This is a genomic window from Streptomyces sp. NPDC059247, from assembly GCF_042754005.1.
GTDB lineage: Bacteria > Actinomycetota > Actinomycetes > Streptomycetales > Streptomycetaceae > Streptomyces.
On sequence record NZ_JBHYZW010000026.1, the window covers coordinates 1 to 57,671 of the forward strand.

The window sequence follows — 57,671 nt, forward strand, 5'->3', positions numbered from 1 at the left end:
TTTTTATTCCCCCCCCCCCCCCCCTAAACCACCCCCCCCCCTCCGGCCGCCCTCCTCATTTTTTTATACCCCCCCCCCCCCCCCCCCGGGGGGCCCCCCCCCCCGGGGGGGGGGGCCCCCCCCTCCGGCGTCCGCTGACCGGGTCCGGGACGCCGAAATGTGCCGTGCGCCCCCACGCCGGGGCGTGGAAGGATGGCCCAAACGTCACGAAACCGAGGAGATGACCGGGTGCCTGGCACAAACCTGACCCGTGAAGAGGCCCAGAAGCGCGCCGCGCTGCTGACCGTGGACGCGTACGAGGTCGAACTCGACCTCTCCGGCGCGCAGGAGGGCGGCACCTACCGGTCCGTCACCACCGTCCGCTTCGATTCCGCCGAGGCCCATGCCTCGACCTTCATCGACCTCGTCGCACCCGCCGTCCACGAGGCCGTCCTGAACGGTCACGCGCTCGACGTCGCCGCCGTCTTCCGCGACTCCCGGATCGCCCTCGCGCATCTGCGGCAGGGGCCGAACGAGCTGAGGGTCGTCGCCGACTGCGCGTACACGAACACCGGAGAGGGCCTGCACCGCTTCGTCGACCCGGTCGACGACCAGGCGTACCTCTACACCCAGTTCGAGGTGCCGGACGCCCGCCGCGTCTTCGCCTCCTTCGAGCAGCCCGACCTGAAGGCGACCTTCCAGTTCACCGTGAAGGCGCCGAGCGGCTGGTCGGTCGTCTCCAACTCGCCCACGCCGGAGCCCAAGGACGACGTGTGGGTCTTCGAGCCGACCCCGCGCATCTCCACGTACATCACCGCGCTGATCGTCGGCCCGTACCACTCGGTGCACTCGTCGTACGAGAAGGACGGCCAGAGCGTCCCGCTCGGCATCTACTGCCGTCCCTCGCTGGCCGAGTTCCTGGACGCCGAGCACATCTTCGACGTCACCCGGCAGGGCTTCGACTGGTTCCAGGAGAAGTTCGCGTACGACTACCCGTTCGCCAAGTACGACCAGCTCTTCGTGCCCGAGTTCAACGCGGGCGCGATGGAGAACGCGGGCGCGGTCACCATCCGCGACCAGTACGTCTTCCGCTCCAAGGTGACGGACGCGGCGTACGAGCGGCGTGCCGAGACGATCCTGCACGAGCTGGCCCACATGTGGTTCGGCGACCTCGTGACCATGGAGTGGTGGAACGACCTGTGGCTGAACGAGTCGTTCGCCACCTACACCTCCGTCGCCTGCCAGGCGTCGGTGCCCGGCACCCGCTGGCCGAACGCCTGGACCACCTTCGCCAACGCGGAGAAGACCTGGGCCTACCGCCAGGACCAGCTGCCGTCCACCCACCCGATCATGGCCGAGATCAACGACCTGGAGGACGTGCTCGTCAACTTCGACGGGATCACGTACGCCAAGGGCGCCAGCGTGCTCAAGCAGCTCGTCGCCTACGTCGGCCAGGACGAGTTCTTCAAGGGCGTCCAGGCCTACTTCCAGGCGCACGCCTTCGGCAACACCCGCCTCTCCGACCTCCTCGGCGCCCTGGAGGAGACCTCGGGGCGCGATCTGAAGACCTGGTCGAAGGCGTGGCTGGAGACCGCCGGCATCAACATCCTCCGCCCGGAGGTCGAGACCGACGAGAACGGCTCGATCACCGCCTTCGCCGTCCGCCAGGAGGCCCCCGCGCTGCCCGTGGGCGCCAAGGGCGAGGCCGTCCTGCGCCCGCACCGGATCGCGATCGGCTTCTACGACCTGGACGCGGACGGCAAGCTGGTCCGGGTCGAGCGCCTCGAACTCGACATCGCCGCCGCCGAGCTGACCGCCGTGCCGCAGCTGCACGGCAAGCGCCGCCCGGCCGTCGTCCTCCTGAACGACGACGACCTGTCGTACGCCAAGGTCCGCCTCGACGAGGTGTCCCTGAAGAACGTCACCGCGCACCTCGGCGACTTCGCCGAGTCCCTGCCGCGCGCCCTGTGCTGGGCCTCCGCCTGGGACATGACCCGCGACGGCGAGCTGGCCACCCGCGACTACCTGGAGCTGGTGCTCTCCGGCGTCGGCAAGGAGTCCGACATCGGCGTCGTCCAGTCGCTCCAGGGCCAGGCCAAGGCCGCCGTGGACCTGTACGCGGCGCCGGAGTGGCGCGAGGCGGGTCTGAGCCGCTGGACCGACGCGACCCTGGCGCACCTGCGCGCGGCCGAGCCCGCGAGCGACCACCAGCTGGCCTGGGCGCGGGCCTTCGCGGCGACCGCGCGCACCCCGCAGCAGCTCGACCTGCTCGCCGCCCTCCTGGAGGGCCGCGAGACGATCGAGGGCCTGGCCGTCGACACCGAGCTGCGCTGGGCGTTCGTGCAGCGCCTCGCGGCGACCGGGGTCTACGACGAGACGGAGATCGCGGGCGAGCTGGAGCGCGACCGGACGGCGGCGGGCGAGCGGCACGCGGCCACCGCCCGCGCGGCCCGTCCGACGGACGCGGCGAAGGCGGAGGCCTGGGCCTCGGTCGTCGAGGACGACAAGCTGGCCAACGCGGTGCAGGAGGCCGTCATCGGCGGCTTCGTCCAGTCCGACCAGCGCGAGCTGCTCGCCCCGTACACCGAGAAGTACTTCGCGGCGATCAAGGGCGTCTCGGAGACCCGCAGCCACGAGATGATCCAGCAGATCGTGGTCGGCCTCTACCCGGCGCTCCAGGTCTCCCAGGAGACGCTGGACGCCACCGACGCGTGGATCGCGGAGCACGCCCCGGCCCCGGCGCTGCGGCGTCTGGTGACGGAGTGCCGCGCGGGCGTCGAGCGCGCCCTGAGGGCGCAGGCGGCGGACGCGGCTGCCCGGTAGTCCCGTAGGACCCGGAGAACGGCGAAGGGGCGCCCTCCCTGGTGGGGGCGCCCCTTCGGCGTGCCGTGGCGGTCCGGGTCGCCGGTGGTCCGGGTCGTCGGTGGTCGGGGACTCGGAGTCCTGCGCCCCGGACCAGGGGCCCCGGACCAGGGGGGGGCTGGATTCCGCCCGGCGGGCGGGCGGCGGGGCGCGCCGCTCCGCCGGGCGGAGGTCTTCCGGTCCGGTCAGCCGCCGAGCGCCGTGAACCGGGCGCGCAGTTCGGCCGCGCCCCGCTCCGTCAGTGCCCCGTGCAGCCGCATCCGGGCGACCCCGCCGTCGGGGAAGGCGTCCAGCCGGACGTGGGTGACGACGGCATGGGCGGGCAGCTTGAAGCGGTGCGGGGTGTCGGGCTGGAGCCTGGTCCGGGGGATGATCTCGAACCACTCGCCGTTCTCGCCGTTGCGGCCCTGGAGGGCGATCCAGCCCGCCGAGTTGCCCTTGAGGCAGGCGGTGTCGATCTCGACGGCGCGGACGGCGCCCTGCGCGGCGAGCCGGAAGCGCACCCAGTCGTTGGTGCCGCGCACCCGGCGGCGCCGGTTCTCCCAGCCGTCGTCCATCTTGCGGGAGGTGCCGGGCAGGATGATCTGGGTCGGCGAGGAGTAGAAACGGTCGGAGGCGTCCTCGTACGAACCGCCGTTGAGCACCGCGATCAGGTCGAGGGTGCCGAGCAGCTCCAGCCACTCGGGGTCGGGGACGACCTCGCCGTGGACGCGGAGGCGGGCGACGCCGCCGTCCGGGTGCTGGCAGAGCCGCACATGGGTCCAGCGGCGCTCGGCGGTGATCTCGAAGCCGTTGGCCGCGTGGCCCCGGACGGGGGTGGGCGGGACCAGCTCCTCCCACTTCGCGTCGAGCAGCTCCCCGGGGGTGGGCGAGCCCTCCACGGAGGTGGCCTGGACGCTCACCCGCTGCGGGTAGTTGCCCCGGAAGTGGGCGGTGTCGACGACGATCCCCCGGATCACGCCGGGGGCGCCGAGGCGGACGATCGCCCAGTCGTGGTCCTCGGGGGCGGGGAAGACGTTCTCGGCGTCGGCGCCCCGGCGGCGGCGGGTCTCCCAGCCGTCCATGATCTTGCCCTTGTGGCCGAAGCGCTCCGGGTCGAAGACGGCGCGCTCGCGGACCAGGAGGTTCTCGCGCTCGGCGAAGAACTCGTCGTTGGCGGCGACGACCCCGGCGCCGAGCCGCCGGTCGGCGAGGTCGACCAGCTCGGTGAAGGGGAAGTCACCGGCGCGGTAGTCGGCGTACGGGTCACCGCCCGCGTAGGGGGAGGCGTCGTTGGCGTGCGGGTCGTCCTGGGGCGCGGCGTTCGCTTCGGGGCTGCTCATGCCCCGACTCTCCCGCGCCCCGGACCCACGGTCCATCGAATGTTTTCGAGGACACTCTTCAGTTCTTCTGAAAGGTCTCTGAGGGGGGCGGGCGGGCTGGCGCGGCGGGGGCGCCCGGGGCTCAGACCGTCTCGCGGGCGGCGGCGGCCCGACGGAGGGCCGTGAGCACCCGGGCCACCGCGGGGCCCTCCTCCGCGCCGCGCCGCACGGCGGCGACGACATGGCGGCGGGGCTGGTCGGCGGCGAGGACCCGCATGACGACCCCGGTGCCGCTCCGGCGCTCCGCCGCCGCCATCCGGGGGACCAGGGCGATGCCCATGCCCGCCTCGACCATGGCGAGGATCGCGGTCCAGCCGGAGGCGCTGTGGGCCTGTTCGGGCACGAACCCGGCGGCCTCGCAGGCGGCGGTGGTGATCTCCGACCAGGGTCCGGAGCCGCCGAAGATCCAGGGTTCCGCCGCCAGGTCGGCGAGCCGGAGACCGGGGGCGTCGGCGTGCGGGTGCCCGGTGGGCAGGGCCACGTCGAGCGGGTCGGCGAGCAGCGGCACCCGGCTGAACTTGGGGTCGCGGGCGGAGGGCGCGTGGGCGGCGAGCGAGAGCGCCAGATCGACCTGGCCCGCCGCGAGGAGTTCGTACGCCTCCGCCGCCTCGGCCTCCCGGACGCGGACGTCGAGCCCGGGGTGCGCGGCCCGCAACTGCCGTACGGCGGGCACGACGAGCGCGGTGACGGAGGTCGAGAAGGCCGCCACCCGCACCTGGCCCGCCTCGCCCCGCAGATAGCCGTCGAGTTCGGCGTCGGCGCGCTCCAACTGGGCGAACACCACCTCCGCGTGCCGCAGCACCAGATGGGCGGCGTCGGTGAGCCGGACCCGGCGGCCCTGGGCCTCCAGGAGCCGTACGCCGAGCTGCCTGGAGAGGTTGGTGAGCTGCTGCGACACGGCCGAGGGGGTGAGGAGGAGGGCCTCGGCGGCGGCGGTGACGGTGCCCCGGTCCCGGAGGGTGCGGAGGATCTGGAGCTTCTTGACGTCCCACTCGGTCATGGGGCGCAACCTATCCCCCCTTCCGTTGCCGGGGTACGGAGGCCGGGACGGCCCCGCCGAGGACCAGCGCCGCGCGCGGGGCGCCGGGGAAGGCCGGGTTCCTCGCCGATGGGCGCGTACGGGGGAGAACGCCGAGGCCGACGCCCGGCGCGGGGTTCCGCGCGGTCGCCGGCTCTTCGGTGTCACCGCTCGGGGGCGGTCGGTGGGTCGGGGGCGGTCGGTGGGTCGGGGCGGGGCCGTCGGTTTCCGTCCGGCCGGTGGCCTACCGTCGCGCCGCCGAGGTCTCCAGGTCCGTCGAAACCTTCCGGCGGTTCTCTTCAGTGGAGCTGAACGGTCCGTCCGCTTCGACGGCGCGGGCCTCCGGGGCCGCCTCCACGGCCTCCCCGCCCTTCCCGGTCTGCGCCTTCCCGGTCTGCGCCTTCCCGGCCTTCCCGGTCTGCGCCTTCCCGGCCTTCCCGGCCTTCCCGGTCTCTCCGTCCTCTCCGCCCTTCCGGGTACGGGGGCTCAGCTGGCCCGCGAGGGTGGCGCCGAAGGCGATGACCATGCCGAGCAGCTGCACCGGGCCGAGGGCCTGGCCGAGGGCGGCCCAGCCGATGATCGCGGCCGTGATCGGGGAGAGCGGGCCGAGGAGGGTGACCGAGGAGGCGCTCAGCCGCTCGATGCCCCGGAACCAGAGGAAGTACGAGATCGCGGTGTTGCCGAAGGCGAGGTAGGCGTATCCGGCCAGGTTGGCGCCGGTCAGGGCGGGCGGGGCGCCCTCGACCAGGAAGGCGACGGGCAGGATGACCAGACCTCCGGCGGTGAGCTGCCAGCCCGTGAGGGCGAGGGCTCCGACGCCCTCGGGGCGGCCCCAGCGCTTGGTGAAGACGACGCCCGCCGACATCGAGAGCGCGGAGAACAGTCCGGCGACCACTCCGACGAGATCGAGGGCGGCTCCGGCCTTGAGCACCACGAGACTGACGCCGAAGGCGGCGGCGATGGCGGTGATCAGGGACTTCGCGGTGGGCTTGTCGCCGAGGAGGAGGGCGGCGAGACCGACGACGAGGAGCGGGCCCACGGAGCCGACGACGGCGGCGACCCCGCCGGGGAGGCGGTAGGCGGCGAGGAAGAGGAGCGGGAAGAAGGCGCCGATGTTGAGGGCGCCGAGGACCGCGGACTTCCACCACCAGGCGCCCCGGGGAAGCTTGCGGGTGAGGGCCAGGAGGAGGAGTCCGGCGGGCAGGGCGCGCATCAGACCGGTGAAGAGCGGCCGGTCGGGCGGCAGGAACTCGGTGGTGACGAAGTAGGTGGAGCCCCAGGAGATCGGGGCGAGGGCGGTCAGCGCGACGACTGCTGCTTTGCGGGACATGACGGGTTCCCCCCTGGCACGGATGCGGCGCCGGTCCCTCGCGGACCCGGACCGGCTTGGCAGTAATTAACTTACCATTAAGCTACTTGCTTGCAAGTGGCTTTCTTGCCATCGAGTCTGTGGAGAGAGGAGACTGTGCGCATGGAGACGAAGAACCCCGGACCGGCCCACGACGCCGTCGACGCCATCGCCGACCAGTGGGCGGTGGTCCGCCCCGATCTGGACACCGTGCCGATGGCGGTCTTCGGGCGGATCTACCGCCTGGCCAACGCCATGCGCGGCAGGGTCGACAAGGCGTACGCGCCCTACGGCATGGCCCTCGGGGAGTTCGACGTGCTCGCCACCCTGCGCAGGTCGGGGGAGCCGTACACGCTCTCGCCGCGCGAGCTGACCGCCACGCTGATGATCACGACCGGCGGGATGACGGGCCGTCTCGACAAGCTGGAGAAGGCGGGACTGCTCACCCGCAGCCCGGACCCGAACGACCGCCGGGGTCTGCGGGTCACCCTCAGCGAGCGCGGCAGGGAGCTGGTCGACCAGGCCGTGGAAGCGGGTGTCGCGGAGCAGCGGGCGGCCCTGGAGGGCGCGCTCACCGACGAGGAGGCGGCGCAACTGACCGGGCTGCTGCGCAAACTGCTGGCGTCCTCCGTCTGAGGCGCGAGGTCCCGGCCGGGGCCGGTGGAGTATCGGCCGGGGTCCTGGCCGACAGCCGGTGGAGGACCGACCGGGAGAGCCGGTGCGGGGACCCGGTCGGGAGCTGGCGGGCAGCCGGTGGAGGTCCGGCCGTGGTCCGGTCGGGAGCCGGTGGAGCACCGGCCCGGCTGGGGTCCGGTGGGGACCTACCGGGGCCGGTAGCGGACCTGCCGGGGTTCGGCCGGGAGCCGGTGGAGGTCAGGCACGGGATGGAGGTCCGGGCTCAGGGGCCGGTGCGGCGTCGGCCGACAGCCGGTGGAGCACCGGTCAGGAGCCGGTGGACGCACCCGACCGGGGCCCGGTGGACGCGCCGGGCCGGAGGGCTCGGCGCGGGCCGGGGAGGCCCGGGAACGCGTGCGAGGGCGCCGCACGGCACATCGGTGCCGTGCGGCGCCCTCGGCGGCGCGAAGGAGGCGGTGGTCAGGCCTTCTTGGACTTGTCGAGCACCATCACCAGGCCGGTGATCACCAGGAACAGCACCAGCGGTGCCGCGACGAACAGGCCGAGGGTCTCGATGACCTCCAGCTTGGGGGCCGGGTCGTCGCCGTCGTCGCGGGTGAGCGCGAGCGCGGGGGACGACATGAGCAGCATCATCAGCGTCGTACCGGCCGCGATCGAGCCGGCGCGCAGAGCGTTCTTCTTGTCCACGGTGCAAACGTAGCGAACGCCTAATCGGCCCGCGCGCCCGGGGGTGCCGTACGGGCGTTCCGCCCGGTCGCGGCGGTCTCCGTGGAAGCCCCCGGGGCGTCCGGGGCCGTCGTGCGCGCGTGCAGCTCGCGCAGCAGCGCGTGCGCGCGGGGCGAGGCCGCGAGCCGCTCCAGGGTGAACGGCTGACCGTCCGGACCGGCCAGCGGCAGCCGCCAGTTGGGGTACTCGTCCCAGGTGCCCGGCAGGTTCTGCGGTCTGCGGTCCCCCACCGCGTCCGGCAGCCACACCCCCACCATCCGGGCCGGGGTGTCCAGCAGGAACCGGTGGACGGCGACGATCTCGGCCTCCTCGTCGCCCGGACCCTCCGGGAGCAGCCCGAGCCGCTGGAAGACACCGAGCCACTCGGCGGTCTCCGCCGCGTCCGCCGCCCGCTCGCGCTCCAGGTCGCCGGTGAGCAGCCCGAGCCGGTGCCGCAGGGTGACGTGGTCGCCGGAGAGCCGGGCGGCGGTCGGGGGCAGGTCGTGGGTGGTGGCGGTGGCCACGCACGCGGTGCGCCAGGCGTCCCGTGGCAGCGGGCGCCCGCCGCCCGCCCAGTCCCGTTCGAACCAGAGCACGGAGGTGCCGAACACCCCGCGTCCGGCGAGTTCCTCGCGGACGCCCGGCTCGACCGTGCCGAGGTCCTCGCCGATGACGAGGGCCCCGGCGCGGTGGGCCTCCAGGACGAGGACCGCGAGCATCGCGTCGGCGTCGTACCGGACGTAGGTGCCTTCGGTGGGCTCGCGGCCCTCCGGCACCCACCAGAGCCGGAAGAGGCCCATGACGTGGTCGACGCGCAGCGCGCCCGCGTGGCGCAGGAGTTCGCGCAGGAGTCCCCGGTAGGGGGCGTAGCCGGTGGCGGCGAGGACGTCGGGGCGCCAGGGCGGCAGGCCCCAGTCCTGGCCGCGCGCGTTGAAGGCGTCGGGCGGGGCGCCGACCGACATGCCGGTGGCGAAGTCGTCCCGCCGGGCCCAGGTGTCGGAGCCCTCCGGGTGGACGCCGACCGCGAGGTCGTGGACGATGCCGACCGCCATCCCGGCCTCGCGGGCGGCCTCCGCGGCGGCGGCGAGCTGCCGGTCCGTCAGCCAGGCGAGACGGCAGTGGAAGTCGACCCGGGCGGCCAGGGCGGGGTCCTCGCGGACGACGGTCTCGGCCGTGCGCGGGGCGCGGAGCGCCTCGGGCCAGCTCCGCCAGTGGGGTCCGTGGCGCTCGGCGAGGGCCTGGTAGGTGGCGTGGTCCTCCAGGGCGCGGCCCCGGGCGGCGAGGAAGGCGTGGAAGTCGGCGCGTCGGCCGGGGCCGAGGTCGACGGCGGCGACGACCAGTTCCAGGGCCCGCCTCTTGAGCACCCACACCGCGTCCCGGTCGACGGGCGCGCCCTTGGTGAGGACCCGTTCGCGCAGTTCGGCGGCCTCGCCGAGGATGCCGTCGAGTTCCTGCCGGTGCTCGGGGCCGAGCAGCGCGTACTCGGGGACCTCCTCGATCCGCAGGTGTACGGGGTCGGGGAAGCGGCGGGAGGAGGGGCGGTACGGGGAGGGGTCGCTCGGCGCCCCGGGCACGCCCGCGTGCAGGGGGTTGACCTGGATGAACCCGGCGCCGTGGACGCGGCCCGCCCAGGTGGCGAGTTCGCGCAGGTCCCCGAGGTCGCCCATGCCCCAGGAGCGGGTGGAGAGCAGCGAGTAGAGCTGCACGAGGAGTCCGTACGAGCGGTGTCCGGGGGCGGGCGCGCGCACGGGGCTCACGATCAGGGCGGCGGTGGCCGTCCGCCCGTCGGGGGCCTGCGCCTCGACGGTGTGGACGCCGAGGGGCAGCCGCTCCCAGTCCCGGCCGGTGACGACGGCGCCGTCCTCGGTGGTGACCCGGAGCCGGGTGCCGGGCGGCAGGTCGGCCGGGGGGTGGACCGGCTCCGCGTCCCGCCACCGGACCAGGGTCGGGGGCAGCAGGCGCTCCCGGTCGGCCCGGTCCGCCGCTCCGAGGGCGGCGGCGACCTCCTCCGGGGTGGTCGCGGCCACGCCGAGGGCACCGAGGACGGCGACCACGGTCGCCTCCGGCACCGGCACGGTGACGCCTTCGGACGGGCTGTGGGCGGTGGCGACGCCGTGAAGGGCGGCGAGACGGGCCAGGGTCACTTCACACTCCGGGGGACTCCGTGCCGCCCGCGCTGCCGGGGGCGGTGGCTTCGCTGGTGAGGGGGGCCGCCGTGGTGAGCGGCGGTTCGCTGGTGAGGGGGGCCGCGTCGGGGAGCGGGGGCTCGCTGGTGAGCGGTTCGCCGGTGCGGACCTGCTGCGGAATCCGTATCCGTCCGAGGTGGTGGGCGGTCGTGGTCACGGGGGTCTCCCGATTCGTCTCGACAGGTGGGACCTGGGTCACGACTGAGCCCTACCCACCGCTCCTCGTTCTACCGGCGGAACGTGACGAAGTGACGTCACCTCGCCGGAACCGACCGGGCGAAGCCGACACGAGGGCCTGTCTCGTTGACACCTCCCCACGCCGGGTGGTGGGCTCGTGACCCACTCGTGACCGAACCGGCGGAGCGGCCGGTCCCGCCGAAGGGAGACCTCGTGCGCCCCGTGCACCTCGTGCGCCCCCGGCGCGGGAGACGCGCCGCGACCGTGGTGGCCGTCGCCGTCCTCGGCGGTCTGCTCGGCGGGACGGTGGCGGTCCCGGCGCGGGCCGTTCCGGCGCGGGGGTTCGCGGCGGGGGCGCTCCCGGAGGCGCCGGGCCCCTCCCCCACGGACGCTCCCCACCCGCCTTCCGGGCCCACCGGGCCCGCCGAGCCCACCGGGGTCCCGGCTTCCAGGCCCTCGCCGTTTCCCGCGCCTTCCGCGTCCTCGTCCTCGTCCTCTTCGCGCGCCCTGCCCGATGTGTGGCCCCGGCCGCGGTCGCTGGCCGCCGCCGGGCCCTCCGTACCCCTCGGGGAGGAGGTGACGCTGGTCGCGGACGGGGACGCCGATCCGTACGCGCTCGCCGCCCTGCGGGCGCTGCTGGGGGCCGCCGGGGTGCGGACCGTGCACGAGGGGCTCCCGGGCCGGGGGCCGGTGCTGCGGGCGGCGGGGCCCGGTGGCGGGGCCGCCCGGGAGGCACTGGCCGCCCTGCGGGTGCCCGACCGGCTCGGTCTGCCGGACGGCGGCTACCGGCTCGCCACCGGCCGCTTCCGGGGGCGGGACACCGTGGTCCTGGACGGGGTGGGCGGGGACGGCCTGTTCCACGCGGTCCAGACGCTGCGCCAGCTCCTGGGGAGCGGCCGGGAGGTCCCCGGGGCCGTCGTCCGCGACTGGCCGGGCACGGCCGGACGCGGGATCACCGAGGGCTTCTACGGGCGTCCCTGGACGACGGAGCAGCGCCTGGAGCAGCTCGACTTCCTCGGCAGGACCAAGCAGAACCGCTATCTGTACGCGCCCGGCGACGACCCCTACCGGGGCGTCCAGTGGCGCGACCCCTACCCGGCGGAGCAGCGGGCCGGTTTCCGGGCCCTGGCCGAGCGGGCCCGCGCCCGGCACGTGGTGCCCGGCTGGGCCGTGGCGCCCGCCCAGTCCATGTGCCTGTCCTCGGACCGCGACACGGCGGCGCTGATCCGCAAGACCGACGCCATGTGGGACCTCGGGTTCCGCTTCTTCCAGCTCCAGTTCCAGGACGCCTCGTACGACGAGTGGCACTGCGAGCGGGACGCCGAGGTCTTCGGGCGCGGTCCCGGGGCCGCCGCCGCCGCGCACGCGCGGGTGGCGGGCGTCGTCGCCCGGCACCTCGCCGGACGGCACCCGGGGAGCGAACCGCTGACGGTGCTGCCGACGGAGTACTACCAGGACGGGGCGACGGAGTACCGCACGGAGCTGGCGGCGGCGCTCGGCGCGGAGGTGCGGGTGGCGTGGACCGGCGTCGGCGTCGTACCGCGCGCGATCACCGGCGGTGAGCTGGCGGCGGCCCGGGGCGCGCTGCGCCATCCCCTGGTCACCATGGACAACTACCCGGTCAACGACTACGCGCAGGACCGGCTGTTCCTCGGCCCCGTCACCGGCCGCGAGCCGGAGGTGGCCGTCGGTTCCGCCGCGTTCCTCGCGTACGCCATGGAGCAGCCCGTGGCCTCCCGCGTACCGCTGTTCACCGCCGCCGACTACGCCTGGAACCCGCGCGGCTACCGGCCCCCCGAGTCCTGGCGGGCGGCCGTGGAGGACCTGGCGGGCCCGGCACCCGCCGCCCGCGAGGCGCTGGCGGCCCTCGCCGGGAACGGTGCCTCCTCGGTCCTCGACCCGACGGGCGAATCGGCCTTCCTGAAACCGCTCCTGACGGCGTTCTGGGCGTCCCGCGAGCGCCCTGAGGAGCCGGGCGGGCCCCGGGTGGACCCGGACGGCGGGCCGCCCCGGGCCCCCGGGTCCGGGGCCGCCGACCGGCGGGTGGAGGCGGCGCGCGCGCTGCGGGCCGCGTTCACCGTGATGCGGGAGGCCCCCGGGCGGCTCGCGGACACGGCGGGCGGCGCCCTCGGCGAGGAGACCGGCCCCTGGCTCGACCAGCTCTCGCGGTACGGGCGCGCGGGCGAGACCGCCGTCGATCTGCTGCTGGCCCAGACGCGCGGCGACGGCGCCGCCGCCTGGCGGGCGCAGCTGCGCCTCGAAGCGCTTCGGAAGGAACTGGCGGCGAGCCGGGTGACGGTCGGCGCGGGGGTCCTCGACCCGTTCCTCGCGCGCGTGGTGGAGCGGGCGGCGGCCTGGACCGGCGCGGACCGGGCCCCGGCGGCCGGTGCGGAGCGGGCGCCGGGCTCGTACACCGTGCGGTTCGGCCGGGCGCGGCCGGTGGAGGCCCTGACGGTGATGGCGGAGCCGGGCGCGGCGGACGGGGTCCGCGCGCGCGTGGAGGCGCGGGTGCCGGGCGGCGGCTGGCGGGCGCTCGGCCCGCTGTCGGCGTCCGGGTGGACGCAGTCCTGGGCCCCGGGGCTGCGGGCGGACGCGCTGCGGGTGGTGTGGGACGGCGGGGGCGGGCGGCCCCGGGTGCGGGCGCTCGTGCCGTGGTTCGCGGACGGCCCGCGCGCGGGGCTCGGCCTGGCCAGGACGGAGGCGGACGCGGTGATCGGCGGCCCGGCGCTGCGGGTGGACGTGGAGTTGTCGGGGCGGCGCGCGGAGGAGGTGCGGGGGCCGCTGACGGCGAGGGCCCCGGCGGGCCTGACCGTACGGCTGCCGGAGCGGGCCGTGGTGGAGCGGGGCGGGCGGACGGCGGTGCCGCTGGAGGTGTCGGTGGCGCCGGGGACGCCGGTGGGCGCCTACCGGGTGCCGGTGTCGTTCGCGGGCCAGGAGCGGGTGCTGACGGTGCGGGCGTTCCCCCGTACGTCGGGCCGGGATCTGGCGCGGGCGGCGACGGTGTCCTCCTCGGGCGACGAGACGCCGGACTTCCCCGCCGCCGCTTCGGCGGACGGCGACCCGGCGACCCGCTGGTCCTCCCCCGCCGAGGACGACGCCTGGCTGCTGTTCGCCCTGCCCCGGCCGGTGCGGCTGGGGCAGGTGGTGCTGCGCTGGCAGGACGCGTACGCCTCCCGGTACCGGATCGAGGTCTCGGCGGACGGGCGGTCCTGGCGGACGGCGGCGACGGTGAGGGACGGCCGGGGCGGGCGGGAGCCGGTCCGTACGGACGCCCCGGACACCCGGTTCCTGCGGGTGCGGGGCGAGGCCCGCGCGACCCGGTACGGCTACTCGCTCTGGTCGGTGGAGGCGTACGCGGTGGCGCCGGAGGGCTCCGCCGGGGAGACCGGGAGGACAGGGGGAGGCGGGCGGACCACGGAGAGCGGGAGGGCCGCCGGGGCGGGGAGGACCGGGGAGCCGGGGAAGGCCGGGGAAGCGGGGAAGGCCGGGGAGACGGGGAAGGCCGGGGAGGCGGGGAGGACAACGCCCTCCGGCGCCCCGGGCCGCTCCGGCACCGCAGGCCGCTCCGGTGCCGTGGGCCCGGTGGGGTCCGCCGGGGGCGCTCCCGGCGGCCCGGACGGGGGCACGGCTGAGGAGCGGCCCACCCGCTGAGGGTGTGCCGCGCCCGGCCCCGCGTACGCGAAAGGCCCGGCTCAACCCGTCGTCAGCGCCCTCACGGGGGCGTCGGCGACGGAGTCGATCCGGGCCATCACGTCCTCGGCTCCGTACGGCTGGAGGTACGGCAGCCAGCGGGGGTCCCGGTGTCCGGTCCCGATGATCCGCCAGGCCAGACCGGTCGGCGGGGCCGGTTGATGGCGCAGCCGCCAGCCGATCTCCCGCAGGTGTCTGTCGGCCTTGACGTGGTTGCAGCGGCGGCAGGCCGCCACCACGTTGTCCCAGACGTGGGTGCCCCCACGGCTGCGCGGGACGACGTGGTCGACGCTGGTCGCCACCGCCCCGCAGTACATGCAGCGCCCGCCGTCACGGGCGAAGAGGGCCCTGCGGGTCAGGGGAACGGGCCCCCGGTAGGGGACCCGCACGAAGCGTTTCAGCCGCACCACGCTGGGCGCGGGGACGACTTGGGTCTCGCTGTGCAGGAAGGCGCCGGACTCCTCAAGACAGAGGGCCTTGTTCTCCAGGACGAGGACGAGCGCGCGGCGGAGCGGTACGACGCCGAGCGGCTCGTACGACGCGTTGAGGACCAGGACATGCGGCACGGATGCCTCCTATGACGCCGGCGGCGCGTGGCTCGCGCCGGGACGAACTGCTGTCAGTCTCTCCTCATGCCTGGTCGGAACGCCACCACGTACCACGCTCGGGGTGGACGGGCCGGGCGTGTTCTCGACCACACCGGCATGTCTTCCCTCTCTCTGCCCGGGTGAGGTCGGTCTCTCCCTCGAACACGGCAACGAGACCGGGCGAGGGGCCCCGTTACTGTGGAGGATCCGCGTCCGCAATGCCTGGAGGTTGTTTCGTGTCCTGGTCCGCCCTGGCGGCTGCCACCGAACCCGAGCCCATTCCGGTGACCCTGGACGAAGCCGCGGAGACGGCGACGAACGCGGCGAGCTGGGTGGAACAGAACTGGTCCACCTGGCTGAACACCGGGCTGCGCATCATGCTGATCATGGTCGTGGCGCTGCTGCTGCGCATGGTCATACGGCGCGCCCTGACGAAGCTGATCGACCGGATGAACCGCTCGGCGCAGGCGGTGGAGGGGACGGCCCTGGGCGGTCTCCTGGTGAACACCGAGCGGCGGCGGCAGCGCTCGGAGGCGATCGGTTCGGTGCTGCGTTCGGTGGCGTCGTTCCTGATCCTGGGCACGGCGGGGCTGATGGTCCTCGGCGCCTTCAAGATCGATCTGGCGCCGTTGCTCGCCTCGGCCGGTGTGGCCGGTGTGGCGATCGGTTTCGGCGCCAGGAACCTGGTGACGGACTTCCTCTCCGGTGTCTTCATGATCCTGGAGGACCAGTACGGGGTCGGCGACTCGGTCGACGCGGGCGTGGCCTCCGGCGAGGTCGTCGAGGTGGGTCTGCGGGTGACGAAGCTGCGCGGGGTGGACGGCGAGATCTGGTACGTGCGCAACGGCGAGATCAAGCGGATAGGGAACCTCAGCCAGGGCTGGGCGACGGCGGCGGTCGACGTGACGGTCCGGCCGACGGAGGACCTGGAGAAGGTGCGGGCCGTCATCACGGAGGCGGCCGAGTCCATGGCGAAGGAGGAGCCGTGGAACGAGCGCCTGTGGGGCCCGGTGGAGGTGCTCGGTCTGGTCGAGGTGCTGATGGACTCGATGACCGTCCGGGTCTCGGCGAAGACGATGCCGGGGAAGGCGCTCGGTGTGGAGCGCGAACTGCGCTGGCGGATCAAGCGGGGTCTGGACGAGGCCGGCATCCGGATCGTGGGCGGGCTCCCGGCGCAGGCCGAGGAGGCGGTGGCCGATCCGACCGCGGGCATGGCGGCCCCGTCGGCGTTCGCCTCGGCGACCTCGCCCCAGTCTGCGGCGGCGACCCCGCTGCCGAGGACGGACCTCACCAAGTAGGCCCGGCGGCACGGGACGCGCGGCCGACGGGGAACCACCGGCCGCGCGGAGGAGCCGGTACCGGCCGTGCTCCCGGGCGGAGGAATCCGTACCGTCCCCTGGCAGGGGAACCCGTACCAGCCCCGCGCAGGGCAACCGGTTCCGGCCATCTCGCGCCCGTCCCGCCGGTCAGGTCGTACCGTCCCCGCCCGGCGGAGAGCGCCCCTCCCGCCGGACTCCGGAAACGCCCCCTCGGGTAACGCTTCGGTTGCCTTCGGGGGCGTTTGTCGTCCCCGGGTATTGACGGCCCCGTGACGTCCGCCTTACCTTCCTCCCACCGAATAGGAAACTTTCCTAACAGTGCAGTGGGTGAACGGTTCCGCCGCCGGGCAGCGCTCAGGCAGCAGAATGGCCCGAAAGCGTCGAAGGGCAGGTGCGACCTCATGGCCGGTACGACCCCGGGAACCCCCGGCACACCGCGCGTCCTGCGCGCCATGAACGACCGCGCCGCCCTCGATCTGCTCCTGGAGCACGGCCCGCTCTCCCGCACCCGGATCGGCAAGCTCACCGGCCTGTCCAAGCCGACCGCCTCCCAGCTCCTCGCCCGGCTCGAAGCCGCGGGCCTGGTCATCGCCACCGGCACCACCGAGGGCCGTCCCGGACCGAACGCCCAGCTCTACGCGGTCAACCCGCGCGCCGCGTACGCCGCCGGACTCGACGTCAGCCAGGCCCGTATCCACGCCGCCGTCGCCGACGTCACCGGCCGCATCGTCGGCGAGTACGAACTGCGCACCCCCGGCCGCGCCGCCTCCGGAGTGGTCCGTCAGGTCGCCGACGCCCTCGACGGGGCCGTCAAGGCGGCCGGGATCACCCGCGAGGAGGTCCGGCGCCTGGTCATCGGCACCCCCGGCGCCTTCGACCCGGCCACCGGGCGGCTGCGGTACGCCTCCCACCTGCCCGGCTGGCACTCCCCCACCCTCCTGGAGGAGCTGGCCGCGGCCCTGCCCATGCCGTTCGAGTACGAGAACGACGTCAACCTCGTCGCCGTCGCCGAACAGCGCGTCGGCGCCGCCCGGGGCCACACGGACTTCGCCCTGCTGTGGAACGAGGAGGGCCTCGGCGCCGCCCTCGTCCTCGGCGGGCGGCTGCACCGGGGCTTCACCGGCGGCGCGGGCGAGGTCGGTTTCCTGCCGGTGCCCGGCACCCCGCTCGTCCGGCAGGTCACCAAGGCCAACTCCGGCGGCTACCAGGAGCTCGCGGGGGTGCAGGCCGTCCCCCGGATCGCCCGCGCCCTCGGCATCGACACGCCGGAACAGCCGTACGTCCCGGTGGCCGCCGGACTGCTCGCGCACGCCGCGGAGGCGCACGGCGAGGACCCCCGGTACGCCGAACTGCTCGACCGCTACGCCGAACGCCTCGCCACCGGCCTCGCCTCCCTGGTCGCGGTCCTCGACCCCGAACTGATCGTGCTGTCCGGCGAGGTCCTCGTCGCCGGCGGCGAACCCCTGCGCGCCCGCGTGCAGTCCGAACTCGCCGACCTCGCCGCCTCCCGGCCGCGCCTGGTCCTCACCGCCGTGCCCGTGCGCCCCGTGGTCCGGGGCGCCCTCGAAAGCGCCCTCGCCACCACGCGCGACGAGGTCTTCGACACCTCGCGCTGACCCACCACCCGCCCCAGCTTCCTCCCCTTCCCCCCGTAACCCCTCCGCCACAGGGAGACACCGTCATGCCCGGACGCCCGCGCAAGGCAGCCGCCGCGCTCGCCGCCACCGCCTCGATCGCCCTCTTCGCCTCCGCCTGTACGGGCTCCGCGAACAACGCGGCGAGCGACGACCCCAAAGCCGAGACCACCATCACCTTCTGGCACGGCTGGGCGGCGCCCTCCGAGGTGGCGGCGATCACGGCCAGCGTCGACCGCTTCATGAAGGCCCACCCGAACATCAAGGTGAAGGTCGTCGGCGCCATCAACGACGACAAGCTGGGCCAGGCGCTGCGCGCGGGCGGCTCCAACGGGCCGGACGTCGTGTCCTCCTTCACCACGGCCAACGTCGGCAAGTTCTGCGCCTCGGGCGCCCTCGCCGACCTCGAGCCGTTCATCGAGAAGGACAAGCTGGACCTCGACAAGACCTTCCCGAAGGTCCTCCAGGAGTACAGCCAGTTCGAGGGCAAGCGGTGCAGCCTGCCGCTGCTCTCCGACGCGTACGGGCTCTTCTACAACAAGGACGCCTTCAAGAAGGCCGGGCTCGACCCCGAGGCCCCGCCGAAGACCTGGTCGCAGTTCACCGAGGTCGCCAAGAAGCTCACCGAGCCCAAGGGCGACTCGTACAAGCAGCTCGGCTTCATGCCGAACTACCTCGGCTACGAGACCGTCGTCTCGCACTACATGTCCCAGTGGAAGCACGACGGGTACTTCGGCAAGGACGGCAAGTCCAGCGTCGCCACCGACCCGGGCTTCGCCGAGATGATGACGTACCAGAAGTCCCTGGTGGACGCCCTCGGCGGCTTCCAGAAGCTCGACAAGTACCGCACCACCTTCGGTGACGAGTGGGGCGCCCAGCACCCCTTCCACACCGGCCAGGTCGCCATGCAGCTCGACGGCGAGTGGCGGCTGAACTTCGCCAAGAACGCCAAGGTGCCCTTCGAGGTCGGCGTCGCGCCGCTGCCGGTCGCCGACGACGAGATCGCCGAGTACGGCAAGGGCTACCTCTCCGGCACCATCATGGGCATCGCGCCGCAGAGCAAGAAGCAGAACGCGGCCTGGGAACTGGTCAAGTACATGACCACGAACACCGAGGCCGTGGTCGGGTTCGCCAACGACATCGGCAACGTGCCCTCCACCCTGGAGGCCCTGAAGTCCCCGAACCTGAAGCTGGACGAGCGCTTCAAGGTCTTCCTGGACATCGCCCGCCACCCGAAGTCCAGCACCTCCGACGGCGCCATCAACGGCTCCGCCTACCAGGACACCCTCCAGAAGTTCGCCCAGAAGTACGAGAAGGGCGAGGTCACCGACCTGAAGAAGGGCCTCGCGGACACCGCGGCCCAGATCGACCGCGACATCGCCGCGGCGAAGTGACGGCCGACCTCCCATGAGCACGGACACCCTGCCCGCGAAGGCGGCGGCCACCCCGGCCGCCGCCGTTCCCGGAGGACGCAACACGCTGCGCTCCAAGCGCCGCCGCAACGCCCTGCGCACCCTGGCGTTCATGTCGCCCTGGCTGATCGGCTTCGGCGTCTTCTTCGCCTACCCGCTCCTCTCCACGCTGTACTTCTCGTTCATGCGGTACGACGGGCTCAACCCGCCCACCTGGCGGGGCACCGACAACTGGTCGTACGTCTTCACGGACTTCCCGCAGTTCTGGCCCGCCCTGCAGAACACCCTCTGGCTCTGTGTCGTCATGGTGAGCTGCCGGGTCCTCTTCGGCCTCGGCATCGGGATGCTCATCACCAGGATCAAGACGGGCGCCGGAGTCTTCCGCACCCTCTTCTACCTGCCGTACCTGGCCCCGCCGGTGGCCGCCACGCTCGCCTTCGTCTTCCTGCTCAACCCCGGCACCGGACCGGTCAACTCGCTCCTGGAAGCGATCGGCGTCCCCGCCCCCTCCTGGTTCAACGACGCGAGCTGGTCCAAGCCCGCCCTGACGATCCTCGCCGTGTGGGGCATCGGCGACCTCATGGTCATCTTCATGGCCGCGCTGCTCGACGTGCCCAAGGAGCAGTACGAGGCCGCCGAACTCGACGGCGCCTCCGGGTGGCAGCGGTTCCGCTTCATCACCCTGCCGAACATCTCGCCGATCGTGCTCTTCGCGGTCGTCACCGGGATCATCGGCGCGATGCAGTACTACACCCAGCCGATGGTGGCCGCCAAGGTCGCCTCGGGCGTGATGGGCGGCTCCGGCGTCACCTTCGTCCCCGGCCACCCGGACGACTCCACCCTGACCCTCCCCCAGCTGGTCTACAGCCTCGGCTTCAGCCAGTTCAACTACGGCGCGGCCTGTGTGGTGGCGCTGGTGCTCTTCGCCTTCTCCATGGCCTTCACCGCGCTCCTCATGCGCAAGCGCGGCGGCCTGATCGGCTCGGGTGACTGAACCATGACGACCTCAACCCTCCCCGACCGGACCGCGTCCGCGAGCCCCGCGCTGCGCCGGGCCCGCCGCAAGGCGCTGCTGCACTGGATCGCCGTGCACTCGCTCGGCATCGCCGCGGCCCTGTTCTTCGTGCTCCCGTTCGTCTTCGTCCTCCTGACGTCCGTGATGAGCGACCAGCAGGCGCTCACCCGGGACCTGACGCCGAACTCCTGGCACTTCGAGAACTACGTCGAGGTCTTCGAGACCCCCGGCTTCCTCACCTGGTGGAAGAACTCCCTGATCTACGCGGGAGTCGGCACCGCCCTCGTCGTGGTGTCCTCGGTCCCGGTGGCGTACGCGCTGGCCAAGTTCCGCTTCCGCGGCCGGCACCTGTCGCTGCTGCTCGTCATCTCGATGATGATGCTGCCGCCGCAGGTCGTGATCATCCCCATGTACCTGTTCTGGGCCAAGCAGATGGACCTCTCCGGCTCGCTGTGGCCGCTGATCATCCCGATGGCCTTCGGCGACGCCTTCGCCATCTTCCTGCTGCGCCAGTTCCTGCTGACCATCCCCGACGAGTACGTCGAGGCGGCCAGGATCGACGGCTGCGGAGAGTTCCGCACCCTGATCCGGATCGTGCTGCCGATGGCGAAGCCCGGCATCGCCGCCGTCGCCCTCTTCCAGTTCTTCTACTGCTGGAACGACTACTTCGGGCCGCAGATCTACGCCTCCGAGAACCCCGCCGCCTGGACCCTCAGCTACGGCCTGGAGTCCTTCAAGGGCGCGCACCAGACCGACTGGAATCTGACCATGGCCGCGACCGTCCTGGTCATGGCCCCTGTGATCCTCGTCTTCTTCTTCGCCCAGAAGGCGTTCGTCGAGGGAGTCACACTGACCGGAGTGAAGGGCTGAAGCACACCATGAAGCTCACTGTCGTGGGGGGCGGTTCCACCTACACCCCCGAACTGATCGACGGATTCGCACGCCTGCGCGACACCCTGCCCATCACGGAACTCGTCCTCGTCGACCCGGCCGCCGACCGGCTCGACCTGGTCGGCGGCCTCGCCCGGCGCATCTTCGCCAAGCAGGACCACCCGGGGAAGATCGTCACCACCTCCGACCTGGACGCCGGGGTCGAGGGCGCCGACGCCGTCCTGCTCCAGCTGCGGATCGGCGGACAGGCCGCCCGGCTCCAGGACGAGACCTGGCCGCTGGAGTGCGGCTGCGTCGGCCAGGAGACCACCGGCGCCGGAGGCCTCGCCAAGGCGCTGCGCACGGTCCCCGTCGTCCTCGACATCGCGGAGCGGGTCCGGCGCACCAACCCCGACGCCTGGATCATCGACTTCACCAACCCCGTCGGCATCGTCACCCGCGCGCTGCTCCAGGCCGGGCACAAGGCCGTCGGCCTGTGCAACGTGGCCATCGGCTTCCAGCGCAAGTTCGCCGGGCTCCTCGGCGTGGCCCCCTCCGACGTGCACCTGGAGCACATCGGGCTCAACCACCTGACCTGGGAGCGCGCGGTGCGCCTGGGCGGGCCCGAGGGCGAGAACGTGCTGCCCCGGCTGCTCGCCGAGCACGGCGACACCGTCGCCGACGACCTGCGGCTGCCGCGCCAGGTCCTGGACCGGCTCGGCGTCGTCCCCTCGTACTACCTGCGCTACTTCTACGCGCACGACGAGGTCGTCCGGGAGCTCGGCACCAAGCCCTCGCGGGCGGCCGAGGTCGCCGCGATGGAGAAGGAACTCCTGGAGATGTACGGGGACCCGACGCTCGACGAGAAGCCCGCGCTGCTCGCCAAGCGCGGCGGCGCCTTCTACTCGGAGGCGGCCGTGGACCTCGCCGCCGCCCTGCTCGGCGGCGGCGGATCGCCGTACCAGGTGGTGAACACGTACAACAACGGCACCCTGCCGTTCCTGCCGGACGACGCCGTCATCGAGACGCAGGCGTCGGTCGGCGGCCACGGGGCCACCCCGCTGCCGGTCGCCCCGGTGGACCCGCTGTACGCGGGGCTCATGGCCCATGTCACCGCCTACGAGGACCTGGCGCTCGAAGCGGCGCTGCGCGGCGGCCGGGACCGGGTGTTCAAGGCCCTCCTCGGACACCCGCTGGTGGGCCAGTACGAGTACGCCGAGGGACTCACCGACCGGCTGATCGCGCACAACCGGGAGCACCTCGCGTGGGCGTGAACCTGAACGGCGCGCTCCTCGCGGTCGACGCGGGGAACAGCAAGACCGACGTCGCGGTCGTCGGACCGGGCGGCACCGTCCTCGGCTCGGCGCGCGGCGGCGGGTTCCAGCCGCCGGTGGTGGGGGTGTCGACGGCCGTCGACAGTCTGGCGGAGATCGTCGGGCGGGCCTGGGCACAGGCGGGCGGGGACGCCCTCCCGCCCACGTTCGCGCACGTCAGCGCATGTCTGGCCAATGCCGACCTGCCCGTGGAGGAGGTCGCGCTCCAGACCGAGATCCTCGGCCGGGGCTGGAGCCGGTCGGTGCGGGTGCACAACGACACCTTCGCGATACTGCGCGCCGGGCTCGACGAGCCGCGCGGTGTCGCCGTGGTCTGCGGCGCGGGCATCAACTGCGTCGGGATGACGCCCGACGGGCGGACCGCCCGCTTCCCCGCGATCGGGAAGATCTCCGGGGACTGGGGCGGCGGCAGCGGCATGGCCGAGGAGGCGCTGTGGTGCGCCGCGCGGGCCGAGGACGGGCGCGGCGAACCGTCCGCGCTGGCCGTCGCGCTGCCCGCGCACTTCGGTCTGGAGACGATGTACGCGCTGATCGAGGCGCTGCACCTGGGTCTGGTGCCGTTCGAGCGGCGGCACGAGCTGACCCCGGTGCTGTTCCGGGTGAGCGCGGAGGGCGATCCGGTGGCGCTGTCCCTGGTGCACCGGCTCGCCGAGGAGGTCGTGGCCATGTCGGCGGTCGCCCTCGGGCGGCTCGGACTGCTCGGCGAGGAGGCCCCGGTGATGCTGGGCGGCAGCGTCCTCGCCGCGCGGCACCCGCAGTTGGAGGACCGGATCCGTGAACTCCTCGCGGAGCGGGCGCCGAAGGCCGTCGTCGGTTTCGTGACGGCGCCGCCGGTGCTCGGCGCGGGGCTGCTCGCGCTGGACGAGTCGGGGGCGGGTCCGGAGTCGGCGGACCGGCTGCGGAAGCACTACGGGGCCTGAGCGGACCCGGCCCGCAGGGCGTCCCTTCCTGGTGGAGGGGCGCCCCGCGGTCGTGTCCGGGGTGGTTCCGGCCGCCGACGGGGCGGGCGCGTCGGGGCGGGCGCCGGGCGGGGCGGGGCCGTTCACGCGGGTGCGGTGGGGCCGTTCGCGCGGGTGCCCGGCGGCGGGCCGGGCGGGACCCCACCGGTACACGTTCACCTGTTCGAGTGACGGCGGACGCGGAACCGGTGCGGTCCCTTCGACGTATTCAAGGTGAGGGGGTTCGCCCGGGGCGGTGCCACGGATGTGCGGCACGGGTGTGCGGCACGGGTGTGCGGCACGATAAGAACAAGATCGAGTCAATCCCGGTGTGTGGAGGGCCCCCTGCGGCCATACTGCTGGCCGGGTGGTCGTCCACCGTGACCGGCCCGCACCGGACCCGGCCGGACGGCCGACGTCAGCGACCGAGGGGGAGGTCAAGTGACACACCCGCCGAACGCGCCCGCCGTCCCGGCGGCGCGGAGCACGGCGCCCGCGCGCCCGGCAGGCGTGCCCGCGCAGCCGTCGCCCGCTCCCGGCGGTCTCCCGGCCCCGGGGCGCGGCGCCTGGTCCACGGGCCGCGAGCGGCTCCGGGCCGTCACGACGACCGAGCCCGGCAGGCTCCAGATCCTCGGGGCCGTACTCGCGCTGCTCCTCGTCGCGTTCGGCGCGGTCACCGCCCTCCAGGTGGACGACCGGGCGTCCGCCGTGGACGACGTCGTCCACCGCAGCCGTCCGCTGTCCGCCGACGCCGCCTCGATCTACCGCTACCTCGCCGACGCCGACACCACCGCCGCCAGCGGCTTCCTCGCGGGCAGCCTCGAACCGAAGGAGTCCCGCGAGCAGTACGACCGGGACATAGCCGCCGCCGCCCGGCTCCTCGTGGAGGCGTCGGCGGGCGGCTCGGGTTCCGGCGAGTCGGCCGAGCAGATAGCCGTCCTGAACGAGCAGCTCCCCCGCTACACCGGTCTGATCGAGCGGGCCAGGGCCGCCAACCGGCAGGGCCTGCCGCTGGGCGGGGCCTATCTGCGGTACGCCAACCAGCAGATGACCACCACCCTGCTCCCGGCCGCCGAGCGGCTGTACGAGGCCGAGACGGAGCGGCTGCGGCAGGACGACTCCTCGGCCCGGGCCTGGCCCTGGGCGTCGATCGCCCTCGGTCTCGCCGTCCTCGCCGCCCTCGCCTGGGCCCAGCGCCGCACCTACGTCCACACCCACCGGGTGTTCAACCAGGGGCTGCTCGCGGCCACCGCCGCCACGGTGGTCGCCCTGCTCTGGCTGGTCGCCGCGCACTCCCTGGCCCGCGCCGATCTGAGCGAGGCGCGGACCCGGGGCCAGGAGTCCCTCCAGGCGCTCAACACGGCCCGGATCGGCTCGCTCACCGCCCGCGCCAACGAGAACCTGACGCTGGTCGCCCGGGGCGCGGTCCTCACCGAGGACCCCGACCCGGCGAAGCGGAAGGACAAGTACGAGACGGACTACGCGGCCAGCATGGACGCCCTGACCCGGGCGCTCGCCACGGCGGGCGAGCGGGCCGACGACAGCGAGGGCAGGGGCCCGGTCCAGGAGGCCGTCGCCCGCGTCGGCGAGTGGCAGCAGCGCCACAAGGACGCCCGCGCGCGGGACGAGGCCGGTGACTACGAGGCCGCCCTCGTCCGGATCATCGGACCGGAGGACTCCACCGAGCAGGCCTTCGACCAGGTCGACGCGGCCCTGGAGAAGGCCCTCGCGCACGAGGGGGACGAGTTCACCCGGGCCGCGTCGGCCGCCGGTGGAGCACTGGCCCTGCTGCCGTTCGGCGCGGCGCTCCTCGGCCTCCTGGGCGCGGCGGGCGCGGTGTCCGGCGTCAACCGCAGACTGTCGGAGTACCGGTGAGAGGGGGCGGGATGACGAACGGCGGGTACCCGCTGGCGCGGCGGACCGTGCGGCGCTTCCGGGGCTGGGGCGGGGTGGCCGCGATGGCCGTGGCCTGCGGGCTCACCGCCTCCCTGACGCTGCTGCCGCTGACGCGCGGCGGGGGCGGCGCGGCGGCGGAGGCGTACGGTCCGGGTCCGGGGATCGGCACCGGCGTCCAGGTCAGGGCCGAGACCTGTGAGCGCCCCGAGGCCTCGCTGACCCCGTCGTCGGCGGACGGCCCGGCGGTCGAGGCGATCAAGAAGCGCGGGAAGCTGGTCGTCGGCGTCGACCAGTCCAGCTACCGCTGGGGCTACCGGAACCCGGAGAAGGGCGTCCTGGAGGGCTTCGACATCGATCTGGCGCGGGCCGTCGCGGCGGACCTGCTCGGCGACCGGGACGCGGTCATCCTCCGCGCGATCCCCACCAACCAGCGGACCGAGCTGCTGAACAGCGGCACGATCGACCTGGTCGTGCGGACCATGACGATCAACTGCAAGCGGATCGGGGAGGTCGCCTTCTCCACCGCCTACTTCCAGGCGGGGCAGCAGGTCCTGGCGCCCAAGGCGGCCAGGGACATCACGGGGTACGACTCCTCGCTGCGCGGCAAGCGGGTCTGCACCGCCGAGGGCTCCACCGCCTACGACGCCCTCGTGGACAACTCCTTCGGCGCGGTCTTCAAGGACGAGGGCGACGGCACCGAGGACGACAAGGACCTGCTGACGGTCCCCAACCAACTGGACTGCCTGGCCCGGCTCCAGCTCGGCGAGGTCGACGCCGTCGTCACCGACAACGCCCTCGCGGCGGGCCAGGCGGCGCAGGACCCGGCGGTCGAGCTGAAGGGGAAGCCGTTCACGAAGGAGTACTACGGGGTGGCGGCCAAGCTGGGCAACGACGACCTCGTGCGCCGGGTCAACCAGGTGCTCGTGGGGTACCGGCAGGGCCCCTGGCAGAAGGCGTACAAGGACTGGCTGGAGAAGGACCTGCCCGGGATACCGGGCCCGCCCGCTCCGCTGTACAAGTAGCGCCGCGCCCCGGCAGTGCCCGGGGGCGGCGCCGTAGCGGCGGCCCGTACACGGAGAGGAAGAGGTGACCGATGGGTGTCACGGGACCCCCTGGGCCGGTGATGGACCGGGACGAGGCCGACCGTGCGCTGGCGCGCCTCGCCGCCGAGCACAAGGCGGTCGAGGACTCGCTCCTCGCGCTCCAGGACCACGCGGGCCGCAGACTGCTCGAAGGGGCGGAGCTGACCGGCACCACCCGGGACCGGTGGGCGGCGGCCGAGCGGGACATCACCCTGCTCTGGACCTGTTTCGACGTGTACACGGGTGCGCTGCGGGAGGCCCGTGGGGTACGGGCCAGGCGCCGCTGGCCCGGCCGGGACGAACTGGTGGAGCTGACCGAGCGGCTGCGCGGCGAGAGCGTGGTCGTGGCGGGCGGGGCGGGCGAGCGGGGGCTGCTGTCGGAGCGGTTCACCCTGGAGGGCCTGGTCCGCCGGATGAACGAGCTGTACGCGTCCTCGCTGGACGTGGTGGTCACCGCCGACGCGGTCTGGTCGGCGCTGCCCGCCCGGATCGACCTGCTCGCCGCCGAGCTGGGCCGGACGCGTTCGCTGGCGCATTCGGTGGGCGTGCGCCCGGGGGAGCATCCGGCCGGGGACGAGCTGGCGGCGATCACCGCCGAGCTGACCGCGCTGCGCTCCCAGGTGGTGACCGACCCGCTGGCGTTCTGGCGCCGGGCGGCGGGGAGTTCGGCGCCCGGCGGGGGCCGCCCCGACACCGCCCGGTACGACCGGGCGGCCCTGGCCCTGGAGGAGGTGCGGCGGGAGACGGAGGCGGTGCTCGCGGTCCGGCAGGACTCCGAGGACCGGCTGCTGCGGCTGCGGGACGTGCTGTCCCGGGCGGACCGGACGCTGGCGGAGGCGCGGGCCGCGCGCGGCGAGGTGCTGGCGAAGATCGCCGCCTCCGAGGTGCCGGTCGTCGGCGGGCCGCCGACCGTGCTCCAGGAGCGGCTGGCCGCCGCCGCCGAGTACCGCAGGCACGCCCGGTGGCACCGGCTCTCCCCGCTCCTGGACTCCCTGGAGCGGGAGGCGGAGGACGAACTGCTGCGGGCCCGGGAGTCGTTGACGTCGGTCACGGCACCGCTCGCGGTGCGGGCGGAGCTGCGGGGCAGACTGGACGCGTACCGGGCGAAGGTGGCACGACTGGGCGCGGCGGAGGACCCGCTGCTCACGGAGCGGTACGACGCGGCCCGCCGGATGCTGTGGAGCGCGCCCTGCGATCTGCGGGTCGCGGAACAGGCCGTGCTGCGCTATCAGCAGGCGGCGGCGGACGTACTGTCCGGCCCGAGGGACGCGGGAGGACGCGAGTGGTGAACGGGGAGACGGGCGTGGCGAGCTGTCAGCGTCCTTCGTGCGCGGGTTCGTACGAGGACATGGGGGGCGGTGAGCTGTACTGCGACACCTGCGGGCTCGCCCCGGTGGTCGCGCCCCCGGGGTCCCCGGCCGCCGAGGCGGGGCTCGTGGTCTCGGCGGCGACGGGTGTGGCCGTGCCCGGCGGGAGCGGGGGCCGGGGCGGGGCGCCGGGTTCCGGTTCTGGTTCCGGTTCCGCTTCCGGTTCTGGTTCTGGTTCTGGTTCCGCCGGGGCCGATCCGGCGTCCGCGCGGAGCGGTTCGCGGGCCTCGTCCCGGGCGTCGTCGCGTTCCTCGACCTCGCGCCGCTCGGTCTCCGGGCGGCTGTCCCGCTCCCTCTCCGGCGCCTCGACGGCGCCGTCGGTGTCGGTGCGCAGCTCGGGCGCGTCGACCGGGCAGTCGGCCCGCAACCGGCTGGGCGCGGGTCTGGTGGCGGTACCCGAGGTGCCGCGTCCCGACCCCCGGGGCGCGGTGATGGACCGTCCCGAGGTGCCCGAGCGGAAGCGTTTCTGCTCCCGTTCCGACTGCGGGGCCCCGGTGGGCCGTTCGCGGGGCGACCGGCCGGGCCGCACCGAGGGCTTCTGCACCAAGTGCGGGCACCCGTACTCCTTCGTGCCGAAGCTGCGCGGCGGGGACGTCGTCCACGGCCAGTACGAGGTCGCGGGCTGTCTGGCGCACGGCGGTCTCGGCTGGGTCTACCTCGCCGTCGACCGGGCCGTCTCCGACCGCTGGGTGGTGCTCAAGGGCCTGCTCGACACCGGCGACCAGGACGCGATGGCCGCCGCGATCTCCGAGCGCCGCTTCCTCGCCGAGATCGAGCACTCCAACATCGTCCGCATCTACAACTTCGTCGAGCACCTGGACCAGCGCACCGGCTCCCTCGACGGCTACATCGTCATGGAGTACGTCGGCGGCAAGTCGCTCAAGGAGATCGCCAACGAGCGGCGCGCCCCCGACGGGCGCCGCGACCCGCTGCCGGTCGAACAGGCCTGCGCGTACGGGATCGAGGCCCTGGAGGCGCTCGGGCACCTGCACAGCAGGCACCTGCTGTACTGCGACTTCAAGGTGGACAACGCCATCCAGACCGAGGACCAGCTGAAGCTCATCGACATGGGCGCGGTCCGGCGGATGGACGACGACGAGTCCGCGATCTACGGCACGGTCGGCTACCAGGCGCCCGAGGTGGCCGAGGTCGGTCCTTCGGTCGCCAGCGACCTGTACACGGTGGCCCGCACGCTCGCGGTGATGACCTTCGACTTCCAGGGCTACACGAACGTCTTCGTGGACTCGCTGCCCGAGCCGGAGCACATCGAGGTCCTGCGGACCTACGAGTCGTTCTACCGCTTCCTGGTCCGGGCCACCGACCCGGACCCGGCCCGCCGGTTCGGCTCCGCGCAGGAGATGGCGGAGCAGCTGACCGGGGTGCTGCGGGAGGTGGTGGCGCTCCAGTCGGGCCGCCCGCGCCCGGCGCTCTCGACGCTCTTCGGCACCGAGGTGCGGGTCACCGACACGAGCCTGTTCGCCGAGCTGACGCAGGACGTGTCGCTGCTGGGCGGGCGCAGGGCCCCGAAGCGGCGGTCCGGGCCGACCGGTCCGGCGCCCGTCGCCCTGCCCGCCGGGGCGGGGCTCGGCCCGCTGCTCGTGCCGCTCGACGCGCCAGCGACCGCGCTCGCGCTGCCCGTGCCGCACGTCGACGTCTCCGACCCGCACGCGGGTCTGCTCGCCGGGCTCGCCGCCGCCGCCCCGGCCGAGCTGCTCGCCGCGCTCGCGGCGGCGGCCACGCCCTCCGCCGAGCTGCGGCTGCGCACCCTGCGCGCCCAGTTGGAGCTGGGCGACCTGCCGTCGGCCGTACGGACCCTGGCGGCCCTGGAGGAACGGGCCCCGGACGACTGGCGGATCGTCTGGTACCGGGGAGTGACCTCCCTGGTGACCGGGGACCACGAGCACGCGGCGCTCGCCTTCGACGCGGTGTACGACGCCTTTCCCGGCGAGCCGTCTCCGAAGCTGGCCCTCGGGATCTGCGCCGAGGTCCTCGGCCAGCTGGACAACGCGGCCGAGTACTACCGCCTGGTGTGGGCCACCGACCAGGGTTTCGTCAGCGCGGCCTTCGGTCTCGCCCGGGTGCGGCTCGCGGCGGGCGACCGCGCCGGGGCCGTACGGACCCTGGAGTCCGTACCGGAGGCGTCGATCCACTACACGGCGGCCCGGGTGGCGGCCGTGCGGGCGCGGCTGCGGCGGCGTCCGGCGGCGGAGCCGCTCGGGCCCGATCTGACGGCCGCCGCCGCGCAGGTGTCGGCGCTGCGGGGCTTCGGTCTGGACGCGGTGCGCCGGGAGCGGTTGTCGGCCGAGGTCTTCGGAACGGCCCTCGACTGGGTACTCTCCGGGAGTCCCGGTGCGGAACCGGGCGGCGGCGCGCTGCTGCTCGGCAGTGAACTGGACGAGCGCGGACTGCGCTTCGGCCTCGAACGCTCCTACCGGGTGCTGGCCCGGCTCGCCCAGCGGGGCGAGGAGAGGATCGAACTGGTGGAGCGGGCCAACCGCTTCCGCCCCCGGACGTGGGTGTGAGGATGTCCCAGAACCCGAAGCCGTCGCACGGACTCACCGTGTGCCCGGAGTGCGCCGAACCCCTGGAGGCGGGCGACCGGTTCTGCGGGGCGTGCGGACACGACCTGACGGCCGTGTCCGGCGCCGGGGACGGCCCTGACCGGCCGACCGTGGCGATCGGCACCCCGGTGGAGTGGCCGGACGCCCCGGACCGGGAGCCCGGTGCGCTGTCCGGCGCCACCCAGCATCCGGGCGATCTGCCGGGCACCGACTCCGGCGGCCGGGAGCTGGCCGCCGGGCCGCCCCCGGCGGCGCCCGCCGGACGGACCGCCACCGGCGACGGGGACTTCACGCTGCCGGCCCCCGATCCGCGTACGGCGGTACGGGCCGATCCGGCGCCGTCCGCCACCTCCGCCGCCGCCGCCTCCGTGTGCGTGGCCTGCCGGGCGGGGCGGGTGGACACCGACGGCTACTGCGAGAACTGCGGGCACGCCCAGCCGCGCGAACGCGACCACATGGAGCGGGAGCTGGCCGGTGTCGCCGCCGTCAGCGACCGGGGGCTGCGCCACCACCGCAACGAGGACGCGTTCGCCGTCTCCGCGACTACCCTCCCGGACGGCTCCCCCGCGACCGTCGCGATCGTCTGCGACGGCGTGTCCTCGGCGACCCGTCCCGACGAGGCGTCCGCCGCCGCCGCCGAGGCCGCCGGTGCCTCGCTGCTCGCCGCGCTGCCCCGGGGCACCCACCCGCAGCAGGCGATGCACGAGGCGATCGTGGCCGCCGCCGCCGCCGTCGACTCCCTCGCGGAGGGGACGGGCCCGGCCGAGGCCGAGGCGCACCGCCACCGCAACGCCCCGGCCTGCACCATCGTGGGCTCCGTCGTCACGGGCGGACTGCTCGTGGTGGGCTGGGTCGGCGACAGCCGCGTCTACTGGGTGCCGGACGACCGGGCCGCCCCGCCCGCCCGGCTGACCGAGGACGACTCGTGGGCCGCCCAGATGGTCTCGTCGGGCCTGATGAACGAGGCGGAGGCGTACGCGGACGAGCGCGCCCACGCCATCACCGGCTGGCTGGGCGCGGACTCCTACGAACTGGAGCCGCACACGGCCGCGTTCAAGCCCGACCGGTCCGGTGTGGTCGTCGTCTGCACGGACGGACTGTGGAACTACGCCGAGGGCGCCGGGGACATGGCACGGATCGTCCCCGCCGACGCGGCGGACCGCCCGCTGCACGGCGCCCGGACGCTCGTCGGCCACGCCTTGGACGGCGGCGGCCACGACAACATCACGGTCGCGCTCGTGCCGTTCACCGTCGCCCCGGCCGGGGCATGATCCGCCTGAGCGGCCGCCGGTCCCCGTCCCCGAAACCGTTGTTGCCCGAGGAGCCGTAAGAGATGGCCAACTTCTCCAAGTCGACCGTGCCGCAGTTCTCGGTGGACGTCTACCAGAATGAGTTCCTGCCGGAGGGCGGCCGGGACGTCAGCGCGATCGTCACGGTCACCGCCACCGGGGGCGGCACCACCGGCCAGCGGCTGTACGGCCCGGCGGGCGCGGGCGCGGCCGGAGTCGTGGTCATGGTCGACTGCTCCGGCTCGATGGACTATCCCGACACCAAGATGCGGGGCGCCCGCGAGGCCACCGCCGCCGCGATCGACACCCTGCGCGACGGCACCTCGTTCGCGGTCGTCGCCGGGACGCACCGGGCGACGGAGGTCTACCCGGGGAACGGGCGCCTGGCCGTCGCCGACGCCCGCACCCGGGCCCAGGCCAAGGAGTCGCTGCGCGGGCTGACCGCGGGCGGCGGCACCGCGATCGGCACCTGGCTGCGGCTCGCGGACCGGCTGCTGTCCTCCGCCGACCTCACCATCCGGCACGGCATCCTGCTCACCGACGGACGCAACGAGCACGAGTCGCCGGAGGAGCTGACGGCCGCGCTCGACTCCTGCGCGGGCCGCTTCACCTGCGACGCGCGCGGGGTGGGCACCGACTGGAAGGTCGAGGAGGTCACCGGGATCGCCTCGGCGCTGCTCGGCACCGCCGACATCGTCGCCGACCCGGCCGCCCTCGCCGCCGACTTCACCTCGATGATGGAGCACGCGATGGGCAAGGGCGTCGCGGACGTCGCCCTGCGCCTGTGGACCCCGGTGGGGGTGGAGATCGCCTTCGTGAAGCAGGTCGCGCCCACCGTCGAGGACCTGACCGGGCGGCGTACGGAGGCGGGGCCGCGCGCCGGGGACTACCCGACGGGTTCCTGGGGCGACGAGTCCCGCGACTACCACGTGACCGTGCGGGTCCCCCGGGCCTCGGTCGGGCAGGAGATGCTGGCCGCCCGGGTCTCCCTGATCGCGCCCGACCCGCTGGACGGCGAGCTGCGCCCGCTGTCCCAGGGCCTGGTGCGCGCGGTGTGGACGGACGACCTGGCCATGTCCACGTCGATCAATCCGCAGGTCGCGCACTACACGGGGCAGGCCGAACTCGCGGACGCCATCCAGCAGGGCCTGGACGCGCGCAAATCGGGCGACCACGACGGAGCGACGGCGAAACTGGGCCGGGCCGTGCAGCTCGCGGCGGCCTCGGGCAACGCGGATACCGCGAAACTCCTTTCGAAGGTGGTCGACGTGGTCGATGCGGCGACCGGTACTGTGCGTTTGAAGGCGAAGGTCGCGGAAGCGGACGAGATGACACTCGAAACCCGCTCCACCAAGACCGTTCGCGTCAAGAGGTAGCCCGGCCAGCGGGCCGGACGACGAGAGGGGGAAGCACCGACATGCCGACCTGCCCGAACGGACACCAGTCGGTCTCCGACGACTGGTGCGAGGTCTGCGGCCATCGCATGGCCGGGGCGGGTGCGCCGACGGGTGCCGTACCGCCGCTTCCCCCGCCGCCGCCCGCCTACGGACACCCAGGACCCGGCGCGCCCGAGGGCCAGGGCGGCTACGGCTACCCCGGCTCCGACGGCCCCGGCGCCCCGGGCGGCTACGGCTACCCCGCTCCCGAGCGCCCCGCCGCCCCGGGCGGTTACGGCTACCCGGGCCCCGGCGGCCCGCCGCCCGCGCCGGGCGGCTTCGGCCCCGGCGACGGTCCGGGACCGGGCGGTCCCGGCCACGGCGGCTTCGGACCTGGCGACGGTCCCGGCCACGGTGGTTTCGGTGCTGGCGACGGCGGCTTCGGTCCTGGCGACGGCCCTGGTCACCGTGGCTTCGGGCCCGGTGACGGATCCGGCCACGGTGGCCCGCCGCCCGCGCCCGGCGGCTTCGGGCCCGGCATGGGAGGTCCCGGACCCGGCGGACCCGGCGGCTTCGGTGACGGCCCCGGCGGTCACGGCCCCGGCCCTGGCGGTTTCGGGCCCGGTGGTGACGCGAACGCGACCGCGCAGGCGGAGCTCTGCCCGCAGTGCCGCACCCCGCGCGAGCACATGGCGCCCTTCTGCGAGGAGTGCCGCTGGAACTTCCTCACCCACACGGCCACCTCGTACACCCCGCTGGCCCCGCAGAACGCGCAGCGCGGCGGGCCCGCGCCGCACGCCCCCGCGCCGCAGCCCCCGGCCCCGCACGCCCCCGCGCCCCCGCACTCCGCGCCCCCGCAGCAGCCCGGTCCGCCGCCCGGCCTGAGCCTGCCGCCGGGCTTCCAGTCGTCGCCGCCCCCGCAGCCGCAGCAGCAGGACCCGTTCGGCTACCACGGTTCGCGGCCCTCGCAGGTCAACCGGCCCGCCGAGCCCCTGGGCGCCGAGCCGACCCACCACCAGACGCCGCCGCGGCGGCCCCCGGCGCAGCAGCCGCCCGGTGCTCCCGGGCAGCAGCCCCCCGCGTACCTCCAGGGCCCGGCCGCGCCGCCCGGCGCACCCGTCCAGTCCCCGCCGCAGCCGCGCGGGGACGACGACTGGGTGCTGTCGCCGCCGTCGCACTCCGAGCCGCCGCAGCGCCACGAGCCGCCGCAGCCGCCCCCTCACCAGGGACCCCCGCAGCCTCCCGCGCACCAGGGGCCGCCGCAGCAGCAGCAGCAGTTCCAGCCACCCCGGCAGCCGGGGACCTGGACGGCGTATATCGGTCCCGACCGCGACTACTTCCTGGCGATGATGCAGCGCAGCGGCCCCGAGGCGACGGGCCTGAACCTGCCCGCGTACTCGCCCGCCAAGCAGCTGCCGCTCCAGGGCAACCAGATCTCCGTCGGGCGCCGCAGGCACTCCACCGGCGAGTCCCCCGACATCGACCTGTCGGTGCCGCCGGAGGACCCGGGCGTCTCGCACCAGCACGCGGTGCTCGTGCAGCAGCCGGACGGTTCGTGGGCGGTGGTGGACCAGAACTCCACCAACGGCACCACGGTCAACGGCGGCGAGGAGCCGATCCAGCCGTACGTCCCCGTCCAGCTCCAGGACGGCGACCGGGTGCACGTCGGCGCCTGGACGACGATCACGGTCCGGCTCGGCTGACGCCGTCCCCCGCCCGCCCCCGGGGGGCCCGGCGCGCGGTCCTCCGGGGCCGCCCGCCGGGCCTCCGGGGGCGGTCCTGGTTCCCCGGTCCTAGGACCGGTCGTCTGAGACGATGGAACGGTGAACGAGATTCCCGGGGAAACAGCGCAGGAGCAGACCTTCTACGAGCAGGTCGGCGGCGAGGAGACCTTCCGCCGCCTGGTCCACCGCTTCTACGAGGGCGTCGCGGAGGACCCGCTGCTGCGCCCGATGTACCCCGAGGAGGACCTCGGCCCCGCGGAGGAGCGGTTCGCGCTCTTCCTCATGCAGTACTGGGGCGGCCCCCGCACCTACAGCGACCACCGGGGACACCCCCGGCTGCGGATGCGGCACGCCCCGTTCGTGGTGGACCGGGCGGCCCACGACGCCTGGCTGCGGCACATGCGGACCGCCCTCGACGAGCTGGGGCTGGCGCCCGAGCACGAGAGCGAGCTGTGGCGCTATCTGACCTATGCGGCGGCCTCGATGGTCAACTCCGCGGGCTGATCACCTTTCTCCCTTTTTTGCTTTTCTCACCCCTTTACGCCCCCTTCCCCGATCACGGATGAACACATTCCGGAAACGGAACCCCGGATAACGGTCACGATCCCATCAAGGTCGGTCTGTAAGCGGTTTCCAGCCGCATGTGCATTCTGAAAGCATCCGAAGAGAAGTCTTCGGGAGCGTACGGAACGACCGACGTGCGCACCGTGATCAGGGTGGCCAGGGGGATGGGTGACGGGGTTCGTATTTCTGCGCGTCAGGGCGCACCGGCTGTTGCTGGCCGCGGCGCTCCTCGCCGTGCTCCTGACCACCTCGGTGCTCGCCACCCTCGCCTCCTTCTCCGGGGCGATCGGCGACGCGGCGCTCCAGGCGGGGCTGCGGGGCCGTTCCGCGGCGGCCGCCTCGCTGCTGGTCACCGCACAGGTGCCGGAGGCCAAGCGCGCCTCCGCCGAGACGGCCGTCCAGGAGGGGGCGCGGCGGACCTTCGACGGACTGCCGGTGACCGTCCGGCGTCTCGAACGCTCCGGACCGTACGCGCTGCCCCGCGGCCTCCAGCCGCCCGCCGCCCGCTCGGGTGACCCGGACCTCACCCACTTCGCCGCGCTCGACCGCTCGCGGCTCGCCCTCGTCAAGGGCGCCTGGCCGTCCGCCGCCCGCACCTCGGGCATCGTCGAGACGGCCCTGCCCGAGGAGGCGGCCCGCAGGCTGCGGGTCGGCCCCGGCACCGTCCTCGACCTCTCCGACCGGCTCGACGGCCCGGCGGTGAAGGCCCGGATCACCGGCGTCTACCGGCCCGTCGACACCCACGACCTGTACTGGCAGCTCGACCCGGCCGGCGGGCGCGGTGTCCGCACCGTCGCCTTCACGACGTACGGGCCGCTGCTCGTCGACCCCGCCGTCCTCACCGCCCGAGCGGTGAGCGCGGGCGACACCTCCTGGCTCGGCTCCGCCGACTACACCGGCCTCACCACCGACCGCATGGCCGCGCTGCGCACCGCCTCGGCCGAGGGCCCGAAGGAACTGGCCGGGGCCACCGGTCCGTTCGGTACGACGATCTCGGCGTCCACCGCGCTGCCGACCGTCCTGGACCAGACCCAGCGGGCCCTGCTCGTCTCCCGTTCGACGCTGCTGATCGTCGCCGTCCAGCTGGTGCTCCTCGCCGCGTACGCGCTGCTGCTCGTCGCCCGGCTGCTCAGCACCGAACGCTCCGGCGAGACCGCGCTGCTGCGGGCCCGGGGCGGTTCGCGGCGCCGGATCGCCGGGCTCGCCGCCGTCGAGGCACTGCTCCTCGCGCTGCCCGCCGCCGTCGCAGCGCCGCTGCTCTCCGGCCCGCTGACCCGGCTCTTCGCCGACCGGTCCGCGCTCTCCTCGCTCGGCGTCCGCCTCGACACGACGCCCTCGCTCACGGTGTGGCTGGTCGCCGCCACGGTGGCCCTGTGCTGCGCCGCCGCCGTCGTCGCGCCCGCGCTCGCCGCCGGGGACGGCTCCGCCGTCTCCCTGCGCAAGGCCCGCTCGGCGTCGCTGCCCGGACCGGTCCGGGCCGGTGCGGACCTCGGTCTGCTGGCCGTCGCCGGTGTCGCCTACTGGCAGCTCCAGCGCCCCGCCGCCACGGGCGGCACCCTCGGCGCCGACGCCACGGGCGGCGGCTCCGTCGACCCGGTGCTCGTCGCCGCGCCCGCCCTCGCCCTGCTCGCGGGCACCGTCCTGACCCTGCGTCTGCTGCCGCCCGCCGCCAGGCTGGCCGAGCGGCGCGCGGCGGGCGGGCGCGGGCTCTCCGCCGCCCTCGCGGGCTGGCAGTTCAGCCGCCGTCCGCTGCGCGGCGCGGGACCCGTCCTCCTCCTCGTCCTCGCCGTCGCGATGGGGATGCTGGCCATCGGGCAGAGCACCTCGTGGGAGCGTTCGCAGCGCGACCAGGCCGACTTCCGGGTCGGCGCCGATGTCCGCGTCCTCAGCGCCGGTCCCGGCGAGCCCACCCAGACCGAGCAGCTGGGCTCCGTGCCCGGGGTCCGCTCGGTCGCCCCCCTGCACCGCACCACCATGGACCTCTCGGGGAAGACCGCGACCGTCCTGGCCCTGGACACCCGCAACGCCGCCGACGGCCTGCTGCTGCGCGCCGACCTGGCCGACGTGCCCGCCCGCTCCCTGCTCGCCCCGCTCGCGCCCAAGGCGACGACGGCCCGTCCCGGACTCCCGCTGCCCGCGGGCACCCGGACGCTCACCGCCGACCTGCGGCTCGGCGAGTCCGTGGCGCCCGCCCAGGTCACCGCCGTCCTGGAGGACCCGAACGGCGTCCCCTACCGCCAGTCCCTCGGAACGCTGCCCGCCGACCGCAGGACCCACCGGCTGGCCCTCGACCTGGCGGCGCTGACCTCGGCCCCCGGCGAGGACGGGAACCGGGGCTCCACCGGCCTCCTCACCCTCGTCGGCCTGGAGTTCACCGGTACGGTCGAGCCGGGCGAGAAGGCGAGCCAGACCCTCCACGTCGAGCGGTTCGGCGTCGTCCGCGCCGACGGCGGCGAGCGGGTCCACGCCCCCGGGCAGGTCCTCGCCTCCTGGGCGCACACCTTCGAGCAGACCGAGAACGGCGACCCCCGCGACAACGTCCCCGCGTCCGGTGTCCCCGGCACCGCGACCGGCGCCCGCCCGGCCCCGTACGCCGTCACCTTCGCCCTCGCCGGAGCGTCCCCCGAGGACCCCTTCCGGCGCCGGGAGGACTACACGGTGCGGATGACCGCGCCCGGCCCGAAGGCACCCAGCCGGCTGACGGCCGTGGCCACGACGGCCTTCATGACGGCCGCCGGGGCCAAGCCCGGCCAGCCCGTCGAGGTCAACCTCGGTGGACGCCGGGTCAACGTGGTCGTCGGCCGGGTCGTCGACGAGCTGCCCACCACCGGCACGGGCGCCCGCGCGGCCTCCGCGGCCGGTACGGTCGGCGCCCCCGACGACGGCGGCACGATCCTCCTCGACCTGGCCTCGGTCAACCAGTACCTGTCCACCGACGAGGCCTCCACCGTCCCGGCGACCGAGTGGTGGCTGACCGTCGACCCCGGCCGCTCCGCCGACGTCGCCGCCGCCCTGCGCGCCCGCCCCAACGCGGACCCCGCCCAGGTCGTCGTCCGTGACGAGATCGCCGACGAACTCCTCGGCGACCCGCTGGGCGCGGGCCCCAACGCCGCCCTGATGGCGGTGGCCGCGGCGGCGGCGGCCCTCGCCGCCGTCGGCTTCGCGGTCGGCTCGGCCGGTGCGATGCGGGAGCGGTCCGCCGAGTTCGGCGTCCTGCGGGCGCTCGGCACACCGCAACGGCGCCTGGCCCGGCTGATCGCCGCCGAACAGGGCCTCCTCATCGGCATCGGCCTCCTCATCGGCGCCGGACTCGGCACCTTGCTGGCCCGTACGGTCGTCCCGCTGGTCGTCCTGACCGGCCAGGCGGCCCGGCCGGTGCCCCCGGTCCTGGTCGAACTGCCCCTCGGCCAGGTGGCCCTGCTGGTCGCCGGGGTGGCCTCGCTGCCGGTCGCCATCGTCGCGGGCATCGCCCTGCGCCGTACGGACCCGGTCGTGACCCTGCGCCACCAGGGGGCCAGCTGATGTCCCCCGCCACCGGGGAGAACCCGCACGAGAACACCGGGGAGGACCCGGAGACCACCGGGAGGGAGCCGGACGCCCCCGACCGGGCCGACCGGCCCTCGCCCGGGGCCCGCCCCGACACACCGGAGGAGCCCTCCCCCGACGTCCCGGCGGACTCCACCGGGAACACCCCGGACCCGTCCCCGGGCGCGTCCCCCGACGCCTCCCCGGACACGTCCCCGGGACCGGACCCGGAGACCACCGGGAAGAACCCCGGCGGCCGAGCCCCCGGCACCCCCGACCGGGGCGCCCAGGGGACCGCCCCGCGCCCGCCCGCCGGGCACGCCCCCGGCGGGTCCGCCGGGCCCCGCGCCCCGGGCGCACCCGCCGGAAAGACCCCGGGCTCGTCCCCCGGGACGGCCCCGAAGACCGTCGGGGACCGCCCGGACACCCCCTCCGTACGCAGGAAGGCCACCGACATGACCCGGCCCCGGTCGTCCCGGTCCGACAGACCCGCCCGCGCCGTGGCGCCCTGGGTGCGGACCCGGCTCCGGACCGCGCCCTGGGCCGCCGCCTCGCTGGCCCTCCTCGTCCTGGTCACCGCCTACCTCGCGGCTGCCCTGCCGCGTGCCATGGACGCGTACGAGACCGAGGGCCTGCGGCACGACATCAGCACCGCGCTCCCCCGCAACAGCGTCCTCGGCCTGACCGCCGAGGCACCCGGCCTCGAACTCGACCTCCCCGTCCGCGAGTCGCGGATCGCCCCCGGCGTCCTGGAGAAGCAGCAGGAGGAGGTCCGCGGGCTGCTGCCCGGCCTGCTGCGGACCGACCCCCGGCAGGCCTCCCACGGAGTCCGTACCGTCAAGCGCGTCGAGGGCATCGACCCCTGGCTGCCCCGGCCCGACGGCCTCCCTCCCCAGTTCCTGCTCTCCTCGCCGTCCGGCCTCGCCGACCACGCCACCCTCCGCGCGGGCCGCCTCCCCGAGGGCACGGCGCGCCGCCCGGAAGCGGTGGTGACCGCGAAGACCGCCGAGTCCCTGCGTCTGAAGCCCGGTTCCGTCGTCCACGTCCCCGGCCGGATCAGCGCCGAACCGATCGCCTTCACCGTCACCGGCATCGTCGAACCGCGCGACCCCGAGGCCGCCTACTGGTCCGTCGAACCGCTGCTGCGCACCCCCGCGCTCGCCCCGATCGTCGGCGACGAGGTCAAGTACTACTGGCAGGGGGCCCTGCTGGTCTCCCCCGCCTCGGCGCCCGCGCTGCTCTCCACCACCGGCGAGCCCGAGGTCTTCTTCCGCTACCTGCCCGTCGCCGACCACCTCACCGGCCGGGACGCCGAAGCGCTCACCGCCGCCCTCGACTCGGCGACCGGCGGCCCCGACCTGGTGAAGATGCGCGAGGTCGTCGGCCCCACCGGCGCGATGACCACCGAACTCGACGCGATCGTCGACTCCTACCGGTCGATGCGCGACGCCATCACCCCGGTCGTCGCCGTCGCCGTCTTCGGGATCGGCGCCGTCGCGGCGGTCGTCCTCGCCATGACCGGCGGGCTGTTCGTCGGCCGCAGGGACCACGAGCTGGGCCTGATCCGTTCCCGGGGCGCCTCGCTCACCGGCATCGGGGCCCGGCTCCTCGGCGAGACCTCGGCGGTCGCCGTACCGGCCGCGGCCCTCGCCCTCGGCCTGGCCGTGCTGACCGTACGGCCGCCCGCCGCGGGCCCCGGCGCGGGACCGGCCACCGGCTCCGAGGCCGTCCCGCTGCTGCCGTCCCTGCTCGCCGCCACCGCCGTCGCCCTGGTCGCGATGCTCGTCCTGCCGGTGCGGGCCATGGTCCGCCACCGCCACCCCCGGCTGCACGGCGGTCGCGACGACCTGCTGACCGCGCGCCCCTCGACCCGCCGCACCGTCCTCGAACTCACCCTGCTCGTCCTCGCCGTCGGCGCCGTCGCCTCCCTGCGGCTGCGCGGCACCGGGGAGTCCGGCGACCTCCTGGTGAGCGCCGCGCCGGTGCTCGTCGGTCTGATCGCCGCGATGCTCCTCGTCCGGGTCTATCCGCTGCCGCTGCGGTGGGCGGGCCGCCCGGCCCGGAGGCTGCGCGGCGCGGTCGGCCCGCTGGCCCTGGCCCGCGCCGGACGCTCCTCCTCCGCGGGTACGCTCCCGCTGCTCGCGCTGGTCCTCGCGCTGACCACGGCGGCCTTCGGCGGCTCGGTCCTCGCGGGCGTCGCCGACGCCCGCGACCGGGCCGCGCTCCTCGCGATCGGCGCCGACGCCCGGATCGACGGCTCCGTGGAGTGGACGCCGCTGCCCGCCGGACTCGTCGAGTCGGTCCGCGGCACCCGGGGCGTACGGGACGTGGCACCGCTCCAGATCGAGTACGGCGTGTCGCTGCCGTCCGCGCAGGACACCACCTCGGCGCCGATGAACGGGACCCTGGTGGGCGTCGAGCCCGGCTCGTACGCCCGGCTCGCGGCCAGGACCGGCTTCGGCGCGTTCCCCCCGGGGCTGCTCGCCTCGACCGGCAAGGGCGGCAAGGAGGTCGCGGCGGACACCGAGCGGGTGCTGCCCGCCATCGCCTCGCCGTCGATCGCCGAACGGCTCGGGAACACGCCGCAGGAGATCGTGACGGCCGCCGGGGTGTTCCGGGTGAAGGTGGTCGCCGTCCGGGCCACCACCCCGGCCCTGTCCGCCGCCGACTTCCTCGTCGTCAACGCCGCCGACCTCACCCACCGGACGAACACCGCGCTGCTCGTCACCGGCTCCCAGGACGGGAGCGCGCTGCGCGCCGCCGTGAAGGCGAAGTCCACCGCGCTCCTGGTGTCGACGCGCACCGAGCAACGCTCCACCTACGTCGACTCGCCGCTCCAGTCGGGCGCCGAGCGGATGTACCTCGGCGCGATCGGCGCGGGCGCCGGATTCGCCGTGGTGGCCGTCCTGCTGTCGCTGATGCAGAACGCGCCGGAGCGGACCACGCTCCTCGCCCGGCTGCGGACGATGGGCCTGACCCGGAAGCAGGGACGGCGGCTGCTCGGCCTCGAAGCGCTGCCGCAGGCGGTTCTCGCGGCGGTCGGCGGTGTGCTGGTCGGCTGGGCGACGGTGCCGCTGCTCGCCCCCGGCATCGACCTGTTCCGGCTGGCGCTCGCGACGACCCCGGGCTTCGCCCCGCTGGACGCCGCCCCCTTGCGGGCGGACCCGTGGTCGCTGGTGGTGCCCGCCGTCGCGGTCGTGCTGATCACGGCCGCCGCGGCGGCCGGACAGGCCTGGTGGGCGGGACGCAGGGGCTCGATCAAGGAACTCAGGGCAGGAGACGCACGATGACGAAGACCGAGACGCCGAGCCGGGAGGCCGGCGGGACGGCGTCCGCCGCGGACACCACCACCCTGGAGGAGCTGGAGCGGCGGGCGACCGCGCACCGCGACCGCCTCTCGTACGGTCATGACGCGCTCATCGCCTGCGACCGGCTGGTCCGGATCTTCACCACCGACGGGGTGGAGGTGCAGGCGCTCCAGGGGCTCGACCTCCTGGTGAAGGAGGGCGAGCTGATGGCCCTGGTCGGCGCGTCCGGTTCGGGCAAGTCGACGCTGATGAACATCCTCGCGGGCCTGGACGTGCCCACCGCGGGCGCGGCCCGGGTGGCGGGCTGCGACCTGCTGGCCATGGACGGCAAGGCGCGGCTGCGGTACCGCCGCGAGGTCGTCGGCTTCGTCTGGCAGCAGACCGCCCGCAACCTCCTGCCCTATCTGACGGCCGCTCAGAACGTGGCGCTGCCGATGCAGTTGCGGGGCCGTACCCCGCAGAAGGCGGAGCGGGCGGAGGAGTTGCTCGCGATGCTGGGCATCGCGGAGATCCGCGACCGTCGGCCGCACCAGCTCTCCGGCGGCCAGCAGCAGCGGGTGGCCATCGCGGTCGCCCTCGCCAACAACCCGTCCGTGCTCCTCGCGGACGAGCCGACCGGCGAGCTGGACTCGGCCACCGGCGAGCAGGTCTTCGCCGCCTTCCGCCGGGCCAACGAGGAACTGGGCACGACGATCGTGATCGTCACCCATGACCAGGCGGTCGCCACCGAGGTGCGCCGCACGGTCGCCATCCGCGACGGCCGCACCTCCTCCGAGGTGCTGCGCCGCACGGAGGTGGACGAGCAGGGCCAGGAGTCCCTGGTGGCACGGGAGTACGCGATGCTGGACCGCGCGGGCCGCCTCCAGCTCCCGGCGGACTACACCCAGGCCCTCGGCATGGAGCACCGGGTGGCGCTCGAACTGGAGCAGGACCACATCGGGGTGTGGCCGGACGACACGGACCGCTGACCCCCGCCCGGGGGGGGGAGCCGGTGGCTCTTCCCCGGCGGGGTCGCCGCCGACCGGGGGCCGCACGGGGGGCCGGTGCGCTCGGGGCCGTACCGGCGGGGGCGTGTCGGGCTCCGCCACGGTCCGGGCGGCGGGGTCCGCGCCCGGTTCCGTGCCGGTTCCCGGCGTCCGGGTCCGCGTCCGCGCCCGATCCCCCGTCGGCCCCGCCTGTCCCGCCGGTCCCGGCGGCCGTCTTCATGGGCGTCCCGGGGTCCGTGGCGGCCCCGTCCCCGTCAGCCGGAGAGGACGGGTGTGACGGTCAGGCCGGTGGGCACGGTACGGAGGGCGATCGAGCCGTACGGGGTCCGCAGTCGCAGCCACGGGCCCGAGGCGAACAGCGCGACCGCCTCCCCCGTTCCGGCGGGCGGCAGGAACCCCAGCGACTGGGCCGCGTGCACGGCCCGCAGCGGCAGGCCCGTGGAGGCCAGGGTGCGGGACCAGATCCCGCGGCCGATGAGGTCGCGCTCGGCCCGGGTGCGCCGCTCCTCGGGCAGTTCCCCGTCCCGCGCACGGAACTCGGCGACGGCGGCGGCGACGGCGCCGCGCATCTCGGCGGTGCCGGGCAGTCCGGCGACCGGCCGCCATCCGGCGCGCGGCGGGAGCACCCCGGTCCAGGGCGGTCCGGTGACGGCGTCCGGTACGGCCGCCTTGCCCGCCGACTCGTCGATGCCGTCGAGGAGTTCACCGGCGGAGACGGTGACGTCCAGATCGACGGCGTCGGCGAGACGGGCCGTACGGACCGCGAGGACCTCGAACGACGAGGGGCGTCCGAAGACGGCGAGCGCCCCGCCGCCCGCCTGGAGACGGACGGCGGCGGCCCGGTCGTAGTGGACGAGCCGGGTCAGGAAGGCGGCGAGGGCCGCCGCCTCCCTGGCGTCGTCGAAGTGGAGCGGGGCGAGCACGGTCATGCGGTGGACGTCATCCCGTCGTCGACGTACTCCTGGAGGAAGCTCCGCTCCTCGGCGGTGATCCGCCGGGGGCGCTGCGCCTCCAGGTCGAAGGGCACGACGACCGTCGAGGCCCGTACGTAGGTGACGTCCGGGTCCTTGATCTCGTACGCGATCGTCAGCGACGCCGCGCCGATCTTCGTCACCCACGACTCGACGGTCACCGGCTGGTGGCGGTGGACCAGCGGTCGCAGGTAGTCGATCTCGTGCCGGGCCACGACGGACCCGCCGGAGAACGACGGGGAGCCGTCCCCCGGCGCCAGCCGGAACATGAAGTCGATCCGCGCCTCTTCCAGGTACCGCAGGAAGACGACGTTGTTGACGTGCCCGAAGGCGTCCATGTCCGACCAGCGCAGGGGGCAGCTGTAGAGGTGTCTGGCCACTGACCTCAGCCTCGGGTGAGCTTCTTGTACGTGGCGCGGTGCGGGCGGGCGGCGTCCGCGCCCAGACGCTCGACCTTGTTCTTCTCGTACGACTCGAAGTTGCCCTCGAACCAGTACCACTTGGACTCGCCCTCGTAGGCGAGGATGTGGGTGGCCACCCGGTCCAGGAACCACCGGTCGTGGGAGATCACGACCGCGGCGCCGGGGAACTCCAGGAGGGCGTTCTCCAGCGACGACAGGGTCTCGACGTCGAGGTCGTTGGTGGGCTCGTCGAGGAGCAGCAGGTTGCCGCCCTCCTTGAGGGTGAGCGCCAGGTTGAGGCGGTTGCGCTCACCGCCGGACAGCACGCCCGCGGGCTTCTGCTGGTCCGGGCCCTTGAAGCCGAAGGCGCTGACGTACGCGCGGGACGGCATCTCGACCTGGCCGACGTTGATGTAGTCCAGCTCGTCGGAGACGACGGCCCACAGCGTCTTCTTGGGGTCGATGTTGGCGCGGCTCTGGTCGACGTACGAGATCTTGACCGTGTCGCCGACCTTGATGGAGCCCGAGTCGGGGGTCTCCAGGCCCTGGATCATCTTGAAGAGCGTGGTCTTGCCCGCGCCGTTCGGGCCGATCACGCCGACGATGCCGTTACGGGGCAGGGTGAAGCTGAGGTCGTCGATGAGGACCTTGTCGCCGAAGGCCTTGGAGAGGTTCTCGACCTCGACGACGATGGAGCCCAGACGCGGGCCCGGCGGGATCTGGATCTCCTCGAAGTCCAGCTTCCGCATCTTGTCGGCCTCGGCCGCCATCTCCTCGTAGCGGGCGAGACGGGCCTTGGACTTGGTCTGACGCCCCTTGGCGTTGGACCGCACCCACTCCAGCTCTTCCTTGAGGCGCTTGGCGCGCTTCTCGTCCTTCTTGCCCTCGACCTTGAGGCGGGTGGCCTTCTTCTCCAGGTACGTGGAGTAGTTGCCCTCGTAGGGGATCGCGCGACCGCGGTCGAGCTCCAGGATCCACTCGGCGACGTTGTTCAGGAAGTACCGGTCGTGGGTGACGGCCACCACGGCGCCCGCGTACTTCGAGAGGTGCTGCTCCAGCCAGTTCACCGACTCGGCGTCGAGGTGGTTGGTGGGCTCGTCGAGGAGGAGCAGGTCCGGGGCCTCGATGAGCAGCTTGCAGAGCGCGACGCGGCGCTTCTCGCCACCGGAGAGGTTGGTGACGGCCCAGTCGCCGGGCGGGCAGCCCAGCGCGTCCATGGCCTGCTCCAGCTGGGCGTCGAGGTCCCAGGCGTTGGAGTGGTCCAGGTCTTCCTGGAGCTTGCCCATCTCCTCCATGAGCGCGTCCGAGTAGTCGGTCGCCATCAGCTCGGCGACCTCGTTGAAGCGCTTGAGCTTGCCCATCTGCTCGGCGGCGCCGTCCTGCACGTTCTCCAGGACGGTCTTCGACTCGTCGAGCTCCGGCTCCTGCATGAGAATGCCGACGCTGTAACCGGGCGAGAGGAACGCGTCACCGTTGGACGGCTGCTCGATCCCGGCCATGATCTTCAGAACGGTGGACTTGCCGGCGCCGTTCGGGCCCACCACACCGATCTTGGCGCCGGGCAGGAAGTTCAGGAAGACGTCGTCGAGAATCACCTTGTCGCCGTGCGCTTTACGCGCCTTGCGCATGGTGTAGATGAACTCAGCCAAGAGAAACCGTCCGGCAAAGAGTGAGTGGGCAGATACACCCCATCTTGCCTGACCGCCACCCCCGGGAGGAAACCGGCGAGGGCGGGAGGGCAGGTCCTCGCGGGCCCGCGCGGGGGCGCGGTGGGGGCGTACCGGGCCGCGGGCGGGGGGCGTACCGGGCGGTAAGGGGGCGGGACCGGCACCCGGGGTCGTCGCGATACGGCTCCGGACGTGCGACGACCCCGGCCGCTGGTGCGGTCCGGGGTCGGGCGGGGTCACGTGGTGGCTCCGGTGTGACGCGGATCACCTCACGGGGTGCGGTTCCCCGGCACCGGCGCGGGGCCGGTGCCGGGGATCGCGGCTCAGTGAGCTGCGGCCTTCTTCTTGCGGAGGACGAACACCGCGCCGCCGCCGATCACGACGAGCGCGGCGGCGATGCCCGCGATCATCGGGGTGGCGCTGGAGCCGCCGGTCTCGGCGAGGTCGCCGCCACCGGTGGTGGAGCCACCGGCGGTGCCGCCCGTGGTGCCGGTCGAACCGGTGGTGCCGCCCGTGGTGTCACCGGTCGTGGTGCCCGGGGTCGACGGGGACGGGGCCGGGGTCGAGGGCTCCGTGCTGGGGGTCTCGGAGGGCTTCGGGCCGGGAGGGGCCGTCTCGCAGTCCAGGACGCCCTCGAAGGTCTCCTCGAAGCCGTTCGGGCCCGTGATGGTGAACTTGTACGCCTCGTCCTCGGCGAGCGGGACCGCGATGGTCTTCGTCTCACCCGGGGCGACCGTGTGCGAGGTGCCCTTCAGGTCGAAGGTCCAGGCGTCGTCGCCCTTGTTCGAGGCGATGACCTCCAGGCCGCCCTTGGCGCAGTCCTTGGCGACCGTGACGGCCGGGGCCGCACCCTTCTTCGCCCAGGCTGCGGACGCCTTGGCGGTGACGGTGGAGTCGCTGGAACCGGCCAGGATCAGGGTCTGCGAGGGGCCGTCGATGGAGACGAAGGCGCGGCCCAGGGAGACCTTGGTGGTGGCGGAGGCGCTCAGCTCGGCGGTGCCGTCGGCGGTGCCGGCCGCGACGTCGAAGAAGAGCTCGGCGCCGTTCTTGGCCTCGGTGACCGCGTTGCCCTGGGCGTCCACGATCTTCACCCCGGCGGGGGTGCCGGGCGCGGGCGTGATCTTGGCGGTCTCCGCGTTGGTGCTGACGGTGATCGGGCCGAGCCGGTCACCGGCCTTGCCCGCCACGGAGGAGGGAGAGAGGGAGAGGGAGGCCTTCGGCTCCTCGAGCTTGACCGCCTCCTTGAGGAGGTACTCGGTCAGCTTCTCGGCGTCCCCGCTGCGCGGGACCGCCTTGACGTCGTCCGAGAAGGTCCAGATCGCGGCCTGGGTGCCCGCGGCGGCCTCGTTCTTCGAGAGGTCGACGCCGAGCTTCGCGCCGAGGACCTCGGCGGAGAACTTCGGGTACGCGTTCTCCAGGACCCAGAGGATCTTGCCCGCGTTCTCGTTGTTGTGCAGGGAGGACTCGCCCCAGCCGACTTCCTTGTAGTCGAAGTCGTGCTTGGCCTCCGTACGGAGGTCGATGCAGTAGGTCTGGAGGGTGCCCCCACCCTCCACCTGCATCTTGAAGAGGCCGCCCGGGACGGACCAGTCCGTACCGTCCTTCTCGAAGATCTTGACCGAGTCACGGTCGGTCATGCCGCCGAGCTTCGCCTTCACACCACCGGTACCGGCGGCGTCGTCGGCGAACGCCGGACCGGCGGTCGCTATCGCTCCGACCACGACAAGGCTGGACACCAGCGTCGCGGCGGCAAGGCGGGCAACGCCGCGCCCACGAACAGAAAACATTGCATTCCCCTCCGGGCGCGCGACTCCGCGAACATGATTCGTTTCGCGTGGGGGGAGCGCACGCCAGCAGATCACTGACCCGATGGGCTCACGTGCCACATGAGTACTCGGGAATCCTAGGGATGCGGAACCCCCCGGTGCCCGGCCATACGGTCAGATAACCATTCCGACTCGGAATCGTTATCGCGCAAGCGAGTTGGTCGACAAATCTCCACAACAGAAGGTCAGGAGGCCGTCACCAAACGGGTTCCCGCCTCTTCACCGGCCTTTTCCCCGCCTTCTCCCGAGCCCTCCGGCGCCATCGCCCACGGGTCCCCGCCGGACGCCGGAGCGAGCCCCGGGGAAGGCTCCGGCGACGCCTTCGCCTCCGGTCGCGCCGCACGCCGGAAGGCCGCCGTGCCCCGGCCCAGGTCGTGGCCCACCGTCAGCGCGGCCACATCCACGAAGGTCTTCCGCTGCCCGTCCCGCTCGTCCTCCCGCACCCGCAACCTGCCGTGCACCACGAGCGGTTCGCCCACCGAGACCGAGGCCGCGAGATTGGCCCCGAGGGAACGCCAGGCCGACACCGTGTAGAAGCTGGTGGGCCCGTCGGTCCAGAGCCCCCGCTCCCGGTCCCAGCGCCGTGCGGTCACCGCGAGACGGAACCTGGCGACCCCGCCCCTCACGGTGTCCCGGTACTCCACAGCCGTCGCCACATTGCCCACCAGCGTCACGGTCGTCTCGTTCATCATCCGTCCCCCGCCCTCACGTTCGCCCTGCTGTCTCTTCTCCGGTCCCTCCATCCTGGAGGTGCGCGGAGAAACCCGCTGAGACCTGTGGACAAGCGGACGACTATGCACAACTCCGTCACCCAGGAGGGGAGACGGAGGAGGGTGGGACGGGGCGGGGAGGGGCGGGGCGGGGAGGCGCGAGAGTACGCCTCCGCGCCCGTACCCCCGTACGGAGGCGGCGGCGCGGGCCCCTGCCCGCCACCTGGCCCTACGCCATCGGCCGCCGAGCACCGGCTAGCGTGCGCGCGTGCCCGCCCTGGTGGCGCCCAGCCGGGTCGTGCCGCCGCGTGCGCCGCCCACGATCCTGGGCGACTGCCGGGTGCCCACCACGGTCGCGTACTGCTCCCGGACCTCCCGGTAGCGCATCAGTTCCGCCGCCACCGGGTCGAGGACGCGGGCCCGGCCGCAGGACGCGGTCGCTTCCCGCAGGCGGCGCTCGGCCTCCTGCCCGTACCGCCCGGCGGGTCCCTTCACGGCCCCCTCGCAGGCCCATTCGACGAGCGGGCCGCCGACAATCCCGGCCAGCATCACGAGGACGGGCGGCAGCAGTCCCGGTTCCACGACGCCGGCGATCTGCCCCACCAGCCAGAGCGCGCCGAAGACCTGGAGGAGCGTCATCACCGCCTGGGCGAGGACGGCGGCGGGCCACCAGGCGGGGCGCGGCGGCCGGGCCGCGGGGTCCCCGAGGTCGGCCGTCAGTTCGTCCAGGGCCTCGGACAGTCCGTCCGCTCCCCGCTCGGCGGCTTCGCGGACGGCCTGGGCCCAGGCCGCAGGGAGGCCGTGCGAGGCCTCGTCGGCGACGCTCCGCACCGCCTGTTCGACACGCTGGCGGGCCGTCAGTTCGTCCTCGGGAGGTGCCGGGCGCGGGTCCACGGAGCCGTGCGCGCGCAGTCGCTCGTACCAGCGGTAGAGGCGCAGCCAGGGGGTCCCGCAGGCGCGGATGGCGCCCCGGCGCCAGACGCGTTCGGCGGCCTCGCCCGCCGCCTGGGCGCCGACCGCGACGGCGAGGCGGTCGGTGAAGACGTCCCGGGCGCGTTCGTCGAGGCCGGGGCGGCCGTCGGCGAGGTAGGAGGGGCGCAGCCGGGCCGCGGCGGCGTCGAGGTCGGCGGCGAGCCTGCACTCGGGGGCGGTGCGTTCCTGGACGAAACGGGCGACCAGTTCGCGGAGTTCGGCGATGCCCTCGCCGGTGAGGGCGGAGACGGCGAGGACGGTGGCGCCGGGTTCGCCGTGTTCGCCGAGGGCGACGCCGTCCTCGTCCAGGAGGCGGCGCAGGTCGTCGAGGACGAGGTCGGTGGCCTCGGTGCCGAGCCGGTCGATCTGGTTGAGGACGACGAAGGTGACCTCGGCGTGCCCGGCGAACGGCCGGAGGTAGCGCTCGTGGAGGGCGGCGTCCGCGTACTTCTCGGGATCGACCACCCAGATGACGGCGTCGACGAGGCCGAGGACCCGGTCGACCGTGTCGCGGTGGGCGGTGACGGCCGAGTCGTGGTCGGGCAGGTCGAGGAGGACGAGCCCCTGGAACGCGGTGTCGGCGGCGCCTCCCGCGAGGGGGCGGCGGCGCAGTCTGCCGGGGACGGCGAGCCGGTCGAGCAGTCCGGCGGCGCCCTCGGACCAGCTGAGCGCGATGGGCGCGGAGGTGGTGGGGCGGCGCAGTCCGGTCTCGGAGACGCAGACCCCGGCGAAGGCGTTGAAGAGCGTGGACTTGCCGCTGCCGGTGGCGCCCGCGATGGCGATCACGGTGTGCCGGGAGGAGAGGCGCTGGCGTGCGGCGGCCTCGTCGAGGACCCGCCCGGCTTCGGCGAGGGCCTCGCCGTCGACCCGCGTACGGGAGAGCCCGACGAGTTCGTGGAGGGCGTCGAGGCGGGTACGGAGGGGGCCGCCGTAGCTGCCCCCGAGGGGCGGCAGGGTGTCGGGCTCCTGCGGCTCCCCGGCACCGGTCGGTACGTCGGGGGCGGGGGCTGAGGCGGGAGCGGGGGCGCGTTCGGCGGCGCGGCGGGCGATGAGCCCGTCGTCCCAGCGACCGCCGTCTCGGCCGCCGTCCCGGCGACCGTTGTCCCGGCGACCATCGTCCCGGTCGCCGTCGCGAGCGCCGTCCCGGGCGGGGGTGCCCGGGGCGCTGGGAGTACCGGGGTCCCGGGAGTCCCGTCCGCCCGGATTCCGCTCCGGGGGACCCGCGCGGTCCGGGGGCGGGGTGGTGGGGGTCCTGGCGGGGCGGGTCCGGGTGGTGGGGGTCCGGGTGGTGGGGGTCCGGGTGGTGGGCGGCTGGCTTCGGGTGTCCCCGCTCAGGGTGTCCCCGCTCCGGCGCCCTGGGCCTGAGCTGGGGCCTGGGCGGGGGGTTGGACTGGGGCTCGGGCTGGAACTGGGGCTGGGGCTTTCGAGATCCGTCACGGCCCCGTTCTCCCCTCCCTCCCTGCCCTCGGCCCGGCTCTCACCCTTCTCCTCATCGCTGCCGCCGCCCGTGTCCTCGCCCCCCGCCTCGGCTCCGTGCCCGTATCCGTCCCGGCCCGGGTCCCGCCCGCGTCGGTACCCACCGCCCGGTCCCAGGTCCGCATCCACGTCCACACCCGCATCCACACCGGCGTCCGCGTCCACGACGTCACTTCTCCTTCTGCAGTACGGAGAGCGCGGCGATCAGCTCCGCCTGCGGCTCGGGGGTCACGTCGAGTGCTTCGAGGGGCGCGAGGCGCAGGTCGCGTTCGGCGTGCAGGACCCGGTCGACGTAGGTCAGGACGAGGGCGCCGCCCTTGTCGCGCAGTCGCAGGGCGGTCTGGGCGCCGAGGAGTTCGGCAAGGCGTTCACCGGCGGGCCGGGCGCGACGGCCGCCGAGGAGGGAAGCGGCGAGGAGCGCGGCGACGGTCTCGGCGTCGGGCAGGGCGGCACGGGAGGAGGGGGGCCGTTCCACGTCCCGTACCTCTTCCTCGGCCAGCTCTTCGAGGACGCGGCGCCAGCGGCGCACCTCCACCCCGATCCGTTCCACCGTGTCGCGGCCCCCGCCCGCGCGGGCGGGGCCGAGGGCTCCGGCGGCGGGTTCGCGGCGCCAGGCGTCGCGGACGCGTTCCCCGGCGGCGGAGACCGCGCAGTGGAGGAGGGCGGCGAGGGACTCGGTCAGGGCGTCGAGGAGTTCGTCGGCGGTGCTGTCGCGGGGGTAGGAGCGCCAGCGGGTGCGGGCGTCCCCGGCGAGTACGGTGCCCCGGGCCAGCTGCTCGCGGACGCGCTTGCCCTGGGTTCCGTACGCGGTTCCCACGGCGCCGCCGAGACGGCCCGCGGCCGCGTACTGGGCGGAGACCGCTCCGGCCAGTTCGGGGAGGCGCGCGTCGAGGGAGTCGATGATGCCGGTGGCGGTGCGGAAGGCGGCCTGCTGGCGGGCGGCGGGGTCCTCGGCGCAGTGGATGAGCCAGGCCCGGAGGGGGGCGACGGCGCTGTCAGGCAGCAGGCCGCTGCCGCCGCCCGCGGACTCGGGGAGTTCGGGGATGGTGAAGCGGGGTACGCCGCCGAGCCCGGCCCGGTCGAGCAGGGCCTCGTACTGGCGGGAGACCTCGCCGATGATCTGGTGCGGGACGCGGTCGAGGACCGTGACGAGGCTGGCGTCGTACTCCTTGGCCGTACGGAGCATGTGCCAGGACACGGCGTCGGCGTACCGCGAGGCGGTGGTGACCATCACCCAGATGTCGGCGGCACAGATCAACTCGGCGGCGAGGAGACGGTTCTCCACGACGAGGGAGTCGATGTCGGGCGCGTCGAGGAGGGCGAGGCCGCGGGGGACGGAGGCGGCCGTCTCGACGCGCAGGGCGTTCTCCTGCGGGGGTGTGTCGTCGGCGTGGTGGTCCTCGTCGGTCTGCGGCAGCCAGACGCGGGTGAGCTGCGGGAGGACGCGCGTCCCGGCGAACCAGTGGTGGTCCTCGGGGTGGCAGACGAGCACGGGGGTGCGGGTGGTGGGCCGGAGGACGCCGGACTCGCTGACGCGGCGGCCGACAAGGGAGTTGACGAGGGTGGACTTGCCCGCACCGGTGGAGCCGCCGACGACGGCGAGGAGCGGGGCTTCGGGGTCCTTCAGCCGGGGCACGAGGTAGTCGTCGAGCTGGGCGAGCAGCTCGGCCCTGGTCTGCCGGGCGCGCGGCGAGCCGGGCAGGGGGAGGGGAAGACGCACGGCGGCGACACGGTCGCGGAGGGCGGAGAGTGCGTCGATCAGCTGAGGCCGTTCGTCCAAGGTCACCACATGCGAAGAATGCCCAATTTATGAGTGTTTTTGAAGCCTATTACGGCCCTGCGCGCCGAAGAGAGGGGTGGTGACCGGAAGCTCAGGCATAACGAGTGCACAACACCCGCCCCGAGCATGGCAAAAAGCGCTGCGCGAATCGCACCTGCCTGCGATTATCGTTCCGCTTCACCGAACCTCCACATCGTGCCACGCAGGTGAAGCAACCAGGCCAAGGTGATCGGAGCCCTATCCTTGTCCCGGCAGGCCACACCCCACCCACAAGGGGCTCCTGGCCACACGGCCACCACCCGGCCCCCGTAGCTCAGTGGATAGAGCAGGTGCCTTCTAAGCACTTGGCCGCAGGTTCGAGTCCTGCCGGGGGCGCACAGCGGGACCCCTCCTTCGGGAGGGGTCTTTTTGCTGGTCGGGAGCGATACGGGGGCCGAGGTGGAGGACGCCGAGGCGAGATCCGTCGAGTGGCTGGATCCGCCCGGCTAAAACCGGTCAGAGGTAGCCTCTGCTGGCTGGTTCTCCCGAAAACTTCCCGAAGTCTTGAGATCGCCCGCTGCCCCTGCCGATCTTGCCGTCCAGCAACTCCAGCGCCTCCTCCCACCGGAAGCGGTCCGCTCCCCCGCCCGCCTTCGGCCGGTGCGGCTCGTACGACCCGACCAGCACGCCCATCTCCCGCAGCTGGTCCAGGCTCCGGCCGTACGCCGGGTGTGCGGCCATGGCTGCGTTCACGTACGGCAGGACGACCGTCGGGATGCCCATCCCGTACGCCTCGCACAGGATGCCCAGGGCGAGGGTGTCGGCGATTCCGGCGGCCCACTTGTTGACGGTGTTGAACGTGGCGGGTGCGACGGCGATGGCGTCGGCGGGCGGGAGCGGGCGCGAGTCGCCCGGTCTGCGCCAGGCCGAGCGAATCGGAAAGCCGGTCTGGGCCTCGATCGCCTCGGTGTCGAGGAAGCCGAGTCCCTGCGGTGTCGCGACGACTCCGACGCCCCAGCCCCGCTCCTGCGCCGCGGTGATCAGCTTGTGGGCGTCGCCCGCGATGCCAGCAGCGCAGACGACGACGTACAGGAACGGCTGTGCGGTCACGCGGGGACTCCCAGTCGGCGGCTGAAGTGGTGGAGCTCGGGCAGCGTACGTCGTCGGTCCCGGGCGGCCATGTCGGCGACCAGGCCGCGGACGGCGGGGCGACGTACGTCCTGGGCGGCACAGGTCTCGGCAATGCGGAGGGCCTGGTAGCCCTCGGCGAGTCGGCCCTGCTGGCTGTAGGCACGGGTGACTTCGACCCAGAGCGCTGCTCGTCGTTCGGGCGCGGGGATGTGGCGGCGCATGAGGGGTGCTGCGGCGCTCAGCGCGATACCGGCGTCACCGAAGGACACCAAGGCACTGACGGCGTGGATCGCAACGTTGGTCGGGCTGAAGTTGGCCCAATCGTCGGGCTGGTCACCGCCACGGCTGGCCGCGGTCGCTCCTCGTAGGAGCAGCAGGCCGACGGCGGCGAGGTATCGGGACGAGCGCCGATCGTAGGAGCCGGAGAGCTGCCCTGCGGTGTGGCGGACGAGGGTGACGGCCTGGGCGGTGTGCTTCTCACAGGTCAGGACGTGAGCGTGGAGGCGGACGCTGGAAGCGAGGACAACGGGATCGCCGGAGCGCTCGGCCTCCGCCATGGCGCGTCCCACCGCCAACCAGGCGTTGTCCTGGTCGGCTTGCTTGAGCAGCAGACTCGTCGAGGTCCGGTACGCGGTGGCCAGCAGCCCGGCCGTCTCCTCGGCGTTGCGATGGTCGCCGGCTGCCTGCCGCAGATCGGTGATGAGACCGGGCAGCATCGCCTCCAGTTCCGCGTAGTCGCAGGTGCAGAAGAGGCGGCGGGCGGTGGTGAGCCTGTCCCGCAGGGGCTGGATCTCTCCGTTCCACGAAGAGGCGGTGGCAGCTCTGGGGCGGGGAGAAGTGAGCGTAGGTCGTCATGGGCGGCGGTGACGGGCGTGGCCGGGGTCGTGAGGGAGGCGATGCGCGGGGAGTGAACGGCGATTCGATCAGAGGTCGCGGTCAGTAGTCGAATGCGTCGAGGTGTCGGCGCAGCAGGTCACCGATGTCTTCGCGGCCCCCTTCGACCGGCAGCGGCGAGGGAGTGTCCTCGCCGTTCGCCATGGCGAGGCTGCTGGCGAAGCGCACGAGGTTCGGCGCGGGGGCGAAGGAGTCGCGCAGCCAGACGGCGAAGGCACCGGCTTCGTCCGCCGTCGCGTCAGTGAGGGTGATGTAGGCGTAGTCGGGCTCGGTGATGGCCGCGGTGCCGTCCAGCCACACGTCCGGCGCCAGCTCGATCTCGAAGTCCAGCACGGTCATCTCGTGGACGCCGGACCGCCGGTGCCCGATGGTGGGGTCGGGAAATGCCTCTCGCAGCGCCCGCTCCAAGGAGTCCAGCGTGGCGTGCCAGGCTCCGCCGTTCCCCTCGGGGGGATAGAAGGCGAAGTTCGTCCGGAGGTTTCGTTCCGTGGCCATGGTCTTCCTTGTGCTCAGGGGACGTACCGCGTCGAGCCGGGCGTGCCCGTCATCGCCATCATGGACTGCCAGTAGACGGCGTTGTCCCGTCCGTTCGTCACGATCTCCAGGCCCCTGATCTCGCTGTTGGCGGGGTTGGCCATGGCCTGCTTGTAGCGGACGAGCTCCTTCTCGTCACCCGCGTACATGGAGTCGACGACGGGGTCCCATGAGATCCTCCCCTGATTGTTGATCTTGACGGGCTTCGTCAGGGTCTCCTCGACCCGGTCGAGGGTGCGGAAGCTCTTCTTCGTGCAGTCCGGGTCCCGTACGTGCTTCGCTTCGACGAGGTGGCCGTCGAGGGGGCGTATGCCGTCCACCATGAGCCCGCGCTTGCTCCCGAGCAACGGCACTTCCCGCTCGGGGTAGCCGGCCACGCGGAGCTGGTAGGCGTTGTCCGGGGCCGCCGGGCCACCGCCGCCGGCCAGGCCGCCGGGTCGGAGGGTGTTCGTCCACGCGCGGAACTGCTGCTGCTCTGCCGCGGTGAGGAGGCGGGTCGTCCCAGGGACCGGCGGAATCGGGTCGGCGAAGGAGATACCCGGGTCGACGGGGTTGATCATCGGAGCCAGGGTCGGCACCTGCCCGGCGTACGACGCGAGGACGACCGGGACGGGTACGGGAATCGGCGCGGGAACGAGGGGCGGCAGGAACGGGAGTCCGGGGACGGCGGGCGCTGTCGGCGGATCGGCGGCGGGAAGCTTGATGCGTGCGGCGGACGAGTCCAGTGCGTGGCCCACGGAGCCGAGGTCCCGGATCCAGGAGTCCCCGAGCACGGCATCGAGCAGTCCGCCGTCGTATCCGTTGCCGCCGAACATCGGCTGGTCCCAGGGCATGTCGACCGCGAAGAGGTCCATCTTGCGCCCGGCGATCTTCCCCTTGGCGGCCTCCACGTGCTCGGCGTACCGGTCACATGCCTTGGCTATCTGCGTGCAGGCAGCTACGAGGTTCGTCACCAGTGGCTCGCCTTCCTCCGCCTTCGCCGGAGGACAGGTGAGGCCGACGCTGTGCTTGACGTAGGTCTGGAAGGCGTCGGCGGCCTCGCCGGAGTGTGCCTTGCTCGCGGTGAGGGCGTACGCCTGCGCGTCCTCCAGGAAGCGTTGCATGAGCACCCCGGCGTGACGCCAGGAGTCGGCGACGTCCCGGATCTTCTCCGGCGAGCCGCGGAAGCGGTCACTGCCGCCGCCGGGGGCGTACTGCTCGTACCAGGCGGTCTCCCCGACCACCTCGGGGAGCTCCTGGCCCAGCCCGAGGTAGTTCTCGGTGCAGTCGGCGCCGGGGTCGCCCATTCCCGCCGTGAGGTCGGTCTGCCGCCCCAGTAAGGCAGAGACTTGTCGGCTTTCCTCGGCCATGAACTCGCGGGCGTTGCGCATCAGCCCCTTGCTCGTCTCACCAAGGACGTACGAGCTGAAGCCCATCTTGTCGAGCGTCACGGAGGCTGCCGAGACGTACACCTTGGCAAAGGCTCGCCCAGCCTCGTCGTCCCCTGCCATCCCCTGTTGTCTCGCCAGTTCGTGGCCGACGGCAATGGCCGTGTCACGCGCTCCCCGCATCGTGTCGAGAAGCCCCATGGACCCGCGGATCATTCCCTCCGCGACGAACTTGACGTCCGGAGCAAGGCCGGTCACCGTCGCACCCCCTTGCAGATGTGAATCGTCAACCTATCCCAGGCGGATGCCATCGTCCGGGCGATGTCAGCTGCTCGGCTCATTGCCGTCGGCAAGCAGGCGGAAACCGAGCAGTGGGACCTCGTCCGGGTCGACGTCCCCGGACAAGGGCCGGCCTTCCAGGAGGAAGCCGAAGAAGCCGCGCAGGGCTTCATTGCCCAGTTCCAGGGGGTGGAAGGGCAGCGCGTACGGCTCCTCGTCCCAGTCCGGGCCGAACTCCACGGGACGGTCACCCGCCCAGTAGGGCGTTTCGAAGGGGAACGGGGTGCCGATGTTCTCCTCGCGGATGAGGGGCGGACCGGGCTGGAAGCCAAGGCCCACGCTCGGAGCGTCCAGGGGATGGCGCGGCACCCATCGGTCCACCCCTTGTCGATCAGGGGAAGGAGGACAGGGGCCAGCTCTCCCGGCGGAGCCGGTGCGAGTGGCTCCTCCGGATCGCCGCGGACGTCCGGGAGGATGTCGGTCTCAAAGGCGTTGAGCATGAACGCGCGCGCGGCGGCGGGAACGTTCTCGGGGGCGTTCACGTCGTGATCGTCGCGCGGAGGGCGGCGGGCCCGGGCTTCTCCGTTGACGGAGCTGGCGGCGGGGCGCCAGGGTCGGCTCATGAATTCCGCCCGCGTGCCGCTCGACCGAGCGGCAGCCTGGTCCCGGCTGCTGGAGACGTACCGCCCTCACGCCACTGACGATCGACGGGTTCCGCCGTCCCTGGGGTGCCTGATCGAGGCCGCCCGCGGGGAAGCCACCCTTGGAGCGATGTACCCCTGGGTGTCGATGGAGCAGCTGGGCGTGTCGGCGGGGGACGACTGGGAGGAGTGGGGACACACCCCGCTCCCTGCGATGTTCGCCCGTCCCGACGGGTACTCGGTGGTGGGCCGCACACAGCGAGGAGACGTCGTCCGGCTGACGACGTCCGACCC

General features: G+C 73.9%; 41 protein-coding genes, 1 tRNA gene and 1 pseudogene (1 of these 43 running past the window's edge). 24 read left to right on the forward strand and 19 right to left on the reverse strand.

Translation table 11 applies throughout. The features are described from left to right. Positions 1–228 precede the first annotated feature (228 nt). Positions 229–2,802 carry an aminopeptidase N gene (pepN, locus tag ACFXGN_RS29420; protein WP_384864938.1) on the forward strand — a complete coding sequence of 858 codons (2,574 nt, stop codon included), beginning with the start codon at positions 229–231 and terminating at the stop codon, positions 2,800–2,802. A 224-nt stretch (positions 2,803–3,026) separates the two neighbouring features. Here pepN and alc read toward each other — a convergent pair whose 3' ends face one another. The 3 genes from alc to ACFXGN_RS29435 form a co-directional block, all read right to left on the reverse strand. Beyond that, positions 3,027–4,163: an allantoicase gene (alc, locus tag ACFXGN_RS29425; protein ID WP_384864940.1), complete on the reverse strand. Its 1,137-nt coding sequence runs from the start codon at positions 4,161–4,163 to the stop codon at positions 3,027–3,029. Positions 4,164–4,284: 121 nt separating this feature from the next. After that, positions 4,285–5,202, reverse strand: a complete 918-nt coding sequence (locus ACFXGN_RS29430) for a LysR family transcriptional regulator (protein ID WP_384864942.1) — start codon at positions 5,200–5,202, stop codon at positions 4,285–4,287. Between the two features lie 262 nt (positions 5,203–5,464). Further along, a complete protein-coding gene (locus ACFXGN_RS29435) occupies positions 5,465–6,550 on the reverse strand; it encodes an EamA family transporter (RefSeq protein WP_384864944.1) in 1,086 nt (361 codons plus the stop codon). Positions 6,551–6,691: 141 nt separating this feature from the next. On the opposite strand from ACFXGN_RS29435, the gene ACFXGN_RS29440 reads away from it, so the two are divergent. Next, positions 6,692–7,204, forward strand: a complete 513-nt coding sequence (locus ACFXGN_RS29440) for a MarR family winged helix-turn-helix transcriptional regulator (RefSeq protein ID WP_384864946.1) — start codon at positions 6,692–6,694, stop codon at positions 7,202–7,204. A gap of 459 nt (positions 7,205–7,663) precedes the next feature. Here the strand turns inward: ACFXGN_RS29440 and ACFXGN_RS29445 are convergent, their stop codons facing one another. Genes ACFXGN_RS29445 through ACFXGN_RS29455 form a run of 3 tightly spaced genes read right to left on the reverse strand, consistent with a single transcriptional unit; the run spans position 7,664 to position 10,252 of the window. Then, positions 7,664–7,891 carry a hypothetical protein gene (locus tag ACFXGN_RS29445; RefSeq protein ID WP_384864947.1) on the reverse strand — a complete coding sequence of 76 codons (228 nt, stop codon included), beginning with the start codon at positions 7,889–7,891 and terminating at the stop codon, positions 7,664–7,666. A 20-nt stretch (positions 7,892–7,911) separates the two neighbouring features. Continuing rightward, on the reverse strand, positions 7,912–10,053 hold the full coding sequence (gene malQ, locus ACFXGN_RS29450; RefSeq protein ID WP_384864949.1) for a 4-alpha-glucanotransferase: 2,142 nt from the start codon (positions 10,051–10,053) through the stop codon (positions 7,912–7,914). 1 nt (position 10,054) lies between these two features. Next, positions 10,055–10,252 (reverse strand): hypothetical protein, encoded by a 198-nt coding sequence (locus tag ACFXGN_RS29455; RefSeq protein ID WP_384865038.1) that lies wholly within the window; start codon positions 10,250–10,252, stop codon positions 10,055–10,057. Positions 10,253–10,503: 251 nt separating this feature from the next. On the opposite strand from ACFXGN_RS29455, the gene ACFXGN_RS29460 reads away from it, so the two are divergent. After that, positions 10,504–13,923 carry a beta-N-acetylglucosaminidase domain-containing protein gene (locus ACFXGN_RS29460; protein ID WP_384865023.1) on the forward strand — a complete coding sequence of 1,140 codons (3,420 nt, stop codon included), beginning with the start codon at positions 10,504–10,506 and terminating at the stop codon, positions 13,921–13,923. A gap of 41 nt (positions 13,924–13,964) precedes the next feature. Here the strand turns inward: ACFXGN_RS29460 and ACFXGN_RS29465 are convergent, their stop codons facing one another. Next, the gene (locus tag ACFXGN_RS29465; RefSeq protein ID WP_384864951.1) at positions 13,965–14,528 is read right to left on the reverse strand and encodes an HNH endonuclease; all 564 of its coding nucleotides are present in this window, start codon (positions 14,526–14,528) and stop codon (positions 13,965–13,967) included. A 239-nt stretch (positions 14,529–14,767) separates the two neighbouring features. Between ACFXGN_RS29465 and ACFXGN_RS29470 the strand changes: the two genes are divergently transcribed. The 18 genes from ACFXGN_RS29470 (at position 14,768) to ACFXGN_RS29555 (ending at position 42,731) form a co-directional block, all read left to right on the forward strand. Continuing rightward, a complete protein-coding gene (locus tag ACFXGN_RS29470; protein WP_384864953.1) occupies positions 14,768–15,847 on the forward strand; it encodes a mechanosensitive ion channel family protein in 1,080 nt (359 codons plus the stop codon). A 422-nt stretch (positions 15,848–16,269) separates the two neighbouring features. Further along, the gene (locus tag ACFXGN_RS29475) at positions 16,270–17,484 is read left to right on the forward strand and encodes an ROK family transcriptional regulator (protein WP_384864955.1); all 1,215 of its coding nucleotides are present in this window, start codon (positions 16,270–16,272) and stop codon (positions 17,482–17,484) included. A 65-nt stretch (positions 17,485–17,549) separates the two neighbouring features. After that, complete coding sequence (locus ACFXGN_RS29480; protein WP_384864957.1) at positions 17,550–18,896, forward strand: ABC transporter substrate-binding protein; 1,347 nt, start codon at positions 17,550–17,552, stop codon at positions 18,894–18,896. A gap of 13 nt (positions 18,897–18,909) precedes the next feature. Then, positions 18,910–19,908: a carbohydrate ABC transporter permease gene (locus ACFXGN_RS29485; protein ID WP_384864959.1), complete on the forward strand. Its 999-nt coding sequence runs from the start codon at positions 18,910–18,912 to the stop codon at positions 19,906–19,908. 3 nt (positions 19,909–19,911) lie between these two features. Beyond that, the gene (locus ACFXGN_RS29490; protein WP_384864961.1) at positions 19,912–20,799 is read left to right on the forward strand and encodes a carbohydrate ABC transporter permease; all 888 of its coding nucleotides are present in this window, start codon (positions 19,912–19,914) and stop codon (positions 20,797–20,799) included. A gap of 8 nt (positions 20,800–20,807) precedes the next feature. Next, complete coding sequence (locus tag ACFXGN_RS29495; RefSeq protein WP_384864963.1) at positions 20,808–22,073, forward strand: 6-phospho-beta-glucosidase; 1,266 nt, start codon at positions 20,808–20,810, stop codon at positions 22,071–22,073. Next, positions 22,070–23,053 carry an N-acetylglucosamine kinase gene (locus ACFXGN_RS29500; protein ID WP_384865025.1) on the forward strand — a complete coding sequence of 328 codons (984 nt, stop codon included), beginning with the start codon at positions 22,070–22,072 and terminating at the stop codon, positions 23,051–23,053. Before ACFXGN_RS29495 ends, ACFXGN_RS29500 begins: the two co-directional genes overlap by 4 nt. A 459-nt stretch (positions 23,054–23,512) precedes the next feature. Further along, the gene (locus ACFXGN_RS29505) at positions 23,513–24,946 is read left to right on the forward strand and encodes a hypothetical protein (protein ID WP_384864965.1); all 1,434 of its coding nucleotides are present in this window, start codon (positions 23,513–23,515) and stop codon (positions 24,944–24,946) included. A gap of 11 nt (positions 24,947–24,957) precedes the next feature. Next, entirely contained in the window at positions 24,958–25,989 is a 1,032-nt protein-coding gene (locus tag ACFXGN_RS29510; RefSeq protein ID WP_384864967.1) for a glutamate ABC transporter substrate-binding protein, read from the forward strand. A gap of 71 nt (positions 25,990–26,060) precedes the next feature. Then, positions 26,061–27,338 (forward strand): hypothetical protein, encoded by a 1,278-nt coding sequence (locus ACFXGN_RS29515; RefSeq protein WP_384864969.1) that lies wholly within the window; start codon positions 26,061–26,063, stop codon positions 27,336–27,338. A gap of 59 nt (positions 27,339–27,397) precedes the next feature. Next, the gene (locus ACFXGN_RS29520; RefSeq protein ID WP_384865027.1) at positions 27,398–29,938 is read left to right on the forward strand and encodes a tetratricopeptide repeat protein; all 2,541 of its coding nucleotides are present in this window, start codon (positions 27,398–27,400) and stop codon (positions 29,936–29,938) included. A 2-nt stretch (positions 29,939–29,940) separates the two neighbouring features. Next, on the forward strand, positions 29,941–31,248 hold the full coding sequence (locus ACFXGN_RS29525) for a PP2C family serine/threonine-protein phosphatase (protein ID WP_384864971.1): 1,308 nt from the start codon (positions 29,941–29,943) through the stop codon (positions 31,246–31,248). A 62-nt stretch (positions 31,249–31,310) separates the two neighbouring features. After that, positions 31,311–32,642, forward strand: a complete 1,332-nt coding sequence (locus tag ACFXGN_RS29530) for a VWA domain-containing protein (RefSeq protein ID WP_384864972.1) — start codon at positions 31,311–31,313, stop codon at positions 32,640–32,642. Between the two features lie 41 nt (positions 32,643–32,683). Beyond that, complete coding sequence (locus ACFXGN_RS29535; RefSeq protein ID WP_384864974.1) at positions 32,684–34,345, forward strand: FHA domain-containing protein; 1,662 nt, start codon at positions 32,684–32,686, stop codon at positions 34,343–34,345. A 120-nt stretch (positions 34,346–34,465) separates the two neighbouring features. Beyond that, the gene (locus ACFXGN_RS29540) at positions 34,466–34,870 is read left to right on the forward strand and encodes a globin (RefSeq protein ID WP_384864976.1); all 405 of its coding nucleotides are present in this window, start codon (positions 34,466–34,468) and stop codon (positions 34,868–34,870) included. A 228-nt stretch (positions 34,871–35,098) separates the two neighbouring features. Next, on the forward strand, positions 35,099–38,452 hold the full coding sequence (locus tag ACFXGN_RS29545) for an FtsX-like permease family protein (protein ID WP_384864977.1): 3,354 nt from the start codon (positions 35,099–35,101) through the stop codon (positions 38,450–38,452). Between the two features lie 458 nt (positions 38,453–38,910). Then, positions 38,911–41,745, forward strand: a complete 2,835-nt coding sequence (locus ACFXGN_RS29550) for an FtsX-like permease family protein (protein WP_384865029.1) — start codon at positions 38,911–38,913, stop codon at positions 41,743–41,745. After that, positions 41,742–42,731, forward strand: a complete 990-nt coding sequence (locus ACFXGN_RS29555; RefSeq protein WP_384864979.1) for an ABC transporter ATP-binding protein — start codon at positions 41,742–41,744, stop codon at positions 42,729–42,731. The genes ACFXGN_RS29550 and ACFXGN_RS29555 overlap by 4 nt, the downstream gene beginning before the upstream one ends. Positions 42,732–43,003: 272 nt before the next feature. Here the strand turns inward: ACFXGN_RS29555 and ACFXGN_RS29560 are convergent, their stop codons facing one another. The 6 genes from ACFXGN_RS29560 to ACFXGN_RS29585 all read right to left on the reverse strand — a co-directional run bounded on the left by ACFXGN_RS29560 (position 43,004) and on the right by ACFXGN_RS29585 (position 50,082). After that, entirely contained in the window at positions 43,004–43,678 is a 675-nt protein-coding gene (locus tag ACFXGN_RS29560; protein ID WP_384864981.1) for a hypothetical protein, read from the reverse strand. Beyond that, positions 43,675–44,100: a thioesterase family protein gene (locus ACFXGN_RS29565; RefSeq protein WP_366440627.1), complete on the reverse strand. Its 426-nt coding sequence runs from the start codon at positions 44,098–44,100 to the stop codon at positions 43,675–43,677. Before ACFXGN_RS29565 ends, ACFXGN_RS29560 begins: the two co-directional genes overlap by 4 nt. A gap of 5 nt (positions 44,101–44,105) precedes the next feature. Further along, complete coding sequence (ettA, locus tag ACFXGN_RS29570) at positions 44,106–45,770, reverse strand: energy-dependent translational throttle protein EttA (protein ID WP_384864983.1); 1,665 nt, start codon at positions 45,768–45,770, stop codon at positions 44,106–44,108. A 341-nt stretch (positions 45,771–46,111) separates the two neighbouring features. Continuing rightward, on the reverse strand, positions 46,112–47,575 hold the full coding sequence (locus ACFXGN_RS29575) for an LAETG motif-containing sortase-dependent surface protein (RefSeq protein ID WP_384864985.1): 1,464 nt from the start codon (positions 47,573–47,575) through the stop codon (positions 46,112–46,114). Positions 47,576–47,799: 224 nt separating this feature from the next. Further along, positions 47,800–48,303: a single-stranded DNA-binding protein gene (locus tag ACFXGN_RS29580; RefSeq protein ID WP_384864987.1), complete on the reverse strand. Its 504-nt coding sequence runs from the start codon at positions 48,301–48,303 to the stop codon at positions 47,800–47,802. Positions 48,304–48,579: 276 nt separating this feature from the next. Beyond that, the gene (locus tag ACFXGN_RS29585) at positions 48,580–50,082 is read right to left on the reverse strand and encodes a GTPase (protein ID WP_384864989.1); all 1,503 of its coding nucleotides are present in this window, start codon (positions 50,080–50,082) and stop codon (positions 48,580–48,582) included. A 3-nt stretch (positions 50,083–50,085) separates the two neighbouring features. Here ACFXGN_RS29585 and ACFXGN_RS29590 point away from each other — a divergent pair, with 3 nt between their 5' ends. After that, the gene (locus tag ACFXGN_RS29590; protein ID WP_384864991.1) at positions 50,086–50,307 is read left to right on the forward strand and encodes a hypothetical protein; all 222 of its coding nucleotides are present in this window, start codon (positions 50,086–50,088) and stop codon (positions 50,305–50,307) included. Between the two features lie 634 nt (positions 50,308–50,941). On the opposite strand, the gene ACFXGN_RS29595 is transcribed toward ACFXGN_RS29590, so the two are convergent. Further along, positions 50,942–52,552, reverse strand: coding sequence for a dynamin family protein (locus ACFXGN_RS29595; RefSeq protein WP_384865031.1), 1,611 nt, complete (start codon positions 52,550–52,552; stop codon positions 50,942–50,944). A 302-nt stretch (positions 52,553–52,854) separates the two neighbouring features. Here ACFXGN_RS29595 and ACFXGN_RS29600 point away from each other — a divergent pair. Continuing rightward, a tRNA-Arg gene (locus tag ACFXGN_RS29600) sits at positions 52,855–52,927 on the forward strand. 120 nt (positions 52,928–53,047) lie between these two features. Here ACFXGN_RS29600 and ACFXGN_RS29605 read toward each other — a convergent pair. The 5 genes and pseudogenes from ACFXGN_RS29605 to ACFXGN_RS29625 all read right to left on the reverse strand — a co-directional run bounded on the left by ACFXGN_RS29605 (position 53,048) and on the right by ACFXGN_RS29625 (position 57,075). Further along, positions 53,048–53,641, reverse strand: coding sequence for a flavoprotein (locus ACFXGN_RS29605; RefSeq protein ID WP_384864992.1), 594 nt, complete (start codon positions 53,639–53,641; stop codon positions 53,048–53,050). Further along, positions 53,638–54,581, reverse strand: a pseudogene (locus ACFXGN_RS29610) (heavy metal transporter CzcB). Before ACFXGN_RS29610 ends, ACFXGN_RS29605 begins: the two are co-directional and overlap by 4 nt. 17 nt (positions 54,582–54,598) lie before the next feature. Further along, a complete protein-coding gene (locus tag ACFXGN_RS29615; protein ID WP_384864993.1) occupies positions 54,599–55,051 on the reverse strand; it encodes a hypothetical protein in 453 nt (150 codons plus the stop codon). A 14-nt stretch (positions 55,052–55,065) separates the two neighbouring features. Then, complete coding sequence (locus ACFXGN_RS29620; RefSeq protein WP_384864995.1) at positions 55,066–56,715, reverse strand: restriction endonuclease fold toxin-2 domain-containing protein; 1,650 nt, start codon at positions 56,713–56,715, stop codon at positions 55,066–55,068. A 66-nt stretch (positions 56,716–56,781) separates the two neighbouring features. Beyond that, entirely contained in the window at positions 56,782–57,075 is a 294-nt protein-coding gene (locus ACFXGN_RS29625; protein WP_384864996.1) for a DUF6928 family protein, read from the reverse strand. Between the two features lie 282 nt (positions 57,076–57,357). Between ACFXGN_RS29625 and ACFXGN_RS29630 the strand changes: the two genes are divergently transcribed. Further along, on the forward strand, positions 57,358–57,671 hold the 5' portion of the coding sequence (locus ACFXGN_RS29630) for an SUKH-3 domain-containing protein (RefSeq protein ID WP_384864998.1). 547 nt of this gene lie beyond the right edge of the window; 314 of the gene's 861 nt are visible here — the first part of the coding sequence; it begins with the start codon at positions 57,358–57,360; its stop codon lies off the right edge, out of view.

Coding starts and splice junctions, on each gene's coding strand:
- alc (WP_384864940.1), bottom strand. CDS start 4,163: ATGAGCAGCCCCGAAGCGAACGCCGCGCCCCAGGACGACCCGCACGCC.
- ACFXGN_RS29430 (WP_384864942.1), bottom strand. CDS start 5,202: ATGACCGAGTGGGACGTCAAGAAGCTCCAGATCCTCCGCACCCTCCGG.
- ACFXGN_RS29435 (WP_384864944.1), bottom strand. CDS start 6,550: ATGTCCCGCAAAGCAGCAGTCGTCGCGCTGACCGCCCTCGCCCCGATC.
- ACFXGN_RS29440 (WP_384864946.1), top strand. CDS start 6,692: ATGGAGACGAAGAACCCCGGACCGGCCCACGACGCCGTCGACGCCATC.
- ACFXGN_RS29470 (WP_384864953.1), top strand. CDS start 14,768: ATGCCTGGAGGTTGTTTCGTGTCCTGGTCCGCCCTGGCGGCTGCCACC.
- ACFXGN_RS29475 (WP_384864955.1), top strand. CDS start 16,270: ATGGCCGGTACGACCCCGGGAACCCCCGGCACACCGCGCGTCCTGCGC.
- ACFXGN_RS29480 (WP_384864957.1), top strand. CDS start 17,550: ATGCCCGGACGCCCGCGCAAGGCAGCCGCCGCGCTCGCCGCCACCGCC.
- ACFXGN_RS29485 (WP_384864959.1), top strand. CDS start 18,910: ATGAGCACGGACACCCTGCCCGCGAAGGCGGCGGCCACCCCGGCCGCC.
- ACFXGN_RS29490 (WP_384864961.1), top strand. CDS start 19,912: ATGACGACCTCAACCCTCCCCGACCGGACCGCGTCCGCGAGCCCCGCG.
- ACFXGN_RS29495 (WP_384864963.1), top strand. CDS start 20,808: ATGAAGCTCACTGTCGTGGGGGGCGGTTCCACCTACACCCCCGAACTG.
- ACFXGN_RS29510 (WP_384864967.1), top strand. CDS start 24,958: ATGACGAACGGCGGGTACCCGCTGGCGCGGCGGACCGTGCGGCGCTTC.
- ACFXGN_RS29515 (WP_384864969.1), top strand. CDS start 26,061: ATGGGTGTCACGGGACCCCCTGGGCCGGTGATGGACCGGGACGAGGCC.
- ACFXGN_RS29520 (WP_384865027.1), top strand. CDS start 27,398: ATGGGGGGCGGTGAGCTGTACTGCGACACCTGCGGGCTCGCCCCGGTG.
- ACFXGN_RS29525 (WP_384864971.1), top strand. CDS start 29,941: ATGTCCCAGAACCCGAAGCCGTCGCACGGACTCACCGTGTGCCCGGAG.
- ACFXGN_RS29530 (WP_384864972.1), top strand. CDS start 31,311: ATGGCCAACTTCTCCAAGTCGACCGTGCCGCAGTTCTCGGTGGACGTC.
- ACFXGN_RS29535 (WP_384864974.1), top strand. CDS start 32,684: ATGCCGACCTGCCCGAACGGACACCAGTCGGTCTCCGACGACTGGTGC.
- ACFXGN_RS29550 (WP_384865029.1), top strand. CDS start 38,911: ATGACCCGGCCCCGGTCGTCCCGGTCCGACAGACCCGCCCGCGCCGTG.
- ACFXGN_RS29555 (WP_384864979.1), top strand. CDS start 41,742: ATGACGAAGACCGAGACGCCGAGCCGGGAGGCCGGCGGGACGGCGTCC.
- ACFXGN_RS29560 (WP_384864981.1), bottom strand. CDS start 43,678: ATGACCGTGCTCGCCCCGCTCCACTTCGACGACGCCAGGGAGGCGGCG.
- ACFXGN_RS29575 (WP_384864985.1), bottom strand. CDS start 47,575: ATGTTTTCTGTTCGTGGGCGCGGCGTTGCCCGCCTTGCCGCCGCGACG.
- ACFXGN_RS29580 (WP_384864987.1), bottom strand. CDS start 48,303: ATGAACGAGACGACCGTGACGCTGGTGGGCAATGTGGCGACGGCTGTG.
- ACFXGN_RS29615 (WP_384864993.1), bottom strand. CDS start 55,051: ATGGCCACGGAACGAAACCTCCGGACGAACTTCGCCTTCTATCCCCCC.